We start from the raw sequence: 57,671 nt of genomic DNA on the forward strand, positions 1-57,671 counted from the left end.
AATATCCTGAATGCAGCCAACGGCGTGATCTGTAACAACCAGGGCCGGAAGGAAAAAACTCTCTGGACAGCCAGGGAAGAGGGAGAACCTGTAATTCTGCGCCAGTATGAGCAGGCAGGCGAGGAGGCTGCAGGGATTGTGAAAGAGATTCTGGAGAGTGGAAAGGATTATCGGGATTTTGCAGTTCTTTACCGGACCAATGCCCAGTCCCGGATTTTAGAAGAGCAGTGTGTAGCTGCTAATCTTCCTTATCGGTTGGTAGGCGGAGTTAATTTCTATCAGAGAAAAGAAATTAAAGATGTTCTGGCCTATTTAAAAACGATTGCCAACGGTCAGGATGATCTGGCAGTGCAGCGGATCATCAATGTTCCAAAGCGGGGAATCGGAGGAGTTTCTATTGGAAAAATCACGCTTTGGGCTGCGATGCAGAATGTAAGCTTTTATACAGCCTGTACTAGGGCAGGAGAGATAGAAGGGCTTGGAAAGGCGGCCGGAAAGGTTTTGGCCTTTACAGGGCAGATCGCGGCCTTCCGAAGTCATCTGGAGCGTGGGAGCAGTATTAAGGAGCTCATAGAAGAAATTCTGGAGGATACAGGGTATCGAAAAGAACTGGAGGATGAAGATGATATAGAGGCGGAGACTCGTCTGGAAAATATTCAGGAGCTGATGAACAAGGCGGTTAGCTACACGGATGGCAGTGAAAATCCGGAACTGAGTGAATTTCTGGAAGAAGTTGCCCTGGTGTCAGATGTGGATCGAATGGATGATTCACAGAGCAGAGTAACGCTGATGACCCTTCACAGCGCAAAGGGACTGGAGTTTCCGGTGGTATATTTAACAGGTATGGAGGACGGACTCTTTCCCAGTATGATGTCGATTGCTGCAAATGATGAGACAGAGCTGGAGGAAGAACGCCGCCTTTGTTATGTGGGAATTACCCGTGCCATGGATCGGCTGGTACTGACCGGTTCCAGATTCCGCATGGTGAATGGAGAGACCAGATATTCCTGCCTCAGCCGTTTCGTAGATGAGATTCCCAAAGAAGTGATGAAGGAGGAGCGGCTGGAGCCGCGCCTTGGAAGAAAGATTTCAAGAGATGAATTTGCTGATGACAGTTTGCCCTGGAATCAGGCGCAGACCAGACTTGGAGTCAGCAGGTTTGGAGATCGTCCCAATGCTTATTTTGATAAGCCGTCTGTAGGAAGGGGAGCTGAGGGCGGAAGTAGCTATGGAAGCAGAAATGGTTTTGGAAGCGGCTTTGGAGGAAGGAGTGCTGCAGCCGGAAGCAATTCGGGATTTGGGAAGGCCTTTACGGTACAGAAGCCGGCTTCTCTGGAGTATCAGGAGGGAGACCGGGTGAAGCATATAAAATTTGGCGAAGGCACGGTTCAGCAGATTCAGGATGGCCCCAAGGATTTTGAAGTGACCGTTAATTTTGACCGTGCAGGCGTGAAAAAAATGTTTGCGTCCTTTGCAAAGCTGCAGAAGGTGTGAGAAAAAGCAGCGAAAAACGGTTATAAAAAAGAGAAAATTGAATAAAATAGGATAGTAAAATGAGGAAATTGATGTTATAATGTTCAAGAGGGCATAATATGCCGCAATCACAGAAAGGACGTGAAACTATGAACAGATTCGATACCATGAGCAAGGATGCACTGAGCCGCGTAGAAGAGATTATGAATTCCACAAAGCTGAATGAATTCCTGCATAGAAAAGAAGAGGAAGAGAAAAAGAAAACCTGCATTCTCTGGGTACTGGCAATTATCGGTGCAGTAGCAGCAGTGGCAGCTATCGCATATGGCGTATACCGTTTCTTCACTCCGGACTATCTGGAGGATTTCGAGGATGACTTTGACGATGATTTTGACGATGATTTCTTCGAAGAAGAGGAAGAAAACGCAGATAAATAAAACAAGGCAGCGTGTCTCTGAGAGGGGGCACGCTTTTTGATTTCATGGGAAATTACGTCCTGCGACAGAAAATCAGAAAACAGTTTCCTATTATGCTGATTAATGGTATACTGAGATTCAATTGAGAAATAAAGAAAAAGGAGTATTCAGTGTGAAAAAAGGCGATTATTGTGAAGCAGTGGTAGAAACAATTGAATTTCCAAATAAAGGAGTTCTGCATATAGACGGAGAAAGAGTTATTGTGAAAAATGCTCTGCCGGGACAGACAATCCGGTTTGTGATTAATAAAAAGAGAAAAGGGAAATGCGAAGGACGCCTTTTAGAGGTTCTGGCACCTTCTTCTCTGGAGCAGACAGAAGGGACATGTCCTCATTTTGGCATCTGCGGAGGATGTCTTTATCAGAGTCTGCCCTATGAAGAACAGCTGAAGATCAAAGAGCAGCAGGTCAAATCCCTTATTGATGGAGTATGCAGCTCCTATGTGTTTGAAGGGATCAAGGGAAGCCCTGTGTTTAAGGGATATCGGAATAAAATGGAATTTTCCTTTGGAGATGAGTTCAAGGATGGCCCTCTTGCTTTGGGAATGCACCGCAGAGGGAGTTTTTATGATATTGTGAACACACCAGAATGCCAGATTGTAAATCAGGATTTCTGCAAAATCCTGACATACACCCTGGAATACTTTACAGAGAAAAAAGCCGGATATTATAAAAAGTTGCAGCATGTAGGCTACCTTCGCCATTTGCTGGTGCGCCGGGCTGTAAAGACAGGAGAAATTCTGGCAGCACTGGTTACTTCCGGGCAGACGGAGACGCTGGAGACCGGAGAAGAGGAACTTCTGGAGGGTTGGAGGGCAGGTCTTCTCTCCCTTCCCTTAGAGGGTTCCTTTGCGGGGATTCTTCATATCCGCAATGACAGTCTGGCAGATGTGGTCCAGAGTGATGAGACAAGAATTCTGTACGGCAAGGATTATTTTTATGAGGAACTTCTGGGACTGAAATTCCGGATTTCTCCCTTTTCCTTTTTCCAGACCAATTCTCTGGGAGCAGAGGTTCTTTATGAAACCGCGCGTGGATATGTGGGTGAGACAGCAGACAAGGTTGTTTTTGATCTGTACAGCGGAACCGGAACGATCGCTCAGATTATAGCTCCGGTAGCCAGCAAGGTAGTAGGTGTGGAGATCGTAGAGGAAGCTGTGGAGGCTGCCCGGGAAAATGCAGCAATGAACGGACTTTCCAATTGTGAATTTATTGCAGGAGATGTGCTGAAGGTAATTGACGAGCTTCAGGACAAGCCGGATCTGATTATTCTGGATCCGCCCCGTGATGGCATTCACCCTAAGGCACTGGAAAAGATTATTGATTTCGGCGTGGATCGGATGGTTTATATTTCTTGTAAGCCAACCAGTCTGGCTCGGGATTTGGTGGTACTGCAGGAGCGGGGGTACCAGGTGGAGAAGGTGTGTTGCGTAGACATGTTCCCGGCTACGGCGAATGTGGAGACTGTGTGTCTCTTGAGCAACCGAAAATCTAAGCCCGATTCTTACGTAGACTTAAGCATCAATATGGAAGATTACCATAGAATTAAGAACGAAGAAAAATAATGTAAAAACGGATGTGGAAGCTAAAAAAACTTCGTCAGACAGACCGTGAAATGACAACACCGTTGTTTCTTCTTCGATGTGTACAATTAGGCTTATCGATGGCAGATTTGGAACTGCTGTCGATAGGCCTTATCAATGATATGTATGCGGAGAGCAGAAATGATGATTGTAAGTATGCACAGATTGCGACACAAGAGGATTTTGATAGATTTTTATTTTGAAAAACATCCGCAAAACAATAAAAAATGCGGATGAATTTCTAAATAAGGAGGCAGAAGCGATGAAAACACGTGCGGAATGTCTTGAAAAATATGGATCAGATTATTTTATTGAGAAAAAATAGAAGAAGGCGAGCTGTTCAAAGTTGGAAAAGGAATATATTCGGAGAAGAAATATGTTTCGGAAATTGCAATGTTCGTATACAAATATCCGAATGCGGTTGTAACGATGAAAAGTGCTTTTTACTTTCACGGATTAACGGATGTGATACCGGATGAATGTGATTTGGCAACAACCCGTGATGCTACGAAAATCAAAGATGAAAGAGTGAAACAGTATTTTATTCCAGAGGACTTTTTCGAGGAAGGAATAGAGACTGATGATTATAAAGGGTCTGATATGCGGATTTACAATAAGGAACGTATGCTGATTGAACTTGTACGATATAAAAGTAAATTGCCTTTTGATTATTACAAGGAAATTATCCTAAATTACCGTAAATTACTTCCAATGTTGGCTATACAGAAAATTCAGGATTATGCGTTAATGGCACCAAAGAGTAATAAAGTGCTTGAAATTTTACAGATGGAGATACTCTAAAGATGAACTTGGAGAAGATGGCAGAGAAATATAGGGATGCTGGCTATTCAGAACGAAATGCGGATGCTCGTGTGTGTCAGGATATTGTGCTTAAGGCAATTGCACGAAGTAATCTTGGAAGAAATGTGACGATAAAAGGCGGCGTTGTGATGCGCAGCATTACCGGGAATGTGAGACGCGCTACGGAAGACCTGGATTTGGATTTTATCAGATATTCATTGGAAGATGAATCCATCCGATATTTTATTTCAAAATAGAATTGCCTTGAAGGAATTAGAATTGAAAACGTGTATATATTATCATTAAAGATGATGATGGTAATGTCATCGAAAGTAAAATAGACTTGGGCGTACATGCAAATATGAATATAGAGCAAGATACAAAGATATCTTTGATTTCTGCTATTTGAAAGATCATGTGGATATGTCACGGCTTGCAGATTGCATAAGGGCATATATCATTAACGAACCATCAATGAGAGAAAAGGATATGAATGGTGTGCGTAAGAGAGTAGCACTTACATTTTCAAATCGTCAGTTTAGAAGAAATGTAGAACATTCCGGAGACAGAAACTGGCTCCAGATAGATGTGGGTGTTGCATTTAAGATGATTCAAGATTTTTTGGAAACGGTTAATTTGGAAAAAACAATTTAATAATATGAGTACATATGGCATCTGTCAGTAAGTGATGGGTGCCTTTTTTGTGCTCAAAAATGGGAATGGATGAGATGTTTAAGTTTGATATTAGGGAGATTTCAAAAGAAGATGCCCTGAAAATGATTCAGAAATATCATTATTCCAATAGCACGGCTTTCAAGTCAACGAAAGAGCAGAGGAAAGTGATTTGAAAAGAGGGGCTCATGGAACAGAATATAGCATTTAAGCGTTGTGTAGATTTTCTGGCTTGTATGATTGAGAAGTACGGACAAGAGCTCCTCGATGAAATCAATGCAAAAGCGGGTGTAGAAGCAGAAACGAAAACAGAAGATACAAAGTCAGCGTAAATGGGGGTCGGAGTGTCGGCATCCATTTTTTATACTTCGAATATATTGAAAAACTGAAAATCAATGGCATAATAGAGTTGGGACAAATAATAAAAACGGTAATTCGATTTATGCCATATAGAATGTAATTGGAGGAAGCGATTATGGATAGCAGAAAACGTATGGGGAAAGATAAGAATGGAGTGATATTCCCTGTTGCTCCAAATCTTTCCGGAATGAGTGATAGTTATTTGGATTTTATAGAAGCAATCAAAAAAGAGATTGAGAACCAGAGATTAAAGGTTGTACTGAATGCAAACTCCAGTATGATCTGTCTTTATTGGAATATTGGTAAAGCTATTCTGCAAAAGCAAGAGGAAGAAGGCTGGGGTGCTAAAGTGATTGACCGCATGGCGAAAGACCTGAAAGATGCGTTTCCGGATATGTCCGGTTTTTCTCCAAGAAATATCAAGTATATGAGAAAATTCGCAGAGTGCTGGCCTGATTTTGAAATTGTGCAGCAGGTTGTTGCACAAATTCCGTGGCGAACCAATATGAAGTTGATGGATAAATTGAACACGCAGGAAGAAAGACTCTGGTATGCGTATAAAACGATTGAAAATGGTTGGAGCAGTAATGTTCTTGACTTCCAGATCCAGAGCAGATTGATTGAGCGAACTGGGAAAAGTGTAAATAACTTCCCTGTTGCCTTGCCTCCTACGGATTCTGATATGGCGAATCAGATTTTCAAAGATCCGTATTTATTTGATTTTCTTGGCACCGATATGCCAAGGCGTGAGGTGGAGATTGAACGTCAGTTGACGGAACATATTCAGAACTTCCTTTTGGAGTTGGGACAGGGCTTTGCGTTCGTAGGCAGACAGGTACATCTGGAAGTAGGCGGAGATGATTTTTACATTGATTTGTTGTTCTATCATCTGAAGCTTCGTTGCTATGTGGTAATTGAATTGAAAGCCTGTGATTTTGAGCCTGGATTTATCAGTCAGCTTAATATGTATCAGAATGTTGTGAATGATATTTTGCGCCATCCGAATGACAATCCGACCATTGGATTACTGTTGGTCAAAGGTAAAAATCAGACGGTGGTTGAGTATTCTCTTGCTGGATACCAGAATCCGATTGGTGTGGCAGAATGGAAAAATCAGATGGTAAAAGCACTGCCGGAAGAACTGAAAAGTAGCTTACCGTCTATTGAAGAAATTGAAAAAGAATTGGAATGAAGGGGCTGTCGCAAAATCATCAAATTAGATGATTGAGCGGCCCCCTGCTCTATATATAGAAAAATCCGGAAGAAATTCTTTTTCGTTTGGAACTTCTTCCGGATTTTTGGCGGGAGTATCCCAAAGTTTGGGACATCTCTGATATTGGCGCCATTTTCTATCAATTCAGCCATACCTTTACGATCAACACAGTAAAACCAAGCCCCATAAGAAAGAAAAAGGCCCCGCCAAGCAGAAATGCCCAATTCCCGCCGGATGCATGGGGGATGTAATATTGTTCTGGAGCGTTCTGATTATACAGCAGTTCGACCTGATCGCCAATCTCATAGGAGGAAGGGCTGACATTATGCTGGATTACTATCGTTTGTCCATTGGCCCGATATTGGAATACCGGATAGGAGTGCCATGTGCCATCCCTCCGCTCCTTATGGATGTCGATGACCTTTGCCGTTGCCGGTTCTTTGCAGACATGCTTATGGTACAGAGGATAGACCATGCAAAAGCTCCCTGCCACAACTGCAAATAAACTGATCGCAAGAGCGCAAATATAACCTGCCATACTTTTCCTCCTTACGGTCCTTCCAATCCTTTTTCAACGGTCTTATGATATTGATAGATATTGTATGCACCAATGGCAAACAATAATAATGCAGCTAAGATAAACAACTGGATCCCCCGCTTTCTGAACCCTTTCTTTGTAGGTGTTATTTTTATAGCCATCATTTTCTTTTTTGATGGTTCATTTATATTTGATTTTCCGCTCACTGTCCGAGCAAATGCCAGTCATTATCAGAATAGGAACTGAAATCCTCCTCAGGAGAACCTGTTGTATTGCTGATGATGCTGATCAGCATATCAAAGGGATCGATATTCGGATCAAATGCAATCAGGCTTTCCAGCATTTGTGGAATCTGCTGTTCCTCAATGAAAGGTTCTTCCTGCTCAAAACCCTGCACCAAATAGCGAGACTGGCTGCTTTCTGCATGGCAGACCTCGATCCGAAGGATCTTATCCTCGGTCAGCAGCACTTCACAGGAGACATTCCCTTCTCCATCAGAGCCTAAAAGAAATTCGCTGATTGGAATGGTGGTATACAGATTGTTGGCGTATGCATCAAAGGAAGATACATCATGGGCACGCCACAGGGTTTCGGCTACTGTGAGCGCATCCATGAGCGCATCAGATACTGGAACACCATATTCGAACTCCTCATCTATCTCGGTAATGGTGATTCCGCTTTCATCTGAATCAGCAGATGCATCGCCGGATGAGAACAGGGAAATCTCCATAGGTGAACCATCTTCGTGATACATCTTGACCTGGCTGCTGTATGAGCCGTTCTCCAAATTGTCCTCTACCTGGAGTTGTCCGTTCGGATAGTAGGCTTTATACGGCCCCTGGGCAATGCCATCCTCAAAGTTCATGTCGATCTGGAGCTGCCCATCAGGATAATACTGTCTGGCAGGACCGTGGAGGATTCCCTCACGATAAGTTTGCTCCATGAGAATATATCCGGTATCCGGGCTGTACTCTACCCAGAGACCATCCATCTCGCCATGGTGATAATTTCCTGCATGGGTCATGCTGCCGGTCTCCGGGTCATACTGCCGGGTCAGACCATGCCGATTGCCATCTTCAAAATTGGCATAGTCGATCAGGATGCCAGAGGCTGTATAGAGTGTAAACAGGCCGTTTTGTTTTCCCTTTTTCCAATGACCGGTTTCCTTCACAATGCCATCACTATACACAACGTCCAGGCCATCCAATTCACCGTCCTTATAGGAATAGAGAGACATCGAGTTTTCTGTGCAGGATCGCATCAATCCGGAAAACGGCTTCCCATTACTTTCCCGAACCATGATACCGCCTGAGCTGGTACATTCCGTTTCATCTACAGAAGGAAAATAGCGATACAATTCGTAGATGTTTTGATAGACCAGCAATAAAAAAGCAAGGGCAAGGAGGATTGCCTTGCTGCCAATGGAAACCACCATGCCAAGTGGTCCCATAGCCAAAAACAGGCTCCGGCTCAAGCTGGCAATGACAATGAAAATAAAAAGGCCAAATACGATAGCAGCAACACCTTTTATCAGCTGTGCATGGGAGCTGGCATCTGTAATCTGTGCCGGTGCTTCAGGATTGTAGTAAATCTCCACTGTGTCGCTAACCGAATAGAGGCTTTCCGATTCTCCTTTTCCGTATAATCGTGATTGAACCTCTTTTCCAGTGTCTGTTGTAAATGTTACAACCTCAAAATAGGTATACTCTGCGCGTTTTTGAATATCGTCGTTTTTTTGAGGACGCATTTCACAGGCTATTTGAATAACCTCCGCTGTGTCTTTTTGACCTCGTATACGCAAATTCAGCGCACGATATGCAGTCCCTGCGCCCTGTAAAAAGAGATACAGGGAAAGCCAGGTAAACAGCAGGGTGAACACCAGAAATACAGCAGATGCCACTTTACTCTTTTTCTTCTTTTTCGCCGGACGCCCTTCAATGGCAGCTTCTATCTTATCCAGGTCAGTTCGAAGCTGTAACGGCAGAACCTCCGCAATCTCTGACTGTAATTCCTCAATGTGCCGCTGCCAGTCCTGCCAGGTTCCTTCTGCCTCCCATTTGGCAGTCAAGTATCTGGTGTGTCCCTGGATCGTTCCGGAGTGGAGCGCATCCAGGGCAGAAAGAAGTTCATTTTTTGCGGCTTCATCTGTGGTAAAGCTGCATACTTTTCCTATAGTTTCAGGAACATCTTCCAACCGGCCGTAGCGGTTAAACTCAGAGAACAGCTCCGCAAAGGTCAGGTAGATCTCATCAAAATAGTCTGCATTTTCCGGCACATCGTCTAGCAGAGAAACATCCCGGCAGAGAGCAAACAGTCCCTGTAAGGTCCACAGGGGATTCTTTTTGGCTTCTTCCTCTAAAACCTCCATCAATATATGGAGCGTGCGATTTTCTGTCTGTTTATAATACTTCATACCTGTCCCTCCAACTTAAAACACAATTTAGTTTTGAGTTGTATATCTTGTACCTTGCATAAAAATTTGAAATTACTGTCTGAATTTTCTGCTTATCTTTATATTAATGAAATTATATTCAAAAAACAGAACAATATCAAGCTGTTTTTGTGAACAGCTACTGCTTTGTAGATATTTTTCGAGAGTTGACATAATATCTGCATCTTCTGAAGGATTGGAAGCTGCGAATCGGCCAGGCCGGTTTTGATTTTTCAGAAGGTACAGTTATTTGCCAAGAGTTTTTTCATAGACTGGTATCCAAGAATAACAGCCCATAAATAGGCACAGGTTTTGGGAATCATCAGCATTCCAACCAGGGGAACAGAATCGGCCCAGAGTACAACAGGAATATAAAAGCCGAAGCTGAGAAGAATAGTAAGCCACATACAGCGAAAATCCGTATCTCTGGTTTCACGGGCGCTTTTATAAAACAGGAGAAGGATGCAAAGGCCCAGAAGAGCAAAGGGAATATTCCGGTAAATACCCCAGGAAAGCGGAGCAGATGGGCTGGTCCACTGATTTTGAGGCATCAGGCAGAGAAGAATTCGAAGAGCTGCCAGGAAATACACCAGAATGGTAAGCTCCCTTTTCCCGCTTATGCGATACCGTATACGCCACACCTGGTAAAAAAGAACATAAAATATGGTCATGGTAATAGAAGTGACAAATTTTCCAGCGCCAAGAAGGGCGGTATAGTTTTCCAGACCGGTTGTGCATAGAGCGTAAATTCTTGGAACGAGATGAAAAGAATCTCCGACACCAAGAATAACAGCCATAATACCAAACAGGCGGTATTCTTTCTTTCCGTTACTTTTTCCAATCATCATGCCTCCAATGGTGATGACAGAGATTAAATATCCGATATCAAATAATGTTTCTGCAATTGCCTGCATAAAAAATCCTCACTTTCGTTTTAGTAAGTGTTATATTATGAACAATGTTCATTTTTGTTCCAAAGAAAGAGCTCCCAAAAGGGAACTCCTGAGCCGGGGCGCATTTGCTTCAGCGGCCTACAAAAGGGAATCATCCTGACGGTATAAAAGAAGCTCTGTCATTCTTATGATGCCGGAGCAGTTATAATCCTGCTGAAGCAGTGAGGACAGAATAAGGGAAAAAATAATATCCACAAATTTATGAGGAGTGAATTCCTGGTCAAATCGGCTGTGATCAATGGCTGGATCCTGCATCAGTGCCGCGTAAAAGCCGTTCTTAATATGACGCCAGGATTTTTCCATAAGTTTCTGTCCATCTTCCTTTTCTTCCTCCAGAAAGATCATGGAGTGGCCTGAGAAAAAGCCGGGATAAGTTTCATTGCCTCTGCGCATACAGTCATAGGCCCACTGGATACATTCTGTAAATCGGGAAAAGCCTGCCGGATTTTCTGGTTCATGGAAAATATCCTGCCATACGCTTTCTACAGTGGCCGTAACCAAAGAGGACTTATTTTGAAAATAATTGTAAATGGATCCGACAGAAATATCACAGGCCTTTGCTACATTGCGGATGTTTACAGCGTCCCATCCCTGAGTCCGGATTAATTCACGGCTGGTCTGCAGAATGGCTTCTCTGGAAGTGACAATGGTATTCAAGGGCTGGCTCCTTTCAAAATGAACTATGTTCATTATAAGTCTTTTTCAGAATTTGTCAAGAGCTTTTGTATCGCTCTGGAATGTGTTTTAGTATCAGCCTGAAATTGAAAGATGATGATTGAGACAAGAGAGAGGGAACGCAGAAGTCTTTCTGGAAAAAAGACGGTATTCAATTTGTCTGGATTTTGCTATACTGTAACAGGAAGAAAATGGCCGGATCGGCCTGAAATGGAAGAAGGAGGAATAGCCATGACGCCCACAGTGACGATTATTATCCCTGTTTATAATGCGGAAGCCAGTATTCACCGATGTGTGGACAGTGTTTTGAGCCAGGAGTATACGGATTTTGAGCTTTTGCTGGTAGATGACGGAAGCACAGATCATTCCGGTGAAATCTGCGATGAATACGGGAAGCAGGACAGCCGTGTGCGTGTACTTCATAAAGAAAACACCGGTGTTTCTGACACCAGAAATCTGGGGCTGGAAAATGCTCGCGGAGAATTTATCCAGTTTTTAGACAGCGATGACTGGATTACGCCAGATGCAACAGGACTGATGGTGAGAGCAGCCAGGGAAAGCGGCTGCGATATGGTGATTACTGATTTTTACCGGGTGATTGGAGAACGGGTTTCCCGCAAGGGAGATATTGATAAGGACGGAACTTTGACTCTGGAGGAGTTTGCAGGATTTATGATGGAAAATCCGGCTGATTTTTATTATGGAGTACTTTGGAATAAGCTGTTTCAGAGAACTTTGATAGAACAATACCGCCTGTCTATGGATAAAACAATTAGCTGGTGTGAGGATTTTATGTTTAATCTGGAGTACCTGCGCCATACAAAATCGATCTATGCGCTTCGGGTGCCGCTGTATTATTATGTGAAAACAAAGGGCTCTCTGGTGAGTCAGGGATTAAGTCTTTCAAAGACCATTAAAATGAAACGGATGGTTTTTGAGTATTACCATGATTTTTATAAATGCATTCTTACAGAAGAGGATTATGAGAAGAACCGCCTTTCTGTGTATCGGTTCCTTTTGGATGCAGCGGGAGACGGAGCGGTGCCTTTTTCTGTTTTTTCCGGGACACAAAAGCTTGGTGATGAAAGAAGCAGCGTGAATCATGAGGCTTTGGACAGTGACGGACTTCTTCTGGACGCATACAGAGATCGGAAGCTTCTGGAATATTATCTGGATCCGGTGGCAGATAAATACGGGCTCAGCCTTACAGAAGTGATTCTGTTGATTTATTTAAGGCAGAAGCCGCGGGTGGATACCTTAAAGGAGCTGGCAGATATTACCAATATGTCCCGCAGCCGTCTGGCGCTGGCCTTGAAAAAGCTGACTTTAAAGGAGCTGATTCGGACAGAGGATCAGGTCAATGCAGTACTTCTGGCTGCTGCAGAGCCGATTCTGATGGATTTGGGAAGAGCACAGCAGGATTTTGAGCTGGCCCGGTTTGCCGGTTTTCAGGAGGAGGAACTGATTCAGTATGCCTATTTTTCCAACCGGATTAAGAAAAACATTCAGCATGTTCTGAAAAAAGAAGGAGGAAAAGGAAATATTTATTTTTGATAATAGAAATAAAAAATAAAAATAATAAAATAAATCTTGAAAAATCTGAATATATTTACTATGATAAGTTCATAGACGTATGTATATATCAGTAATCTGGTCTGACGTTTCTACCAACTACCGAAATAGTTGACTACATACCCCTTTTGGGTATGTAGTCACTTTTGTTTCATAGGAAATTACGTCCTATGAAACAGCTTCTATCGATGACACATTTCCTGAAAGTACAGCAGCAGACAGTGCCCAAAGCTGTGGGGAAGTGGGGGAACCGCCGGAAGGAGGCGGGTTTCCCCATTCAGAAAGGAGGCAAAGCATATGAACAGAGTATTGAAGGGCGATATTGTATATTCCCGCTCGAAAACCAGCCTTCAATCCTGCAAGGACGGATATCTGGTCATCGAAGAGGGAAGATGCAGGGGGGTATTTGAGAAACTTCCGGAGAAGTATCAGAAAATTCCATTGGAGGATTATACTGGACATTTGATTATACCGGGCCTGGTGGATATTCATCTTCACGCGCCGCAGTATACCTTCCGCTCACTGGGAATGGACTTGGAACTTCTGGAGTGGCTGAATACCCATACCTTTCCTCAGGAGAGCAGATATCAGGATCTGGAGTACGCCAAAAAGGCGTATGGGATGTTTGCAGAAGACATGAGACGGAGCGGAACTACGAGGGCAGTTATTTTTGCCACGATTCATCCGGAGGCCACAGAGCTTTTGATGGATTTGATGGAAGAGAGTGGAATTTGTTCCTATGTGGGAAAGGTCAATATGGACCGGAATTCTCCGGATATTCTCTGTGAAAGCTCTGCCAATGAGTCTCTTAGAGCAACCAGACAATGGCTGGAGAATACCAAGGATCGGTATCAACGGACAAAACCAATTCTTACTCCTCGTTTTATTCCCAGCTGTTCAGACGAGTTGATGAGAGGGATTGGACAGCTTGCAAGGGAATACGGCCTTCCGCTGCAGTCCCATCTGTCAGAGAATAAAAGTGAAATTGCATGGGTTCAGGAGCTCTGCCCCTGGAGCAGCTGCTATGGCGATGCCTACGATAAGGCGGGGGCATTTGGCGGAGAAATCAAAACCATTATGGCTCACTGTGTATGGTGTCCGGATGAGGAACTGGAACTGATGAAGAAGCGGGGCGTTTTTGTCGCCCATTGTCCGGAATCTAATACCAATCTTTCCAGTGGAATTGCGCCGGTTCGCAGATATCTGGATGAGGGAGTTCCGACAGGACTGGGCTCTGATGTAGCGGGAGGGACTGTGCTTTCTATCTTTAAAGCTATGGAGCTTGCAGTCCAGACCAGCAAGCTGAGATGGCGCCTGAGTGACAGTTCATTAAAGCCGCTGACAGTTCCAGAGGTCTTTTATATGGCTACGGCAGGAGGCGGAGCTTTCTTTGGAAAGGTAGGAAGCTTTGAGGACGGATTTGAGGCAGATGCACTTGTTCTGGATGAGAGTCGGGTTCCTACTCCGCTTTTTGCAGAGCTGAGTCTGGAGGAGCGTCTGGAGCGGATGATTTATCTGGGATGTGAGCAGGATATTATTCATAAATATGTAGCGGGATGTCAGCTGTTTTAGCGCAAATTTGCTGATTTTTGCGAAAAAATATATTTTTTATTAAAAATTTTAAAAAAATACAAGAAATTTATTAGGAAGTGTGATAAACTGAACCTATCTGTTATCAATTTAAGTAAGGAGGAAGTGTATGGAAAACTTTTTTAAATTCAAAGAACGCGGAACTGATATGAAGACAGAAATGATCGCCGGCGTGACAACCTTCATGACCATGGCTTATATCCTTGCGGTAAACCCGAATATCCTGGGGGCATCCGGCATGGATACGGGAGCTATTTTCACAGCTACGGCTCTGGCTTCAGCGATCGCATCATTTTGTATGGCACTGTTTGCAAATCTTCCCTTTGTCCTGTCCGCTGGTATGGGACTGAATGCATACTTTGCTTATACGGTTGTCCTGGGTATGGGATATTCCTGGGAAGTTGCTTTGACAGCAGTATTTGTAGAAGGTATTATTTTTATTATTCTTTCCCTGACCAATGTGCGTGAGGCGATTTTTAATGCGATTCCTACGAACCTGAAGGTAGCGGTATCAGTTGGTATCGGTTTGTTTATTACCTTTATTGGACTTCAGAATGCGCACATTGTTGTGGACAGCGCTACCCTGGTAGGCCTGTTTTCCTTTAAGGGCTCTGTGGCAGCAGGAACCTTCCAGTCAGAAGGAATTACTGTTTTGCTGGCTCTGATTGGAATTCTGATTACAGCATTTCTGGTAGCAAAGAATGTAAAGGGAAATATCCTGATTGGTATTCTGGTTACCTGGCTGCTGGGAATTGTATGTCAGCTGATTGGCCTGTATGTTCCCAATCCGGAAGCCGGCTTTTTCAGCCTGATTCCAAGCGGAATCATTTCCATGCCGGCGTCTATTGGACCGACATTGTTTAAGATGGACTTCTCTGTGATCGGAAGTCTGGACTTTTTGGTTGTTGTATTTGCGTTCCTGTTTGTAGACCTGTTTGATACACTGGGAACTTTGATTGGATGTGCATCCAAGGCAAATATGCTGGACGCAGAGGGCAGACTCCCTGGCATTAAGGGCGCTTTGCTGGCCGATGCAATCGGAACGACTGCAGGCGCATGCCTCGGTACCTCTACGATTACAACCTTCGTTGAGTCTTCCTCCGGTATTGCAGAAGGCGGAAGAACAGGTATGACCGCAATTGTATCCGGTATTCTTTTCTTACTGGCCCTGTTTTTATCACCGATTTTCCTGGCAATTCCTTCCTTTGCAACAGCACCGGCTCTGGTAATTGTAGGATTCCTTATGATGCAGCAAGTGACAAAGATTACCTGGGAGGATATGACCGAGGCTATTCCGGCATTTATCTGTATTTTTGCAATGCCCTTTATGTATTCCATCTCCGAAGGTATTGCTTTCGGCGTTATTTCTTATGTAGTTCTGAAGCTGGTTACCGGCAAGAATAAGGATATTACACCGCTGATGTTTGTACTGGCCCTTGTGTTTATTGCTAAATACGCAGTGCTTTAAAGATTTCCTGACAGACGCAAAGAACGTTCTGGAAGGGTGCAGAAAAAAGAAAGAAACTTCTAAATTGATAACAAGGTGATAGAATTCCTGCCTTCGGTATCTTTGGATACCGGAGGCGCTTTTTTTATGTCATAGGAAAGAGCGTCCTATGACATAAAACGCTCCGCGAGGATCGCCATGCATCGGAAGAGAATTTTGTTGCAGAAGCGACCCGCCGCAGGCGGAGAAGCTCGCGAGCGAGCTTCTTTCTTGTGGGTTTCGGTAGAAAACCGGCAAAGCCTGTGTTATACTAGGCGTCATAGGGGATGTTTCGGGGGAAAATTACAGATTAAATAGGAAAAGGGGAGAACCTTTATGGAAAGCTTTTGGATTGCTTGGAATGCGGTAGTGCCGTTTTTCATTTATTTTGCCTTTGGCTACGGAATTCAGAAAACAGGAATCGTGGACAAACCGTTTTTTATCCGTTTGAATCAGATGATTTTTAAGGCATTTTTCCCGGTTATGATGTTTAACAACATTTACCGGACCAGTGGAGGGCAGGGAGTGAGCGGAAAGCTTCTGGCGGTTAATATTGCCTGTGTGTTGCTTTTGATTGGAGCCAGCATGGTGGCTGTCCCCCTTCTGGTGAAAGAAAATCCCCGCCGCGGGGTGATTGTTCAGGCGCTTTACCGGGGGAACTGTGTTCTTTTTGCCGTGCCGCTGGCAGAAAATGTATTTGGCGCAGAGGGAGCCAGTCTGGCATCCATGGTGCTGGCTTTTATTATCCCCATTTATAATGTGATGGCAGTTCTGATTCTGGAGTATTTTCGGGGAGGAAAGCCTTCTCTGCCTCAGCTTCTGAAAAAAATGATAACTAATCCTATGATTATGGGAGCAGCAGTGGGCGCTGTTTTTCTCTGGCTGGGGATTCGGCTTCCCGCTTGTGTGGAAAAACCGGTAAAAGAGTATGCAGCCCTTTGTACGCCTCTTGCCTGCTTCGTTATGGGCGGAACGCTTCAGTTTTCTTCTGTACGGAAAAATTTAAGGTATCTGGTGCCTACTCTGACAGTCAAACTGGTTTTAGTTCCGGCAATCATTGTGGCAGTATCCGTGCTTTTGGGATTTTCTCCGCTGGAGCGGTTTGTTTTGTATTCCCAGTTTGCGGCTCCGGTGGCGGCTGCCTCTTTCTCCATGGCTCAGGCTATGGGCGGAGACGGGGATTTGGCAAGCGAGATGGTGGTGGTCAGCTCCTGTGTCAGCGTATTTACGATTTTTATGTGGATCTTTGTGACTAAGCTTTTGGGCATTATTTGACAGCCAGTTCTTTGGAAGGAAAATGGTGAATCAGGCTAGGAAGAAAAAACCCCTAGTTGAAAAATAAGAGAAAAGACAGTATAATAAAACAGGTATATTGTCAGAGAGAATTATCAATATCAGGACAGGGAGATAGAAGAATCATGCTAAATGGAAGAAAAGAGCTGTTGACGCGGCTGGCGGATAAAGAGGGAGAATTTTTTGTATTGATTTCTGCATGTACGAGAGAGCCCTATGTAGAATGTGATGAGGAGACCTTTGATGATAAGGTGTTCCTGTATTTTGACGGAGAAGAGGCAAAGCAGGCGGCTCAGACCTTGGCCGGAAAAAAGATTCCAGTAACAGTTACCCGGTTGGAGAGCAAGCAGATGCTGTTTTTCTTTACGAATCTGTATGCCATGGGCGTGAATGCCATTGAGATTCCAGATGAAGAGAAGCCGGCCTTAGTTCAGCTGGATGAGATTATAAAAAAACGGGAAAAGGCGGATATGCCGGATGGCGCTGTGTGGGTGGAGAATCCGCAGCTTCATCTGACTGCTATTTACTTTGCCCAGGAGATGAGAAAGCCGGCTACACCGGAGACAAAACAGCGCCTTCTGGAGCTGCAGGAGGAGATTGTGGCAGATTTCCGCAAGGGAAGCTTCCTGTTTGCGCTGGATAAAGAGGGTCAGGGAACGCCCATGATCAAAATGAAGAATGAAGACAAATTTCAGCCGGTATTTACAGATGCTGTGGAGTTTGGCCGTTTTAACCGGGAAGGAAGATTCCGGGCGGTTGTGGTGGAATCAGACAAGCTGAACAAGGTTCTTGATAAAAATGCAAAGGGCGTTATCTTAAATATTATGGGTGTGAATCTTCCTCTGGTCGTGAATCGCAATACCAGCGAGGCAGAGCAGGAGGCGCCAAAGCTGCAGATGGATCCGAAGCTGCAGATGGCTCAGGAGATTGATAAGCTGGTTAAAAATACAAAGTAATATCAAAAAGACTTTTGCCAAGGATTGGGGCGGTATTCTCAGGAATGCCGCCCTTATTCTGTATCTGTTGGAAAACGGATTTTGGGAGTTGGGAGGAGGGGAACAGGGCTTGCAAAGAAGGGAAGACAGATAATGGAAATACCGCTGTAGAAATGAAGAAAAAGACGGGAAAAATCTAAAAAAACCACAGTAGACAACAAGAAAAAACTGTAATATGATGAAAAACGATATGGATTTTATTCGATCTGTGTGTAGACTGCGCAGACGGTACATTAAGGGAGAAGAGAATATGCTGAAGGACTTATTAGAGAAAAACCGGAGCTACCGAGGATATGATGAGACAAGAAAAGTTACAGAGGAGGAGCTGCGGGAGCTGGTTGCATGTACCCGTCTGTGTCCGGCGACGGCGAACGTACAGCCGTTGAAGTATTTTCTGGCATGGGAGCCGGAGGTAGTAAAGAAGATCCAGCCGTTGACCAAATGGGCTGGCGCATTGCCGCAGCTTCATCTTCCGGCAGAGGGAAAATGTCCGTCTGGATTTATTGTTATCTGTCAGGATACCAGAATCAGTGAGAATCTGACAGCGTATCTGCGGGATGTGGGGATTACGGCTCAGACCATGCTGCTGGCGGCAGTGGAAAAGGGACTGGGCGGCTGCATGATCGGAAGCTTTCAGAAAGAGGAGCTGAAGACAGCTCTGGAGATTCCTGAATATCTGGTGCCCATGCTTGTACTGGCTATTGGCGCTCCGGATGAAGAGATTGTTCTGGAGGATGCCTGCGGAACCATTACCTATTATCGGGATGAAAAGGGCGTTCATCATGTACCGAAGCGAACCATGGAAGAGCTGGTGATTTCCAGAAAATAAGGAAGGAAGAATAATTATGGCAAAAAGTACAACAAAGGATATGACAGAAGGATCTCCATCCAGACTGATGTTGGGATTTTTCTTTCCTATGCTGTTTGGTATGCTGTTTCAGCAATTTTACAATATGATGGATACCATTATTGTGGGAAAATATCTGGGGGTTCAGGCGCTGGCGGCAGTAGGATCTACCGGTTCCATCAATTTCATGATTATTGGCTTTTGTATGGGCGTGTGCAATGGCTTTGCCATTCCTGTAGCTCAGAAATTTGGGGAGAAAAATTTCCCCATGCTGCGGAGATTTGTGGCAAATGGGGCATGGCTGTCCCTGGGATTTGCAGCAGTTATGACAGTAGCAGTCTGTGTATTATGCCGTCCCATTCTTCAGTGGATGAATACACCAGAGGATATTATTGACGGTGCATACCGGTATATTTTTGTGATTTTTCTGGGGATTCCGGCTACCTATCTTTACAATATGGTGTCTGGTATTATTCGTTCCCTGGGGGACAGCCGTACTCCGCTTATTTTTCTGATTTTATCTTCTATCCTGAATATTTTGCTGGATTTATTTATGATTCTGGTGCTTCATATGGGAGAAGAGGGAGCGGCTATTGCAACGGTAATTGCCCAGGCGGTATCGGGAGTCTGCTGTCTGATTTTTATGATAAAACGGTTTGAGCTTCTTCGTATGACAAAGGAGGAGGCAAAACCAGATCGGGATATTCTTCTCGCTCTGTGCAATATGGGAGTGCCCATGGGACTGCAGTATTCCATTACAGCGATTGGAAGCGTGGTACTGCAGACTGCGGTAAATGGACTGGGCTCTATGGCTGTGGCTGCGGTAACTGCGGGGACAAAGATCAGCATGTTTTTCTGTTGTCCATTTGATGCGCTCGGTTCAACGATGGCAACCTATGGCGGTCAGAATATCGGAGCCAGAAAGCTGGATCGAATCAGCCGTGGGCTAAAGGCGGCATCTGTTATGGGATGTGTTTATGCGGTTTTTGCCCTGGGAGTGCTGTTTGTATTTGGAAGACAGATCAGTTTGTTGTTTTTGGACAGAGGACAGACGGAGATTCTGGGGCAGGTTCAGATGTTTCTGATTGGAAACTCTCTGTTTTATATTCCTCTGGCATTTGTAAATATTGTCCGGTTTTTGATTCAGGGGATGGGATATTCCAAGCTGGCTGTATTGGCCGGTGTGTGTGAAATGGCTGCTCGGGCATTTGTAGGCTTCTGCCTCGTTCCAGTGCTTGGATATGCTGCGGTTTGCTTTGCAAGTCCGGCAGCATGGATTGCGGCAGATGCATTTTTGATTCCCTCCTATATCCGGATTATGAAAAAGCTGAAAGCTATGCCCGGTTATCAATGTGGATAAAGGTTATCTGACAGAAAATGGGAAAAATAAGGACAGCTCTGGTATTGACGGGGATTCAGGGAACTTCTATAATGGGAACAGGCGTAAAACAGAAAAAGCCGGAAAGAGAGAGATTAGATGAAGAAAAACTGGAAAACAGGTGTATGCCGGACTGTGCTGGCGTTATCCATTAGTCTTGCTGCTGTAGGAATAGCTATGGCAGAAGAGGGAGGCGATACGGTTTTCGTACCAGGAACCTCAGTAAACGGGCTGGGGATTGCCGATTTGACGGTTGATGAAGCAGCAGAGCGTATCGGCAGTTTTTATACAAAAGATTACACCCTTACGATTAAAGAACGGGGTGGAAAGCAGGAGACAATTACCGGAGAACAGATTGGTTTTTCCGTAAAGCTGCCGGATGGATTTCTGCAGGAAAAATTAAATCAGCAGAATGCGGGCGGACGAGTTTTTGGACCGGATGTGGATAACAAGTATAAAACAGATATGGTCAGCAGTTTTCAGAGAGAACGGCTGGAACAGAGCATTCAGGCGCTGGACTGCATTACAGGAAACGGGGCAACGGCAGCAGCAGATGCCCGGATTTCTGACTATGCAGAGGGGGAGGCCTTTACGGTGATTCCGGAGATCCGGGGCAATCAGGTGGATCCGGAAAAAGCGGCAGAGGCTATTCGTGCCGCTGTTCATACAGGGGCTATGGAGGTGGATCTGGAGGCTTTAGGCTGTTATATAGAGCCGCGGATTTACTCTGGAGATGAGACCCTGAAAACTTTGTGTGATACTATGAATCAGTGCCGTGAAATGGAAATTACCTATACGATTGGCGAGGAGAGCCAGGTTTTGCCTGCGGTGGAAATCTGTTCCTGGATTACAGGAGCCAGCGAGGGACAGATTCAGGTGGATCGGGAAAAGGCCGGGGCCTGGATTGGGAATCTGGCAGCCCAGTACGACACAGCCGGAAAAACAAGACAATTTTCTACTGTATCCGGAAGGATTGCCGAGGTTACGGGCCCTTATGGATGGAAAATTGATCAGGCAGCAGAGACAGACGCGCTGATTGCCATGATCCGCAGCGGGCAGTCACAGACGAGGGAGCCACAGTATGCTTCAACCGCAGCAGTCCGGGGAGAGCAGGACTGGGGAAGCACATATGCCGAGGTGGATCTGACCGGACAGCATGTTTATCTGGTGAAGGACGGAGCTGTTATCTGGGATGCGCCCTGTGTTACCGGAAATATTTCCAAAAAGTATGATACGCCGCCGGGAATTTTCCCTCTGACCTACAAACAGAAGGATAAGGTTCTGCGGGGAGCCAAGCGGGCGGACGGAACCTACGAGTATGAAAGCCCGGTATCCTTCTGGATGCCGTTTAATGGCGGCATTGGATTTCATGATGCCAACTGGAGAAGCAGCTTTGGCGGTGAGATATACAAAACAGGAGGAAGCCATGGCTGTATCAACCTCCCCCCGGACAGGGTACCTGCCTTTTATGAGCAAGTATATAAGGGGATGCCTGTGATTTGCTATCTGTAAGCATTTGAAAGAAGAATAAGCAGTTCAGAGCAAAGACTCTGGATATGAAAAATACCGGCCGCGGGCCAGAGGGGAAGAAATCCCTCAGATGCCGCAGCCGGTATTATTTGTTTCATAGGAAATTGCGTCCTATGAAGATGCTTTGTTATAAGTATCTTAGTGATTACAGATCAAATCCGAAGTATTCTACTGCATTGTTGTAACAGATACCTTCTACAATGGTCTTTAATGCCTTCTGATCATCCGGATACTCGCCGTTGTCTACCCAGCCGCCGATCAGCTCGCACATAATCCGACGGAAATACTCATGTCTGGTGTAGGAAAGGAAGCTTCTGGAGTCGGTCAGCATACCGATAAAGTTGCCCAGGCAGCCTAAGTTGGCCAGACTGGTCATCTGGTTGATCATGCCGGTCTTGTTGTCATTGAACCACCAAGCAGAGCCCTGCTGAATCTTGCCTGCAGCCTCTGTACCCTGGAAGCATCCGATGATGGTGCCGATAGCAGCGTCATCGTTGGGGTTCAGGGAGTACAGAATGGTTCTCGGGATTTCGTTGGTTGCGCTTAATGCATTCAGGAAATCTGCAGTCTGTGCTGCGGATGCGGCATCACCGATGCAGTCAAATCCGGTGTCCGGACCCAGCTTGCTGAACATAAACGCATTGTTGTCGCGCTTGCAGCCGTAGTGAATCTGCATTGCCCAGTTGATGCGGTGATATTCTCTTGCCAGGAACAGCATGAATTCAGTCTTGTACTGCATCATCTCTTCCTTGGTAATATCCTGACCGGAAAGTCTCTTGGCAATGATGGAGTCGATGGTTTCCTCAGATGCCGGATGGTACAGAACGAAATCCAGACCGTGGTCGGAAACGGAACAGCCGTTCTCAGCAAAGAAAGCCATACGGTTCTTGATTGCTTCCTTTAGGGATGCGAAATCCTTGATTTCCACACCGCTTACCTCAGACAGCTTGCCAATGTAGGAGGCGTAGTCCGGCTTCTCAATGTTGGTAACCTTGTCCGGTCTCCATGCAGGAAGAACCTGTACGTCAAAGGTGTCGTCCTCAGCGATCTTTTTGTGCCACTCCAGAGAATCAATGGGATCGTCGGTGGTGCAGATCAGGGTAACGTTGGAAGCTTTGATCAGGCTGCGTACAGACCACTTGTTCTGCAGCTGCTCGTTGCACAGATTCCATACCTCTTCTGCGGTATCTCCGCACAGATGGCCGGTGTAGCCAAAGTATCTCTGCAGCTCCAGATGGCTCCAGTGGTACAGAGGATTGCCGATAAGCTTTTCCAGGGTCTCAGCCCATTTCTGGAATTTCTCGCGGTCAGTAGCATCTCCGGTGATATATTTTTCATCGACACCATTGGAACGCATCTGACGCCATTTGTAGTGATCTCCGCCCAGCCATACCTGGGTAATATTTTCAAATTTTCTGTCTTCTGCGATTTCTCTGGGGTTGATATGACAATGGTAATCCAGAACTGGCATTTTTTCTGCGTAATTGTGGAATAATGCCTTTGCAGAATCAGTGGTCAGCAGAAAATCTTTGTCCATAAACTGTTTCATTGGATGATTCCTCCTTAAAATAAATTAAAATTTAGTAGTAGCTCTTTTTATCAAATCAGCGGCAATGGTTGTCCTGCTGGGAACATTGCCGCCGTTGAAAACGCCCATAAGGGTATTGATAGCAGTTGTGCAGAGGGCCTCTGCCTTGCTGTCAATAGAAGTCAGCTCCGGATCGGTACAGATGGAATAAGCAGAATTATTATAACCGATAATGCTCAAATCATCGGGAATACTTCTGCCTGTCATATGTGCATATTTTACAGCACCTACTGCCAGCGCATCATCTGAGGTCAGAACTGCGTCAAAAGGAAGCCCCTCCTTGTGGAGGCGAAGCAGCAGATCTCTGGCTGCCAGCACATCTTTTTCACACTGGTGAATATATTCGTCCTGAACGGAAAGCCCCCGTCCGCACAGGGCATCCCGGTAGCCCTTCATCTTGTTGGTACCGCTGTAGGAATAGCTGCTGAAAAGATAGAGAATCTTTCGGCAGCCGGATGCAATCAGCTGGCTTGTAGCGTAGTGGGTTGCCGTTCTGTCATCACAAAGGGTACAGTAGATATTTTCTCCTTCCAGGTAGCCATTTACCAGAATAATGGGAAGCTCCTTTGCTGCATCTATAATGTAAGCATTGTCTTTTATCTTCATTTCGATAAATTTGGAACCGGCAATAATAATGGCGTCTACTTTTTTGGAGCGGAGCAGCTCAAAATACTGACGCTTAGTTTCCAGCGAATTGCCGGTGCAGCATAAAATGGAATCGTAGCCATTGGTGCGCAGATCCCGTTCCAGATAATATATGGCGTGAGCCAGATAGGGATCGGAAGAATCTGAACACATAATACCGATGGTTTTAATAGAACCAAGTCCCAGCCCTCTTGCAAATACATTGGGGGTGTAGCCCAGTTCTTCCATAACCTCCAGCACCCGGGCGCGGGTTTTTTCGCTGACATTGGGGTTGCCATTCAGGACCCTGGATACGGTAGCGATGGAAACGCCGGCCTTTTTGGAAACATCATAAATATTCACGAAAATCATCCTCATTTCTGTAAGTACTTACAAGATGATATCATTATAACCGCCAAAGAAAAATATTGCAAGTATTTTACAGAGTTTTGCACAAGTTCTTTGAAATAATCCCTGTTTTCTTCTTGACTTATGAACAGAGATTATGTAGAATAATTGTAAGCCCTTACAACATTGGACAAGACAGAAAAACTTTACAAATATCAATACTTTCAACTGGAACAGAAGGAGAAAAAGGAAATGCAGGATTTTATCAGGATCCATGAGGATGATAATGTAGCTGTTGCGCTGCGTCCCATTGCCCTGGGTGAGAGTCTGACAGTAGGTCAGTACCAGGTTACCATTGGTGAAGAGATTCCGCAGGGACATAAATTTGCCTTAAAGCCTATTGCAAAAGGCGAGGAGGTTATCAAATACGGCTTCCGCATCGGCTTTGCAAAGGAGGATATTGCTGCTGGCGGATGGGTGCACGTACATAATTTAAAGACGGCGCTGGGAGACCTTCTGGAGTATCAGTATGAACCGGTGGCCTCCGGCCTGAAAGAATCAGCCCACGCATATTTTGACGGATACCGTAGAGCAGACGGAAAGGTAGGCGTCCGCAATGAGATCTGGATTATTCCTACCGTGGGATGTGTCAATTCCATCGCTCAGGCTCTGGAAAAGAAAGCAAAGAAATTTGTGGGAGGAAATGTGGAGGATGTGATCGCATTTACCCATCCTTACGGATGTTCCCAGATGGGCGATGATCAGGAGAATACCAGAAAGGTTCTGGCTGATATGATTCATCACCCCAATGCCGGCGGCGTTCTGGTGCTGGGACTGGGATGCGAGAACAGCAACATTCCTCTTTTAAAAGAGCAGTATATTGGGGAATATGATGAACAGAGAGTAAAATTTCTTCAGTGTCAGGACGTGGAGGACGAGCAGGAGGAGGCTATGAAGCTTCTGGAGGAGCTGGCTGTGTATGCAGGCGCCTTCAGCAGAGAGACCATAGATGCCAGCGAGCTGGTTATCGGCATGAAGTGCGGTGGATCTGATGGTCTGTCCGGAATCACAGCCAATCCTACAGTCGGAGCCTTTTCCGATCTGCTGATTTCCAAAGGAGGCACTACGATTCTGACAGAGGTTCCGGAGATGTTTGGTGCAGAGACCCTTCTGATGAACCGTTGTGAAACTCCGGAGCTGTTTGATAAGACAGTTCATTTGATTAATGATTTTAAAAACTATTTTACCAGTCATAACCAGACCATTTATGAGAATCCTTCTCCGGGAAATAAAAAGGGAGGAATTTCCACTCTGGAGGACAAGTCCCTTGGATGTACGCAGAAGTCTGGCAGCGCTCCGGTAAAGGGCGTACTGTCCTATGGAGAGCCGGTGAAGGTAAAAGGATTAAATCTGCTGTCTGCTCCCGGCAATGATCTGGTAGCTTCGACAGCCCTGGCAGTATCCGGCGCTCAGATTGTACTGTTTACGACTGGAAGAGGAACACCCTTTGCATCACCGGTTCCTACTGTGAAGATCTCCAGCAACTCAAAACTGGCAGGACATAAAAATAACTGGATTGACTTTAATGCCGGAAGTATGGTAGAAGATAAGAGTAAGGAGCAGCTGGCTCAGGAACTGTTTGACTATGTTCTGGCTGTTGCATCCGGCAAAAAGGTGAAGGCAGAAGAAGCAGGCTTCCATGATATGGCTATCTTCAAGCAGGGTGTGACGCTGTAGCAGCAGATTCGGCGCATTAGATGTGCCGGCCAGACAATGTTATCCTGTGCTGCCTGCCGTTTAAGATAGAAAGGCGGGGCAAGTCCCATGAAACTGAACAGAACGACACAAAGAACCGTGGAGATCCTGAAGCTGGTATCCAAAAATCCGGAGGGGATCACTCTGGATGAAATTTGCGGAAAGCTGGATCTTCCCAAAACAAGCGCCTATGACATTGTAACCACCCTGGCAGAGATGGGAATGGTAAATGTAGACCGGGGACAGAGACAAAGATATACCATTGGTCTGACGGCATACCGGATTGGGATTAATTATACGAACAATCTGAATTTTATCAATGTGATTGAACCGGAAATGCGCGCTTTTGCCAAGGAAGTAGGAAAAACGGTGTTTTTTGGGGTGCGTTCTGATCATGAGGTAGTCTATATCTGCAAGACAGAGCCGGAAAATCCGATTATTACTACAGCTACGGTAGGAACAAAGAACCCGATGTACTGTACCTCTCTGGGCAAGGCGATTCTGGCATACAGCGATGAGGAAACCTGCGGACAGATTCTGGCCCGTATGAAATTCAAGAAGCATACGGAACGAACGATAACAGACAGAGAATCCCTGAAAAAGGAGCTGGAACGAGTCAGGGATCAGGGATATGCCCTGGATGAGAGAGAAGTGGAGGAGCACATGGAGTGTGTGGGAGCTCCTGTTTTCGGACCGGATGGAAGCGTTGTGGGAGCCTTGAGCGTATCCAGTCTTTATAAGCCTACGGAGGACTATGAACAGCTGGGGCGGCTGACTGCCAAAAAGGCAGCGGAGGTCTCAAAATTGTTGGGTTTTCTGGGCAAAATATAAGGATTGCCTGTTGACAAACATGTTGGAAACTATTAAAATAAAGTCATAAATCGTATTTGCAAAGAAGATTCGCATATACGAACAAGAAAAGGAGAATAAGACCATGAAAAAAGAGCAAGTACTGGCAAGGCTGAAGGAAGACTGTCTGGTAGCTGTGGTTCGTGCAAAGAACCTGGAGCAGGGCGAGAAGGTGATTGATGCCATTATCGAGGGCGGCATTAATTTCATCGAGATTTGCATGACTGTTGATGAGGGAAGCCCCATCGATCTGATTGCAAACATGGTAGCAAAGTATAAAGATAATGAGAAGATCGTGATCGGTGCAGGTACTGTTCTGGATCCGGAGACTGCAAGAATGGCAATTATGGCTGGCGCTAACTATGTAGTAAGCCCGGGCCTGAACGTTGAGACCATTAAGATGTGCAACCGCTACCGCGTGCCGATGCTGCCAGGTGTTATGACTCCTACCGAAGCAATTACTGCTCTGGAAGCTGGATGTGATATCATTAAGGTATTCCCGGGCAACATTGTTGGACCGGCTGCTATCAGCTCCTTTAAGGGCCCGCTGCCTCAGGGTGAGTTTATGCCGTCCGGCGGTGTTGACGTAGACAACGTAGACAAGTGGCTGAAGGCTGGCGCATACGCAGTAGGTACCGGAAGCAGCCTGACCAAGGGCGCAAAGACCGGCGACTTCGCAGCAGTTACTGCAAAAGCAAAAGAGTTCGTTGAAGCTGTTGCAGCTGCAAGAAAGTAAATAAATTTTAGAAAGAAATTAAAAAAGGAGAATATAAAAATGGCAAAAGTAGTAACCATGGGCGAGATTATGTTAAGATTATCTACCCCGAATAACGAGAAATTTATCCAGGCAGACGAGTTTGACATCAACTACGGCGGCGGCGAGGCAAACGTAGCTGTATCTCTGGCTAACTATGGTCATGATGCAGAATTTGTTACCGCTGTACCGGCTAACCCCATCGGTGAGTGTGCAGTAGCAGCTCTGAGAAAATACAATGTAGGAACCAAGCACATCGCAAGAAGCGGTGAGAGACTGGGTATTTACTACCTGGAGACTGGCTCTGCAATGAGAGCTTCCAACGTTGTTTATGACCGTGCTCATTCTTCTATCTCCACTGCAACTGCAGATGAGTTCAACTTTGACGAGATCTTCGCTGATGCTGACTGGTTCCACTTTACCGGTATTACTCCGGCTGTAAGTGATGCTGCAGCTGAGCTGACCGAGGCTGCTTTAAAGGCTGCTAAGGCTCACGGCGTAACCGTATCCGTTGACTTAAACTTCCGTAAGAAACTGTGGTCTTCCGAGAAGGCTCAGAAGGTTATGACTAACTTAATGCAGTACGTTGATGTCTGCATCGGTAACGAAGAGGATGCTGAGAAGGTTCTGGGCTTCAAGCCGGGCAACACCGATGTTACTTCTGGAGAGCTGGAGCTGGCTGGTTATGTTGATATCTTCAACCAGATGGCTGACAAGTTTGGCTTCAAGTATATCATCAGCTCTCTGCGTGAGAGCTACAGCGCTTCCAACAATGGTTGGTCCGCATGCATCATGGATGGTAAGACTCGTGAGTTCTATCATTCCAGAAAGTACTCCATCACTCCTATCGTTGACCGTGTAGGCGGCGGAGATTCCTTTGCAGCAGGTCTTGTTTGCGGTCTGTTAGACGGCAAGGATATGAAGGCAGCTCTGGAGTTTGCAGTAGCAGCTTCTGCTCTGAAGCACACCATTCCTGGCGACTTCAACCTGGTTACTCGTGCAGATGTTGACAATCTGGCAGGTGGCGACGGTTCTGGACGTGTTCAGAGATAATTCTAGTTCGATAATAAGTTAAGGTTTTAACAATGGCTAATTCCCTTTAACCGGGAGTTAGCCATTTTATCAATCAGGGAAATTGATATAAACTTCACAGAATAAATACAGAGGGGGACTCACTTATGAAACAAGTAATGGGTAACGTAATTGTCGGACAGTCCGGCGGACCAACTGCGGTCATCAATTCCAGCCTGGCCGGTGTATTTAAGACTGCAAAAGACAGGGGAGCAAAAAAGGTATATGGTATGCTGCACGGCATTCAGGGATTGTTGGAGGAACGGGTGGTTGATTTGTCAGAACATATCCGCAGTGATTTGGATATTGATCTGTTAAAGAGAACGCCGTCCTCCTTCCTGGGTTCCTGCCGCTATAAGCTGCCGCCTATCAAGGGAAATACAGAGGTATACGACAAGATTTTTGAGATCCTGGAAAAGCTGGAGGTAGAGTATTTCTTCTATATCGGAGGAAATGACTCTATGGATACGATTATGAAGCTGTCAGACTATGCGATTCTGACCAGTTCCAAAATCCGGTTTATGGGTGTTCCAAAGACCATTGACAATGATCTTCCGATTACCGATCATACGCCTGGTTTTGGAAGTGCTGCAAAATACATTGCTTCTATTACAAAAGAAATTATTCGTGACGGACTGGTTTATGATCAGCAGAACGTAACCCTGGTAGAGATTATGGGACGTAATGCAGGCTGGCTGACCGGCGCTGCTGCGCTGGCAAAGGGCGAGGACTGCGAAGGCCCGGATATGCTGTTTTTACCGGAGATTACCTTTGATGTGGATGAGTTTATGCATAAGGTGGCTGAGCTTCACAAAACAAAGAAATCTGTGGTTGTGGCTATTTCAGAGGGTGTGAAGGTGGCGGATGGCCGTTATGTCTGCGAGCTGACAGATAATGTAGATTTCGTAGATGCCTTTGGACACCGTCAGCTGACCGGCACCTCACGGTTCCTGGCTCAGAAGATTTCCAAGGAGGTAGGCTGCAAGACCAGAGCAATCGAGTTTAACTCCCTGCAGCGGTGTGCGTCCCATATTGTAGGCCGTGTAGATATTACAGAGGCTTATCAGGTAGGCGGAGCTGCAGTAAAGGCAGCTTTTGAAGGCGAGACCGGAAAAATGGTTATCTTAAAGAGAGTGTCTGACGATCCCTATCTGTGCGTGACGGATATTTATGATGTTCACAAGGTTGCAAACATTGAGAAAAAGGTTCCGAGAGAGTGGATCAATGAAAGCGGAGATTATGTAACAGAGGATTTCATCAACTATGTTCGGCCGCTGATTCAGGCAGAACTGACTCCTATGATGGTAGACGGACTGCCGAGACATCTGCGTCTTCAGGATGTAATGCTGAGAAAATAATTCGCAGCAGGCCAGGGGGTGGCCCTGAACGGTTATGATTGACAGGTAATGAAAAATCAGATTAGGCTTTAAAAGAAACGGCGCTTCGGTGGATATAAAAAGATCCTCCGGGGCGTTGTTTTATTTTGGCCGAACAAGATGCATCGGAGATTCCAGCTCTCACGCCGTCCTGAATCGTCATAAAAAATTACTGCTTTCTGTCGTTCTTCACGGAAAATTTACAACTTCTTACAGCTTTCTTACTTCACTTGACCCTGGAACGGTTCCAGGGTGTAGAGTAAGGTCATCGGAAAGAGATACCGAGAAACAAGAGAAAATAGAAAATCAAGAAGGAGTAATGATTATGAAAAAGAACACGAAACGCATGCTGGTAACCTGCGCTGCAGCAGCATTTACCATGGGAACAGCAATGATGTCCTATGCAGCCTATGGATGGCAGCAGGAAGACGGCCAGTGGCATTATTATGATAAGTACGGTGATCGGGTAACGGACGAATGGAAGCGGTCCGGAAACAACTGGTACTGGCTGGATGAAAATGGCGATATGGCTATCAGTCAGCTGGTGCAGGACGATGACGAATACTACTATGTCAATGAGACAGGCGTCATGGTGGCAAACCAGTGGAGAGAGCTGGAAAATGAGGATGGAGATGATGATGAGTCAGATACCTGCTGGTACTACTTTGGACCGAATGGAAAAGCTTATACCGCATCCAATTCCGGAAAGACTACATTTAAAACGATTATCCGTGCAGACGGTCAGGCGAAAAAGTATGCTTTCGATGATGAAGGAAAAATGCTTTATGGCTGGGTAAACGAAGAGAGCGAGAGGCAGACCGGCGAGGATGCCTGGAAAAATGGTGTGTATTACCTGGGCGAGGCAGGAGACGGAGCGATGAGAGCCAACGAATGGGCATGGTTGGAAGCAGAGGACGAGGAGCAGGATGACCCCGATTTTGAGGATCACTACTGGTTCTACTTTAAGAGCAACGGTGAGAAAACTGCAGGTACGAAAAAGACCATCAATGGAAGAAAATATCTGTTTGAGGAAGGCGGTAATGCAGTATTCAACTGGATTTCCACACCGGGCAATGCGGCAACTCCCAGTGATAAGTTCTATTCCCAGCCCTCTGACAGCTGGCTGAGCACAGGCTGGTTTAAGACAGTTCCCGGTGAGGAGCAGGATCCAGAGGGATACAGAGACGGAGAAGAATGCTGGTTCTATGCAGATAAGGACGGAGAGATTGTCAAAGGAGAGATCAAACGGATTAAGGGCGAGTATTATGCATTTGACGAGTACGGCAAGATGCTTGAGGGTCTCTATAAGATGAGTGTAAATGATTCAAAAATCCAGTCCTGGGAAGAGATTGAGGGCGAGGATGATATGCCGGAGCCGGATGAGGCATGGGCTGTTTACTACTTTGGAGGAGCCAAGGACGGTGCTATGAAGACCGGAAAGGCTACCATTGAATTAGACGGCGAGAAATTCATCTTTAATTTCCGCAAATCCGGAGAGGAACGCGGACAGGGCTACAACGGTATTGATGATGGAAATATTTATTTCCAGGGCAAGCTGCAGAAGGCTGACAGCGATGAAAAGCTGAAGGTTGTAGAGTGGAACGGAGATGAGGACGGCGGAGAATACCTGGTAAATACCAGCGGTAAGATCCAGAAGAAGAAAAAGAACGCCAAGGATGCAGATGACCGTTACTACTGCACAGACAGCAAGGGACGCGTTACCCGTGTAGGCAACGAAAAATGTGAGGATCACAAAGAAAACGAAGAGCACTAAAAAATTGCAGCCATCACAAGAATGCAATCTCCATATTTTGAAATTCTGATTCTATCATAAGAAAAATGTCCGGAAAGGCAGATGCAGAGTATGCAGAAGCCTCCGGACATTTTTCGTATATTGAAAAAAACAATATTAAAAGACAGGCACATAAAGCTGAATATAACAGGATTGGCAGCCTTCACTGAGTCCCTGAAGCATGAAGGTGCAGTAAAATTGACGGGATACCATAAGTTCCTGCTCTTTTGCCCATTGAAGCATCGGCAGAAGATCTTCAGCCGTTGGAATTCTCTGCTGAGAAATGCGAATTCGAGTCATACAGAGCGAGGGCTGCATAATGGGATGAGATTCGGGGGAAAGATCATAATCCACATACTCCGCTAAATCTGCGTGAAGAACCAGCTGAGAGTTTTTGTAGGTAATTCCCAAATCCTCTTTTTCCGGATCCCAGTTATATTCATCAAAAATATACATCATATCAAGCCCAGGATATTTCTGAGCATATTGAAACCACAGTGCAAGGCTTTCAGAGAAGCCGGCGTGGGGAACGATGATGTGGGAACGGGGGGAGTTTTTGAGGATTACCTGATCCATGTGATTTTTTATATTTTCGCAGTCTTCACTGGTTAGATTTAATCGGGCCATGGTTTGCTGATGGCGCCGGATTGCCATTTTTTCTTCTTCCATTCTGTTTTTCATAATCTGAGACAGAGAAGAAACAGAAAGATCCTGAGACCAGATCTGTTCCAGATCATCCAGTCCGATATCCATTTTTCTTTGATAAAGAATGCTGAACAGGCGGTAAATATCTTCTTCCGTATAATAGCGGTATCCGTTTTCTTCTTTTTTAGAGGAGAGGATACCGCGTTTTTCATAATAACGGAGAGTGTCTCTGCTGAGTCCCATTAAATTTGCCACATCACCGATACGGTAAGTTTTCTGTGCCATAGCTATCACCTCCATTTATTGTATATCAAGAAGCATAAAGAAAATCAATGCAAGTAATGAAATCGTAAAAAACATTAATGCAGTTTTAATGTTATTGGAGAAATTCTGTCACTTTTCCCGCCTTTTCTTTATAGAAAAACTGTGCTATACTACACAGGATATGTAAAAATCAGTAAGCGTTCTGCAGGTCAGAGGGATTTCCTCTGGCAGGAGCGCAGGTGAAGGAACCAGAAAATGATGAAAAAATTCCAAAAAGGGCTGTCCGCTGCAGTGCTGCTTTTGCTGCTGTGTTTGGCTGGCTGCGGGGTCCGGGAAACAAAGCAAGAGGGAGACAGGCTGCAGGTAGTAACCACCGTGTTTCCCTATTATGATTTTACACGGCAGATAGCTGGTGAGGAAGTGGAACTGACTATGGTGGTGCCTGCGGGAATGGACAGCCATTCCTTTGAACCAACTCCGGCAGATATGCGCCTGATTCAAAATGCAGATGTTCTGATCTGCAATGGAGGTGCAATGGAGCACTGGTTGTCAGAGGTTCTGGAGGCCATAGACACCTCGGAAATGACTGTAGTGACCATGATGGACTATGTGGATACTGTTGAGGAAGAGATGGTAGAAGGCATGGAGGAGGGGCATGGACATGGAGATCATGAGCATGAGGCATTTGAACTGGATGAGGATGGGCATAGGGAAGAAATTGAGTATGATGAGCATATCTGGACCTCTCCGGTCAATGCCATGAAGATGACAAGGGTGATCTGCGATGTGCTGTCAGAGGCAGATCCCATTCATAAAGCCATCTACAAAGACAGAGAGGAAGCCTATCAGAAGGAGCTTCAGGATATTGATGAGGGATTTCGTCAGGTGTCAGAAAACAGAAAACGCAGCATGATTATTGTAGGGGACAAATTTCCGTTTCGATATCTGGCAGAGGAGTACCGACTGGATTACCGGGCGGCGTTTTCCGGATGCAGCACGGATACAGAGCCCAGTGCCAGAACCATAGCCTATCTGATTGATAAGGTCAGGGAAAAGCAAATTCCCGCAGTGTATTATCTGGAACTGAGCAGTCACCGGGTTGCCGAGATTATTGGAGAGGAAACCGGGGTTCAGCCGCTTTTGCTGCACTCCTGTCATAATGTAACAAGGGCGCAGTTTGACGGCGGAATTACCTATGCAGAGCTGATGCGCCAGAATGTGGAAAATCTGAGAAAAGGACTGGATGAATGAAACCATTGATAACCTGTGAGCATGTGGATTTTGGTTACGAAAACCATGATGCTGTAATTGATTTAAACCTGGAGATCTACCCAGGAGATTACCTTTGTGTAGTGGGGGAAAACGGTTCTGGAAAAAGCACCCTTGTAAAAGGTTTGCTGGGGCTTTTAAAGCCTACGTCAGGTACCATCAGGACGGCAGAGGAACTGAAAAACAGCGGAATCGGCTATCTTCCCCAGCAGACAGCGGCACAGCGGGATTTTCCTGCAACCGTCTGGGAGGTGGTGCTGTCAGGAACTCTGGGAAGAAGAGGGAATCGCCCGTTTTATGGGGCTGGAGAGAGAAAAATGGCCGGTTCTGCCATGAAGCGGCTGGGAATTGAGAATCTGAAAAGCAAGTGCTACCGGGAGCTTTCCGGCGGACAGCAGCAGAGAGTACTGATAGCCAGAGCCCTTTGTGCATCAGAAAAAATGCTGATTTTGGATGAGCCGATTACAGGGCTGGATCCGTCAGCGATTGAGGAATTTTATGGAATGATTCGCCGTCTGAATCAGGAAGACGGGATTACGATTGTTATGGTGTCTCATGATATTCGTAATGTTATTGGAGAGGCAGGGCGGATCCTTCACCTGCAGAGAAGAGTGCTGTTCTGCGGCACAGTGCAGGAATACCGGAATACTGAGGAAGGACGCCGGTTTGCAGGAGGTGAAGAGGCATGATACAGGAAATGATGTCCTATCCTTTTATGGTTCGGGCTGTGTTAGGCGGCGCGGCGGTTTCTCTGTGCGCGGCGCTTCTGGGAGTCAGTCTGGTGCTTCGCCGGTATTCTATGATAGGAGACGGTTTGTCTCATGTCTCGTTTGGAGCGCTTTCGATTGCTATTGCTTTGGGCTGGTCTCCTTTAAAGGTATCCATTCCTCTGGTGATTATAGCGGCATTTTTCCTTTTGAGAATTACCGAAAATGGAAAAGTAAAAAGTGATGCGGCGATTGCTGTGCTGTCTGCAAGTTCTCTTGCAGCGGGAATTGTTGTCACGTCTCTGACTACAGGAATGACTACAGATATCAGCAGCTATATGTTCGGCAGTATTCTTGCTATGAGCAGGGAGGATGTGTTTTTCAGCTGCCTGCTGTCGTTGGTGGTATTTGGCATGTTTGTGCTGTTTTATAATAAGATGTTTGCCGTTACTTTTGATGAAAGCTTTGCCAAGGCGGCAGGCGTGAAGGTAGAGCGGTATAATGTGGTGATTGCAGTTCTGACAGCAGTAACCATTGTTCTGGGAATGCGAATGATGGGAGCCATGCTGATTTCCAGTCTGATTATTTTCCCGCCGCTGACTGCCATGCGGCTGTTTCGCAGCTTCCGCGGTGTGGTTGTGTGCTCCGGGGTTCTTGCTGTAGTTTGTTTCTGTATCGGTATTGTGATTTCCTACGGGTTTTCCACTCCGGCAGGGGCAAGCGTTGTGCTGGTGAATCTGGCTGCATTTCTGATTTTTGCAGCTGTAAAGAAAATAAAGGAAGGGTGAGTGGAAGAACTATGAATGTAATTCAGAAAAAACTGTTTCGTTTGCAGAGCCATTTATCCCAGACACAGTACATTGCCTATGGTTTTATGGGAATTATTTTGATGGGAAGCCTGCTTTTGATGCTGCCGGTTTCCAGCAAAAGCGGAACCGTGACGCCATTTTTGGAATGTCTGTTTACAGCAACCAGCGCTTCCTGTGTGACAGGGCTGATTGTTTATGATACCTGGACCCACTGGTCCATATTTGGCCAGCTGGTAATCCTTACCATGATTCAGATTGGTGGTCTTGGATTCATTACCATTGGTGTATTTCTGTCCATTGTACTGCGGCGGAAAATTGGTCTGAAGCAGCGGGGCCTGATGCAGGAAAGTGTCAATATGCTGCAGATTGGCGGAATGGTGAGGCTGGCCCGGAAGATTATTCTGGGAACCCTGATTTTTGAAGGAGCAGGGGCGATTCTGCTGGCTTTTCGGTTTATTCCTCAGCTGGGAGTTGGAAGGGGAATTTATTATGGAATTTTCCATTCGATTTCAGCTTTCTGCAACGCCGGTTTTGATTTGATGGGATGGCAGGGGCAGTACAGCTCTCTAGTAAATTATTATGATGACTGGATTGTAAATCTGGTGATAATGTCTCTGATTGTTATTGGCGGTCTTGGGTTTATTGTGTGGGACGATATCAGCCGCAACGGCCTGAAATTCCGCAGGTATATGCTTCATACAAAGATTGTGGTTCTGACAACGGCAGTGCTGATTTTTGGCGGAGGATGGCTGTTCTATCTGTTTGAGAAAAACAGCCTGATTGCAGACATGAGCGTCAGCGGCAAGCTTCTTTCCAGTCTGTTTAGTTCAGTAACAGCCAGAACTGCTGGTTTTAATACGGTAGATACCGCAGCTTTAAGCGATGCCAGCAAGCTGCTTACGATTATTCTGATGTTTATCGGAGGCAGTCCGGGTTCAACGGCAGGCGGCGTAAAGACAACAACGATCGTAGTGATGTATCTGTATCTTCATTCCAATATTCAGCGCACCTATGGTGTCAATGCCTTTGGCCGCCGTCTGGAGGAGGATGCAATTAAGCGAGCCAGCGCTATTTTTATTTTGAATCTGACTTTGGCGCTGGCAGTAGCTGTTTATATTATGGCAGCTCAGCAGCTTCCTATGCAGGATGTACTGCTGGAAACATTTTCAGCCATTGGTACTGTAGGAATGTCTACAGGAATTACCAGAGCGCTGGAGCCGATGTCACGGATTCTGATTATCTTTCTGATGTACTGCGGCCGGGTAGGAAGTATGTCCTTTGCCCTGTCCTTTACCCAGAATAAACGGGTGGCTCCTGTGCGTCAGCCGGAGGAGAAAATTACCATTGGTTAGGAAACGGGGCTCTGGTTTGGAGCCGGAAATACAGAAAAGAAGCCAGAAGGAGGAATTTGGCAATGAAATCAATTCTGATTATAGGAATGGGGCGTTTTGGACGCCATCTCTGCAAAAATCTGTCTCAGCTGGGCAATCAGGTGATGATTGTAGATGAGAAAGAAGAAAATCTGGAAGAAATGCTTCCTTATGTGGTCAGTGCGAAAATTGGTGACTGTACCAATGAAAATGTGCTGAAAAGCCTGGGAATCTCCAATTTTGATCTTTGCTTTGTCTGCATTGGAACGAATTTTCAAAGCAGTCTGGAAATTACCAGTCTGGTGAAGGAACTGGGAGGCCGTCATGTAGTCAGCAAGGCAAACCGGGACATTCATGCCAAGTTTCTTCTGAGAAATGGCGCAGACGAGGTAATTTATCCGGATCGGGATATTGCGGAGAAGCTGGCTGTGCGCTACAGTGCAAATCATGTGTTTGACTACATTGAGCTGACAGAGGAGTATTCGATTTATGAGATTCCGCCTCTTCCTGAGTGGACTGGAAAGACCATCAAGGAGCTGGATATTCGAAACCGATATGGAATCCATATTCTGGGAACCAAGGCAAACGGGAAAGCCAAGCTCATGCCAGGAGCTTCCTATGTGATTTGCCAGGAAGAGCATCTGATGGTTATTGGCAAAAAAGAAGATGTAGATCGGATTTTAAAAGCGCTGCCTTAGAGTGGCGCTTTTTTCTTTTTATTAGGTAAAACAGATTGACAATTTTTTTAGATTCGTGTATGATTACAGCGTAAAACAAGAATGAATAGAGGACTTTTCAAAGTCTTTTCTTTTTATGAAAGGGTTAGTTAATGCTAACAAAAAAGGCGACGGGAAAAAGATTTCTGAAAGGAGGGCCATATGTCTTTAAATGAAAAAAAGAACTATATTTTAAATGAACTGAAAAAGAATGGATATCGGATTACTACCCAGAGGAAGGTGCTTATTGATATTATTCTGGAGGATGAGTGCAGTTGCTGCAAGGAAATTTACTACCGGGCATCAAAAAAGGATGGATCGATTGGCATGGCAACCGTTTATCGAATGGTAAAAACTTTGGAGGAGTCAGGGCTGATTCACAGGAAAAATATGTATCGAATTGAGTGCGAGGGATGCCCGCAGTTTTTGAAAAACGCGGAAACTCAGCCGTTATACTGATTGACTTTCAGCGCCATTTGTGACACAATAGAATATTGTAGCATGAAATCCGGCTTATGCCGGCATAAATATAGAGCAGAAAAGAAAAGAGGGGAAACGAAATGACAAAGATTGATATTATTTCCGGATTTCTGGGTGCAGGAAAGACGACATTTATTAAAAAGCTTTTGGAAGAGGCCATTGCCGGTGAGCAGGTGGTTCTGATTGAAAATGAATTTGGAGAAATTGGTATTGACGGCGGATTTTTAAAAAACTCCGGCATTGAGATTCGTGAGATGAATTCCGGATGTATCTGCTGCTCTCTGGTAGGAGATTTTGGAAAATCTCTGGAGGAGGTATTGACCCGCTATCAGCCAGAACGTGTGATTATTGAGCCTTCTGGAGTTGGCAAGCTGTCTGATGTGATGAATGCTGTTCGGGATGTAGCAAAGAATCTGGAGGTAAGACTGAACAGCGCAGTGACGATTGTGGATGCCTGCAAGTGCAAAATGTATATGAAGAATTTCGGTGAATTTTTCAACAACCAGGTAGAGAATGCAGGAACGATTGTTTTAAGCCGAACCGATGTGGCGGATGCTAAAAAGGTGCAGGCAGATGTGGAGCTGCTGCGTGCTCACAACAGCAGCGCATCGATTGTCACCACTCCGGTAGAACAGCTTACGGGAAGCCAGCTGCTGGCTTTGATTGAAAAACCGGATACCATGATGGAGGAACTGCTGGCTCAGGTTGAGGAAGAGCATCATCACCATGAACATGATGAGAACTGCACCTGCGGCTGCCATGATCATGAGCATCACCATGAGCACCATCACGACGAGGAGTGCGGCTGTCATGACCATGAGCATCACCACGAGCACCATCACGACGAGGAGTGCGGCTGTCATGATCACGAGCATCATCACGAGCACCATCATCATGAGCATGACGAGAACTGCACCTGCGGCTGTCATGACCACGACCATCATCACCATCATCATGCAGATGAGGTGTTCAGCAGCTGGGGGCTGGAGAATGTGGATGCCTGCAGCCGGGAGGAGCTGAAGACTGTTTTAGAGGAGCTTGCTCACGGAACTGCATATGGCACGGTTCTGCGCTCCAAGGGAATGATACCCAGCACAGAGCCGGGTGAGTGGCTGTATTTTGATTTGGTTCCTGAGGAATATGAAATCCGTACCGGGGCTGCAGATTATACAGGAAAAGTCTGCGTTATTGGATCAAACCTGAATGAAGAGGCTTTAAGCCGGGCATTTGGAAGAAAATAAACCGGAAAAGAAGATAAGTGAAAGCAGGAGCGGAGGAAGAGCAATGGGACCGATGATTGAGGATGATATTACACCGGTATTTTTGATTAATGGATTTCTGGAAGCCGGAAAAACAGAATTTCTGTCCTTTACAATGGAGCAGGATTATTTTCAGACAGAGGGAAAAACCCTTCTGATTGTCTGTGAGGAAGGTGATACGGAGTACGATGAGGAACTGCTGAAGGAAACCAGAACCTCTGTGGTTTATGTGGACAGTCTGGAAGAAATTTCTCCGGATCGGCTGACGGAGCTGGAACTACTTTACAATCCGGAGCGGGTTTTGATAGAATGGAACGGCATGTGGAACCAGGAAGATCTGAAGCTGCCTGTAGACTGGACCATTTATCAGCAGATTACGATTGTGGATATGTCCACCTTTGATTTATATGTGAAAAACATGAAATCACTGTTATCTGCCATGGTGCGTAATTCTGAACTTGTGATCTGCAACCGGTGTGATGGAATTGAGGATCTGGAACGGTATAAGAGAATGCTGATGTCCATGAACACCAAATGTGAGATTGTGTTTGAGGATGAAAACGGAGAGATTGACGAGATTTCAGAAGAGGATCTGCCCTATGATCTCAATGCTCCTGTAGTGAAGATCAGTCCAGAGGCCTACGGAATCTGGTATATTGACTGTATGGATAAGCCGGAGAGGTATGTGGGAAAGGTTGTAGAATTTACAGCAATGGTACTGAAATCTCCGGAATTCCCCAAAAATTATTTTGTTCCGGGCCGTATGGCTATGACCTGCTGTGCAGATGATATGACATTTCTTGGATATATCTGTAAATCAAGAGATGCCAGACATCTGGAGACAAGGCAGTGGGTAACTGTGCGGGCCAGAGTGGAAGTAGAGTTCTGGAAGGACTACGACGGAGAGGGGCCGGTGCTTTATGCGGAAGAGGTAGTTCCGGCAGAACCGATTGAAGAAGTAGTACAGTTTGGATAAGGATTGGACGTATCTGCCAGAAATAGAAGATGTGCTGAAATACAAAAACAGGGAATGGCGCCAGCCAGGAAGGCTGGGGCATCCCCTGTTTTTTGCTGTAAGAAACATGCTCCATCCCTGTTCTTTAGAGAACGGTCTTCAGAGCAGCAGGGCTGTATCAGTGGATTAAGGTACCTGCTTTTCCGTCAATGCTTTCCAGCGCTCTGGAAAGAGTCGTGATAATGGCGCTGCGGCCCTTGCCGGCCTTAATAAAGGAAACGGCAGCTTCAATTTTGGGAAGCATGGAAGCAGCTTCAAAATGTCCCTGGCGGCTGTATGTCTCAGCCTCTTCTACAGTCATAGTGGAAATGGGCTGTTCGTCGCTTGTCCCGTAGTTCAGAGAAACATGGTCAACACTGGTAAGGATCATGAGAACATCAGCGTCCACCTCTTTTGCAAGAAGTCCGCTGGCTAAATCTTTTTCGATTACAGCGCTGGCACCCTTCAGATCCAGCCCCTGCTCCATGACAGGAATACCGCCGCCTCCGCAGGAGATTACAACCTGATCTGCATCTAACAGGGCGCGGATTGCATCAATTTCCACAATGGCAACCGGTCTGGGTGCAGAAACGATACGCTGAAAGCCTTTTCCGGGAATCTCTGTAACATGATTTCCCCGGGCCTCCTGAATCTGGGCTTCCTCAGCATTCATCATACGTCCTACTTTTTTTACTGGATTATAAAAGGATTCGTCATAGGGATCGGCTGTAACCTGAGTCAGGATGGTGGAAACAGGTTTGTAGATACCGCGTTTGAGAAGTGCGGAGCGGATTCCGTTCTGCAGATCGTATCCGATATATCCCTGGCTCATAGCAGAGCAGACTGACATGGGCGCGGGAGTATATCCTTCTTCCGGATGATTCTGGCACAGCTCATTCATGGCTGTGTGGATCATACCTACCTGAGGAGCATTGCTGTGGACAACAGCAACCTGCCATCCCGTCTGAATAAAATCTGCAATGACCTGGGCTGTAGGTCCAATAGCTGCCTTCTGTTCAGGAAGATTCGTTCCCAGGGCATTGTGTCCTAAGGCTATCACAATTCTTTTTTTTGCCATAATAAGATACCTCTTTCTGTTGAAAGTGTCACAATAACAGGTAACAGTTCAGCCTTGCGGGATTCAGTCAAGAAAACTCGTTGAAAGTTTGCTTTCATAAGAGTTTTAATGCCTGAATCCACATAAGGCAAACGCCTAAGGCTTCTTGCCCGCTGTAAGCGGGCAAGAAGATGCAAGGCTGAAATGTTACAATAATAGTAACATTATAGTGTTTTCACTGGAAAAATGCAACTGGTTTGTGTTATACTGAAAATACTGTGACAGATGGAAGCATGACAAAGAAAAGCTTGCAATCTGGAACGCAGCAGTTGCGGGAGAAAGGAACAGAGGTGCCGGTATGGCAGATAAAATAAAAAGGGTTCTTCTGTTGTTCTGGCATATGATTTGGCCGCTGCTTCTGTATGAGGCAACGGGAACCCTGGTTCGATCAGAGCTTGCTTTGTTGTTTCCGGAAAAGGAACCGGAGCAGCTGGCTCTTCCGGCTATGGGGGTGACAGCTGCTGCAGCCTGTGTGTTTCTGGGAAAACTATATCAGGAACAGTGCTGCAGTACTCAGAGCAGAGGAAAGAGAAGGAAGAAGGATTATTTCTTGCTGTTTGCCTGGTCGGCGGCAGCTGGAGCAGGGAGCTGCCTTTTATTTAACAGTCTGATTCTAAGCATTCCAGGGCTGAGAGCTGGTGCCAAAGAGGTGTCTCGCCTGATTTACAGACCTTCTCTAACCGTTCAGCTTCTTTGTACAGGCCTTGTGATTCCTTTGGCAGAGGAGCTTTTGTTCCGGGCTGTGGGATACAGAAATCTGCGTAGGGAACTGCCTGTTTCCGGGGCAGCGGCGGTTTCGGCGCTCTGGTTCGCCCTGTTTCACGGGAACCCGGTTCAGGGAACTTATGCATTTCTGACAGGACTTTGTCTGGCACTTCTATTTGAGTGGACAGACAGTTTGAGGGCAGTATGGAGCTTTCATGCTGCAGCAAATCTTGTTTCTCTTGCAGCTACGGAGATAGGGGAACGAATAGAGGCACAAGCGCCTCGGGCGTTTTTTCTTTGTCTGGGGGCAGCAGGAGGGATGCTGCTTGTATGGTCATTTTACAGAATTAAAAATAAGAGAGGATGGAAGACGTGAAATTATTATCCATAGCAATTCCTTGTTATAATTCAGAAGCATATATGCGTCATTGCATTGAAAGTCTGCTTCCCGGAGGGGACGAGGTAGAGATCCTGATTGTTGATGATGGTTCTCAAAAGGATCGCACAGGTCAGATTGCAGATGAGTATGAAGCTCGCTATCCGGGAATCTGCCGGGCGATTCATCAGGAAAACGGCGGCCACGGAGCTGCTGTTAATGCAGGTCTGAGAGAGGCTACCGGAATTTACTTTAAGGTCGTAGATAGTGATGACTGGGTAAATGAGGAGGCGTACAAAGAGGTTTTAGAAACTCTGCGTTTTTTTGTTATGGGAAATCAGACTCTGGATATGCTGATTACCAATTTTGTTTACGAAAAACAAGGAGTGAAGCACAAGCGGGTTATGCAGTACCGAACTGCTCTTCCCAAGCGTCAGCTGTGCACCTGGAAGGATGTAAAGATGTTTATGCTGGGTCAGTACATTCTGATGCATTCTGTTATTTACCGTACTGGAATGCTGAGGGACTGCAGTCTGGAGCTTCCAATGCATACCTTTTATGTAGATAATATTTTTGTATTCCAGCCCCTTCCTTATGTGAAGACATTTTATTATCTGGATGTGAATTTTTACCGTTATTTTATCGGCAGAGAGGATCAGTCGGTCAATGAAAAGGTGATGATTGGCCGGATAGATCAGCAGATTCGTGTAACAAAGCTGATGCTGGGCTATTACCATGAATCAAAAATTTTCAGCTGGAAGCTTCGCCATTATATGGTTCGATATTTGGAAATTATGATGACGGTATCCTCGATTCTTGCCATTAAATCGGGGATGGAAGAAAATATGGAGAAAAAGAAGGAGCTGTGGCACTATCTTCGAAAAATGGATTTGGCGCTGTTTCTTCGCCTGCGCTGGGGATTCCTGGGTCAGAGCATGAATCTGCCTGGAAAAAGCGGACGAAATGTATCCATTGCCGGATATAAGATCAGCCAGAAATTCTTTGGATTTAATTAAAAGAAGCATGATTTCTTGATTTTATTCTTTGAATTAAAAAAATTAAAAAAAGTGTTGACAATTGACACAATAAAGGTTATACTGTCTAGGCAGTCTTGAGTGAGACATCACTTAAGACGCCGGATATGGGGTCTTAGCTCAGCTGGGAGAGCATCTGCCTTACAAGCAGAGGGTCATAGGTTCGAGCCCTATAGGCCCCATACCTTAACTGAATATGGCGGAATAGCTCAGTTGGCTAGAGCATACGGTTCATACCCGTAGTGTCGAGAGTTCGAATCTCCCTTCCGCTACTTATAATTCCTTGAAGAATCAAGGGTACTGAAAAGAGACACGTTTCCAACAAGATGAAGCGTGTCTTTTTTGTATGGAAGTACCAAGTTTATGAAGTGACTAGTAACAAACAATGATATAGAACAATCAGCCTGACATTACTGTTACTATTCTTTTCATAGATGTTTTTCTAAACATCACTGTCAAAGACGAGTTTATATGATTTTTCTAACGAAAAAACAACTCTATTTTTCCTCATATTCAAAATGTTCTTTTTGTAAAAGATATTCTTTTAATATCAAATTAATATATTGAGAAAAAGAACGATCATCTTTATCCGCCAAATCTCTTATCTGTTCGATAATTGTTGAATCAAGGGTAATACTGACTTTTGTTTTTAATGGTTTCATAACTTTACTCCTTTTATTTCAATATACCATTTTGTCATATAAAATATTGACAAGTAAGATAAAGTAGGATAAAGTAGGATTATATAAAACATAGGAGGTTTCAGGTATGAAATTAGCAAAAGTAGTGTTAGTAACAGCAATATGTTCTGTCTCATTATCCGTAACCGCATTTGCAGGAACGTGGAAAACAGGTGCAAATGAAAATGCAAATCGCTGGTGGTATGATAACGGAAATGGAACATATGCCAAGGATGGTTGGAATTGGATTGATGGAAATAGTGATGGAATAGCAGAGTGCTATTATTTTGATGCGGATGGTTGGATGTTAGTAAATACAACAACTCCAGATGGCTATCAAGTAAATGAAAATGGTGCATGGATAGAAAATAATATTATAAAGACATCTGATTTAGGACAAAAAAACAGCAACGCAAATACATCAATAATGCCTAACGAAGGTCTATATCTATATTACAAAGCAGATATATTTGACGAGAACTCTCAGACATTGGCATGTAGTGGTCAAGTGTATGATGGAACAAGTGATTCACTGAATCAAATTTTGGAGAATGACCGATATCCATATCAGCTCTTGGCAGACCCTAAGTGGGAATTATGTGTAACAGATGTAACTGAAAATAGTTTTATGCTGCGTGATGCTGAAGATTTACCCAATGGAGGAATCTTTACAAAAGACGGGAATAAATGGGTAAATTCCTTCAATCGAACCTATGAAGATTGGTCTAAACAAGATAATTTAATTGATATTCCAGTTGAAAATAGAGACCCTGATGAATATTATGAAATTATTGACGAAAATACTTTTATTTATCACAATACATACTCCGTTATAGATACAGAAACGGGAATTCCCACGGGACAATTATACACAGAAATCAGAACCTACAAGAGAGCAGAATAAAAATGTATTATCAAGAGGTTGATGGACACAAGAGTCTATCAACCTCGTTTGGTATTATGGGTTATTCTCAGCCATACAAAAATCTGTCAAGAACAGGCTTTCGTTTGTAATCACAAATTCTTGACAGATTTTTCTCATAATTCACTAAATATTGAAAAATAGGTTTGAGTACCTTTTTGAGTACCTTGATACGTGAGGACGTGCAAATCCTTTCTTTTCTAAGTATTTGTGAGAGACTATGAGAGTTCGAATCTCCCTTCCGCTATTTATAATCCCTTGAGTTATTCGGGGGATTTTTTTGTATTACAGGAAAGAGTGTTCTATGATAGAACCAGAGAAAAAGGCTTATAAAAAGTTCAGAATAAAAAATAAAAGTTCGGAATAAAAAAATAAATTGCTTGACAATCGGCACAATAAAGGTTATACTGTCTAGGCAGCCTTGAGTGAGACATCACTTAAGACACTGGATATGGGGTCTTAGCTCAGCTGGGAGAGCATCTGCCTTACAAGCAGAGGGTCATAGGTTCGAGCCCTATAGGCCCCATACCTTAACTGAATATGGCGGAATAGCTCAGTTGGCTAGAGCATACGGTTCATACCCGTAGTGTCGAGAGTTCGAATCTCCCTTCCGCTACTTGAATCCCTTGAGTTGTTCAAGGGATTTTTTGTGTCATAGGAAAGTTTGTCCTATGACATAAAAACGCTCCGCGAGGATCACCATGGGTTGGAAGAGAATTTGGCTGATGAGACGACCCGCCGTAGGCGGAGAAGCTCGCAGGTACGTAGCTTTCTTATATAAAAAAGTATTTCGTTTGCAGAAATTGCCATATGGTGGATGTTTATTTTTAAGAAAAATTACATAGATTAGATAGAAAAATTTTATTGTACTCTGTTCTCGGGTGTGCTATAATCCGAAAAAACAAGTTGATTAGGCAGAAAGGAGAGTCAAGTGAAAACATTGTTAAAAAAGTATGGGCATGTATGGGTGCTGTCATACGCCTTTCTGTACCTGCCGTGGTTTCTTTATCTGGAGCAGACTGTGACGGGAGATTATGCGGTGATGCATACAGCTTTGGATGATTATATTCCATTTAACGAATATTTTATTATTCCCTATCTGTTCTGGTTTGTTTATGTGGCAGGGGCAATTGCGTATTTCTTTTTTACAAACAGGCAGGATTATTACAGACTGTGCGGTTTTTTGTTTGTGGGAATGACCATCAGTCTGATTATCTGTACCTTTTTTCCAAATGGAACAGATCTTCGGATAGAGGTAGATCCCCAGAAGAATTTCTGCAGCTGGCTGGTTTCCATGCTTCATGTGGCAGATACCTCTACCAATGTATTTCCCAGTATCCATGTATACAATTCTGTGGCCGTTCACTGTTCTGTGATGAACAGTGCAGCTTTGCGGGATAAAGTATGGCTGAGGCGGGGGTCCTTTGTGACTATGGTTCTGATTTGTATGTCTACTGTGGTTTTAAAGCAGCATTCCGTACTGGATGTGGTAGGCGCGCTGATTCTGGCATATCTGATGTATCCTCTGGTGTACGAGACAGATTATGCGGCTGCAAGAAAAACCGCGGGACAGAAAGTAATAAGCTGAATATTTAAAAACAGGAAAGGCTGTAGGACAGAAAATGGTTCTGCGGCTTTTTTCTTTCAAAAAAGAGTTTATATAAATTTTCTTAGTTGTTTTCCGGATTTTATGTTATACTCTATTATAGTATACAGTGGGAGGTTTTCCATGTACTATTTTATCGTGAATCCGGACGCACATTGCGGACAGGGCGAAAAAATATGGAGAAGACTGGAACGCAGGCTTTTGCGGTCCGGAACAGAATATCAGGTGTTGATGACAGAAGCCAGAGGAGATGCCTGCCGTTTTGCAGAGGAGCTTTCCAGAAACTGCAGAGAGCCGCGGACAATTGTGATTGTAGGCGGGGATGGAACGGTGAATGAGGTGATCAACGGGCTTTCTTTCAGCAGCAGGATTACAGTCGGCTACATTCCTATGGGAATGGGCAATGATTTATCCAGAGGGCTGAAGCTGCCGAGAAGTCCCTACAGATGTCTGAAGCGGATTATGAATCCCAGACAGTTTGTAGAGCTGGATTATGGCATTCTGTCTTATGAGCTGGAAGAACCAGTCCATCGCCGTTTTGCAGTCAGCAGCGGAATTGGGCTGGACGGGGCAGTCTGCCACAACATTTTGACTATGGGCAGAAAAACTAGGCGGATTGTTGGAAGCTTTGGACGGATGTTTTATATCCTTATGGGGTTAAAGCAGCTGCTTGTGACAAAGCCTGCATCTGGCTATCTTTTGCTGGACGGAGTGAGGCGGGTGGAATTTAATCATATTTATTTTATATCATCCCACATTCACCCCTATGAAGGGGGCGGATTTCAGTTTGCTCCCAGGGCAGATTCCTCAAATGGAGAGCTGGAGATCTGTGTTGTTCATGGTACGTCCAGACTTCGGCTTCTTCCGGTTCTGACAGATGCCTGGTTCCGAAAAATCGGCCGTCACAGAGGCGTAAGGTTTTTCCGGTGCAAGGAGGCGCAGATCCATGTAAACAGACCGCTTCCGGTTCATGCAGACGGAGAGAGCTGTTGCTGCCAGACAGATATTCACCTGCGGTGTGTTTCCAGAAAGCTGCGGTTTATTGTCTGAGGAAAGAAATTAAAAAAGGAGAATATCATTATGAGAATCGGACAGGGATATGATGTCCATAAGCTGACAGAAGGGCGGAAGCTGATTCTGGGAGGCGTAGACATTCCCTATGAAAAGGGGCTGGCAGGCCATTCTGACGCGGATGTTCTGGTTCATGCCATTATGGATGCGCTGCTGGGAGCAGCGGCGCTGGGAGATATTGGACAGCATTTTCCGGATACAGATCCGGCATATAAGGGAATATCCAGCATGAAGCTGCTGGAAAAGGTAGGGGAATTGTTGGAGGAATCCGGGTATGCAGTGGAGAATATTGATTCTACCATTATTGCTCAGAGACCGAAGCTGGCGGCCTTCCGCCCGCAGATGGCAGAAAACATCGCTCATGCGCTTCACCTGGAGACGAATCAGGTCAGCGTAAAGGCAACTACTGAAGAGGGGCTTGGATTTACCGGATCAGGAGAAGGCATTGCTGCCCAGGCTGTGGCGCTTCTGTCCCATATGCGGGATTTTGTCAATGACAGCCGGACTTTAGGAGGCGGCTGCTCAGGCTGCTGTCAGGAAGCGTAGCCATTAATTGTGGTAGCAGGCTGGTTTCATCAGGGGAAAGAAGGCTGATGGCAGCGCTGGAGCATTGGCGAAAGCCATAAAAAGCAAGGGAGAAAAATTTTAGGAAAGGAAAAACGAGGATATGTACCAGATGTGTACCTATTTTTCGTGAAAGCAATCAGTATTATGAAAATATTTAATACCTTATCCAGAAGAAAAGAAGAGTTTGTTCCGCTGACACCGGGACAGGTAAAGATGTATGTGTGTGGACCAACGGTTTATAATTTCATCCACATTGGAAATGCCCGTCCCATGATTGTGTTTGATACAGTACGGCGGTATTTTGAATATAAGGGATATGAGGTGAACTTTGTATCCAATTTTACCGATGTGGATGATAAGATTATCAAGAAGGCCATTGAAGAGGGCGTGGATGCAGATACTATTTCCAGCCGGTATATTGCAGAGTGCAAAAAGGATATGGCTGATATGAACGTTAAGCCGGCCACGGTTCATCCTCAGGCAACCCAGGAAATCTGCGGTATGCTGGAGATGATCCAGACACTGATTGACAAGGGCCATGCTTATGTGGCAAAGGACGGTACTGTATATTTCCGTACATCCTCTTTTGCAGATTATGGCAAGCTGTCTCATAAGAATCTGGATGAGCTTCAGTCAGGATTCCGTGAACTGAAGGTAACTGGTGAGGATGATAAAGAGGATCCGTCTGATTTCGTGCTTTGGAAGCCGAAAAAAGAGGGTGAGCCTTACTGGGAGTCTCCCTGGTGCCAGGGACGGCCGGGCTGGCATATTGAATGCTCTGTGATGTCTAAAAAATATCTGGGAGATCAGATTGATATCCATGCAGGCGGTGAGGATCTGATTTTCCCCCATCATGAAAATGAGATTGCACAGTCTGAGGCAGCCAATGAAAAGCCGTTTGCCACCTACTGGATGCACAATGGCTTCCTGAATATTGACAATAAAAAGATGTCCAAATCTCTTGGAAATTTCTTTACAGTCCGTGAAATTGGTGAAAAATACGATCTCCAGGTGCTTCGGTTCTTTATGCTGAGCGCCCATTACCGCAGCCCTCTGAATTTCAGTGCAGATTTGATGGAAGCATCGAAAAACAGTTTGGAGCGGATTTTGACAGCAATGGATCGTCTCAGAGATCTGGATGGAAAGGCTTCCGGAGATGTGCTGACAGAGAAAGAACAGGCAGATGTGGCAGCTGCAAAAGAGCTGATTGCTAAGTATGAGGCTGCCATGGATGATGACTTCAATACAGCAGATGCAGTTTCTGCAGTATTTGAGCTGGTTAAGTTAAGCAACAGCACAGCCTGTGAAACCAGCAGCAAAGCATATGTGGATTATCTGAAAGACACCATTGCAAGGCTCTGCGATGTTCTGGGAATTATCACAGAGCGGAAGGCTGATGCTTTGGAAGCGGAGATTGAAGAGATGATTGCTGCCAGACAGCAGGCCAGAAAGGAAAGAAATTTTGCTCTTGCCGACGAGATTCGTCAGAAGCTTCTGGATATGGGCATTATTCTGGAGGATACCAGAGAGGGTGTGAAATGGAAGAGAGCATAAAGATTCCATCTCTGATGAAGGAAGCGCTCCAGTTGGAGCCTATAGATGTGTGCAGCTATTCTCCTCTGGCTCTGGCCTATATGGGAGACGCAGTGTACGAGGTTCTCATTCGTACAAGAGTGATGAACCGGGGCAGTATGCAGGTGAATAAGATGCATAAAAAAAGCGCCAGTCTGGTGAAGGCGGAGGCGCAGGCCAGGATGATACAGGCGCTTCAGGAGGAGCTGACAGAGGAAGAAACAGCTGTCTATAAACGGGGGCGCAATGCCCATTCCGCTTCATCTGCCAAGAATGCGTCTATTCGGGATTACAGAATGGCTACAGGATTTGAGGCCTTGGTTGGATACCTGTATCTGACCGGGCAGTATGAGCGGCTTTTAAAGCTGGTACATGACGGATTAGAGAGGATTGGAGAATTTTCATGAGATACGAAGAACTGACCATAGAGGGGCGCAATGCAGTAATGGAAGCATTCCGCTCCGGAAAAACCATTGACAAGCTGTTTGTTCAGGACGGATGCAAGGACGGGCCGGTTCAGAGCATTGTCAGAGAGGCAAGAAAGCACGATGCTATTATTTCTTTTGTACCGAGAGAACGTCTGGATCAGATGTCGGAAACAGGAAAGCATCAGGGTGTGATTGCCTATGCGGCAGCCTATGAGTATGCCCAGGTAGAAGATATGCTGGAGGCAGCCAGAGAAAAGGGAGAACCGCCCTTCCTCTTCCTGCTGGATGGAATTGAGGATCCGCACAATCTGGGAGCTATTATCCGTACTGCCAATCTGGCAGGGGCGCATGGCGTGATTATTCCCAAGCATCGGGCGTCCGGACTGACAGCTACTGTAGCCAGAACCTCAGCAGGGGCGTTAAATTATACGCCTGTGGCCAAGGTGACAAACCTGGGAAGCACCATCGAGGAATTGAAAAAGCAGGGAATGTGGTTTGTCTGCGCAGACATGGGCGGAGAAATGATGTACCGCATGAATCTGAAAGGGCCTATCGGTCTTGTTATTGGAAATGAGGGAAGTGGAGTCAGCAGACTGGTACGGGAAAAATGTGATATGACGGCATCGATTCCTATGAAGGGAGATATTGATTCCCTGAATGCCTCTGTTGCTGCCGGTGTTCTTGCTTATGAGATTGTCCGGCAGAGAATCATGGGATAGAGGTGCAGTAAGCAGTACAACAGGATAGAGTTTTTGGAAGCCGGGCAGTGAGGCAGTAAAAGGAGTATGATAAGTATGAAAAAGCATAGAGTTTTTTTTCTGGCCGCAGCAGCAGGCGCAGTTCTGTGCCTTTGTCAGGGACCGCAGTCACAGGCATGGGCGCAGGTTCGGACACCCCAGGCAGCAGGAACGGCAGTCTATGGCAACGGGATTGCTGTTCTGGATGCTTCTAATGCAGGGGAAGGCTACTGTATGATCCGCTATACCGGCGGAGTTCCGAAAATCAAGGTTCAGATTTCCAATGGAGCAGTGATTTATACTTATGATCTGAATGCAAGAAATGCCTATGAGGTTTTTCCTTTTTCTGAGGGAAACGGCAGCTATTCCGTGAAGGTTTTTGAACAGGTATCAGGGAATCAGTATTCTCAGGTTATGAGCCAGAATGTCAATGTATCTTTGAAGGATGAATTTTCGCCGTTTCTGTATCCAAATCAGTATGTAAATTTTACAGAAAACAGTGCGGCCGTTTCTCTGGCACAGCAGGTAACATCAGGCGCAGTTGATGAGATTGGGAAGGTAAAGGCCGTTTATGAATATGTTGTTGGGAATATGAATTATGACTATGCAAAGGCTCAGTCTGTCCAGTCTGGCTATCTTCCCAATGTGGATCAGGTGCTGGCATCAAAAACAGGAATTTGTTTTGACTATGCAGCAGTTATGACAGCCATGCTCCGTTCTCAGGATATTCCGACGAAGCTTGTTGTAGGATATACAGGGGACGTATATCATGCATGGGTGGATGTTTATATTAAGGAAATGGGCTGGGTGGACAATTTCATTTATTTTGACGGAGTCAGCTGGAAACTGATGGATCCCACTTTTGCCTCTTCTGGTGGAAATACGGACGCAGTGAAGCAATATATCGGAGATGGAGCTAATTACCGAAGTAAATATTCCTATTAGAGGTGACTGGGGATGGAAGAGAAGAAAAAGAAAAAGAGCGGAATTTATTCAGCAGGGAACCTGTCGGCATTTTGCCTGCAGGTTTCTCTGCTTTTATCATCAGCAGTTCCTCTGGATGAGGGGCTTTCTGTTATGGCAGAGGATGCCCGTACCCAGGAGGAAAAGAAGCTGCTTCAGGGGCTTGCTGAGGATGTGGAGCTGGGAGAACCCCTGTTTTCGGCTTTGGAACGGACAGGAGAGTTTCCTTCCTATGTAGTGAAAATGGCAAAGCTGGGACATCAGACAGGGACCCTGGATCAGATGATGAAGGATTTGTCTGTGTATTATGAAAAGGAATTTCAGCTTATGCGGAGTATTCAGAATGCACTTACCTATCCTGTGATAATGGTTTTTATGCTGCTTACAGTCCTGTTTGTGCTGTTTACCAAGGTAATGCCGGTATTTGAAGGAGTGTATGAGCAGCTGGGGGCACAGATGTCACCTTTATCCCAGACAGCCATTCGTTTTGGAGGAATTTTCAGCGGTGGGGCACTGATTCTTTCCGGGATAGCAGCGGCGGCTGCTCTGGCAGTATGGACGGCTTCCAGATTTGGAAAAACATTCCGTCTGGCAGAAAAACTGACAGAGAGTATGAAACGAAGGAGCAGACTGGCTTTGGCCGTGGCGGGACGCCGGTTTACATCCGTTCTGGCTCTGACTCTCCGCAGCGGTATGGAGCTGGAAAAAGGAATGGAGTTGGCGGGAGAACTGGTTGAGAACAGTCTGGTGGAAGAAAAACTGAAGGAATGCGCGGAGGATTTGGAATGCGGAGCAGGATATTATGAGGCAATGAAGAAAACAGGTCTTTTCAGCGGATTTCATATTCAGATGATACGGGTAGGTGCAAGAAGCGGAAGTCTGGATCAGGTGATGGAGAAGCTGTCCGATGATTATGAAAAAGAGGCGGAGACAGCGATTGATACCATGGTTGCCAGATTTGAACCGACGATGGTAGCGGTACTGGCAGTGGCAGTAGGACTGGTACTGTTGTCTGTTATGCTTCCGCTGGCGGGAGTTTTGTCAGCCATCGGTTAGGAGATGCCATGAGAAAAAAATGTGATTTTAAAATGTGGTTCAGCCTGACAGGCTCTGTGGCCGTGGTACTGGCAGCGGCAGCCCTTATGACAGCAGGAGTATCACAGTTATCCCGCAGAACAGAGGAAGAGGGGGCCCGGAATCTGGTTCAGGCAGTGCGCAGAGCCTCGGTTCAGTGCTATGCCATAGAGGGGAGATATCCGCCAAGTGTAGAATATCTGGAGGAAAATTATGGGATAGCTATTGACCGTGAGCGTTATCATGTGTTTTATGAAGGCTTTGCGTCTAATATAATGCCGGATATTACAGTGTTTCCGGTGTCTGAGCTGGAAGAACAGGGGGAGTAGCAGATGAACCAGAAAAAGAAAACTGCAGGAGCAAGTGTGAATCTGCTGTTTACTATGCTGCTGTTTCTTGTGTTTTTGCTTTGCGCTTTGTTTACCGTTCTTTTTGGAAGCAGAGTTTATGAAAATATCAGCAGCCGGTCAGAGAATAAGGATACGGGAAGCGTAGCTCTGCACTATATTGCCAATAAGGTGCGTCAGGGAGACCGAGAAGGAGCAGTCGATGTGATTGATGTAGACGGAACTCCGGTTCTGGAATTGATTCAGAGCGCAGGCCAGGTGGATTATTATACCTGGATTTACTATCGGGACGGCAGTATCCGTGAACTGTTTACCAGAGAAGGAACAGAGCTGGGGCTGGATGATGGACTGGAAATTATGGAGTGCAGCGGACTTCGCCTCTCGAAAGAAGGATCCCTGATAGAGGCGGAAACTCTGGGAGAAGGAGGCGGACGGATGGTTCTCTCTGTCAGAAGCGGAGGTTTCGCTTATGAATAAAAAGAATAGTTCCGGCTCAGGAATGTTTATGCTGGAGATGATTATGGCAGTCTTCTTTTTCCTGCTCTGCTCTGGCATCTGTGTCATGGCTTTTGTGAAAGCAGATCGTATGAGTCACTTGGCTCAGGACACAAACCAGGCTGTGATGATAGCAGAAAGCATGGCGGAAACATGGAAAGTCGGGGGAAAAGAGCTTCTGGAGGAAAAGACAGGAGCTATTTCTTCAAAGTCGGAAGAAACAGAAAAGGATGAGGATTCCCAAAGCTCTGTCTGTACGGTGTACCTGGATCAGAAGGGGGAGCAGGCTGCAGCTGAATCAGATGTATTTTTTATGGGAATTCTGTCTCAGAAGGAAAAGAACGGTCTGGAGACGGCAGAGATTACGGTTATTCGACAGAGGGATCAGAAGCAGCTGTTTACTATGACCACAGCCAGATATGTGCCGGAACAGGCAGAGTAAGGAGAGGGATGGAATGAGAAAACAGGCAAATATCGGGACGACCTCCCTGATTTTAATTTTTGTAATTCTCTGTCTGTCCACATTTGGTCTTTTGTCTTTGAGCAGTGCAAAAGGAGATTTGAGTCTGGCAGAGAAAAATGCAAAGGCGGTTCAGGCCTATTATGAGGCAGACGCTGCAGGAGAGACCTTTGTCCAGATGGTCCATCAGGTTTTCCGGGAAGCGAAAGAGCAGAAGCTGGCCGGGGCTCGGCGGGAGGATTATTTCAAGGAGAAGCTGGGAAGCTATTATCTTGACGGTCTGGTGCAGACGGATATCGGAATGGAATTCGGACAGGCTTTGCATATTGAGCTTCGGCCAGAGGCGGATGAGGAATACAGGATTCAGAGCTGGTATGTATATAACCGGGAAGAGTATGAAATTGACAGGTCCATGCCTGTCTGGACAGGGGAAATGCCCTGATAAGGAAGGCTGCTCAGAGTGCGGTGGTTCAGATGAGGAATAGGACAGGAAGAACAATTTAGGAGAAGGGGAAAGCGGATGATTGAAGAAATTTTAAAGCAGGCAGTGGCGGAGCATGCATCTGATATTTTTTTAATACCCGGCATGGCTTACGGCTTTAAGCTGGGCGGAACCATTGTACATAAAGGAGAAGAAAAAATTTTTCAGGAGGAAATGAACCGGCTGATTACTGAGCTGTATCACACGGCAGGGGAACGCAGCATGGAGCGGGTAACGTCCTGCGGAGATGATGATTTTTCCTTCGCAGTACCGGGAGTAGCCCGTTTCCGGGCCAATGTATTTCGACAGCGCAATTCGCTGGCTGCGGTTATTCGGGTAGTGAATTTTGAACTGCCGGATCCAAAGGAGCTTCATCTGCCCCAGACAATTATAAATATAGCAAAAATGACAAAGGGGCTGGTATTGGTGACAGGGCCGGCCGGAAGCGGAAAAAGCACAACCCTGGCCTGTGTCATTGATGAAATTAATAAAACGCGAAATGCCCATGTGATCACTCTGGAGGATCCCATTGAATATCTGCACCGCCATAAAAAAAGCGTAGTGACCCAGAGAGAAATCGGCACGGATACGGAGAGCTATGTCAGTGGGCTGCGGGCCTCTCTTCGTCAGGCTCCAGATGTAATTCTTCTTGGAGAAATGCGGGATTTTGAAACGATTAAGACTGCGATGACGGCAGCGGAGACAGGACATCTGGTAATTTCTACTCTTCATACAGTGGGAGCGGCCAACACGATCGATAGAATTATTGACAGTTTTCCGCCAGATCAGCAGCAGCAGATCCGGATTCAGATCTCCATGGTAATGCAGGCGGTGATTTCTCAGCAGCTGATTCCGACAACAGACGGAAAAGAAATTCCTGCTTTTGAAATAATGTTTTTAAATAATGCAATTAGAAATATGATTCGGGAAGCAAAGATTCATCAGATTGACAGTGTAATTTCTACGGCTCAGGAAGAGGGGATGATTACCATGGATGCCAGTCTGATACAGCTTTACAAGAACGGGAGGATCAGCCGGGAAAATGCTGTTATTTACAGCAGCAACAGTGAATTGATGGGAAAGAAGCTGAACAGGATTTAGCGGACAGATGAAAACGCTCCGCTAGGAACGCCATGCGGCGGAAGAGAATTTTGTCGCAGAAGCGACCCGCCGCAGGCGGAGAAGCTCGCTTGCGAGCTTCTTTTTTTTAAACGTTATCCTCTACAGTCATAACCCGAAGACCCAGATCACTCCAGGTATTGCCAATCAGATAAGAGGTATAATTTCTTCCGGAAGCAATATCAGTCTGGAAAGAAACCAGCGGCTGAGGAAGGTTGGATCCGATTCCGATGGCTCCAAGAACAAGAACAGGGATTTCCTTCAGGAAGGTATAGGAGCTGGAACTGGTAATATAAAACTGATAGGAGCCTGCCATTGCCTGTTTATAAGGAGTAACAGACTGAAATCCTACGTTGCGGAAGACGGTTTCTCCTCCATACAGCAGAAGATCGAAACGGGAACCGCTGCAGGTCATGTTGGCAAAGCGGTAACAGCCGGAACCAGAAGGAAGATTGGTACATCCCATGTCAGATACCCGGATCATTTCCAGACCGCCGAAGGCAGAATCTGTGAGAATCATTGTGATTTTCTGTCCTGCAATAAAGGGAAAATTCTGCTGCAGCAGTACGGAACGAAGGCCGTTGGTACGCCGTACAGTGACAGTATGGAAGCCGTCGGAAATCCAGTCATAGGTGGAGATGGTTCCAAATCGGGAATTCACGGCATAGGGTGTTCCGTCAATGGAAATATTTACCGGGAAGGAATTGGAGGAGGCATTTAAAAAACGTACCTGCCCGAGAAAACGGGGAGGCAGGCTGGGGATAGAGGGGCGGCCAGGAAGCCAGCCATGCTGATGTCCTCCAGATGAACCTCCGGGGTATACGGGGCCCCCTTCTCCTGGGAAGGGGAGAGGAATGACAGGCCCTGGTCCCATATTGCTGTCCGGGTATACGGGACCGCCTTCTTCAAAGTCTGGGAGAGGGATAACCGGGCGCCCGCTGTCGTTTTGATTTGGAATATTGTCGGGATATACGGGACCGCCTTCTTCAAAATCAGGGAGAGGAGTGGTCAGTCCGTAGTCATTTCCAGCAGGGACGGCATCCTTCCCTGTTTGAGTGTTTTCTCCTGGGGTGTCATTGTAATGTGTATCGTTTTCAGCCATAAAAAACCTCACTGTTTTTTAATTTACTTTATGTACAGGAATGGGGGCTGGTTCCGGAATATGAGAAAAAAGGACAGTTTTTAGATCGTATGTTGGAAAAGAAAACGCCGAAACCCTGTAAAACCAAGGCTCCGGCGCACTTTTAATCGAGCTGCTGACGGGAATCGGACCCGTGACCTCCGCACTACCAATGCGACGCTCTACCGACTGAGCCACAGCAGCACATTCACAGACTGAAATTGTCCGATGAACTTTATTTATAGTATCATGGCTTTTTTGC

At 45.6% G+C, this 57,671-nt stretch carries 56 protein-coding genes, 5 tRNA genes and 1 riboswitch (1 of these 62 only partly in view); of the genes, 50 read left to right on the forward strand and 11 right to left on the reverse strand.

The genetic code is table 11. The features are described 5' to 3' along the window. From pcrA to ACESON_RS11710, 8 genes are all read left to right on the forward strand, one after another. Positions 1-1,494 carry the 3' portion of a DNA helicase PcrA gene (gene pcrA, locus ACESON_RS11675; RefSeq protein ID WP_373110019.1) on the forward strand. It extends 858 nt beyond the left edge of the window, so the window shows 1,494 of its 2,352 coding nt (coding positions 859-2,352); its start codon lies off the left edge, out of view; it ends in the stop codon at positions 1,492-1,494. A gap of 128 nt (positions 1,495-1,622) precedes the next feature. After that, positions 1,623-1,910, forward strand: coding sequence for a DUF4366 domain-containing protein (locus ACESON_RS11680; RefSeq protein WP_177272891.1), 288 nt, complete (start codon positions 1,623-1,625; stop codon positions 1,908-1,910). A gap of 151 nt (positions 1,911-2,061) precedes the next feature. Continuing rightward, the gene (rlmD, locus tag ACESON_RS11685; protein WP_373110022.1) at positions 2,062-3,513 is read left to right on the forward strand and encodes a 23S rRNA (uracil(1939)-C(5))-methyltransferase RlmD; all 1,452 of its coding nucleotides are present in this window, start codon (positions 2,062-2,064) and stop codon (positions 3,511-3,513) included. Positions 3,514-3,924: 411 nt separating this feature from the next. Next, positions 3,925-4,332: a hypothetical protein gene (locus ACESON_RS11690; RefSeq protein WP_373110024.1), complete on the forward strand. Its 408-nt coding sequence runs from the start codon at positions 3,925-3,927 to the stop codon at positions 4,330-4,332. A gap of 2 nt (positions 4,333-4,334) precedes the next feature. Further along, a complete protein-coding gene (locus ACESON_RS11695; protein ID WP_373110025.1) occupies positions 4,335-4,589 on the forward strand; it encodes a nucleotidyl transferase AbiEii/AbiGii toxin family protein in 255 nt (84 codons plus the stop codon). Between the two features lie 232 nt (positions 4,590-4,821). Continuing rightward, on the forward strand, positions 4,822-4,986 hold the full coding sequence (locus ACESON_RS11700; protein ID WP_373110027.1) for a hypothetical protein: 165 nt from the start codon (positions 4,822-4,824) through the stop codon (positions 4,984-4,986). A 206-nt stretch (positions 4,987-5,192) separates the two neighbouring features. Continuing rightward, complete coding sequence (locus ACESON_RS11705; RefSeq protein WP_373110030.1) at positions 5,193-5,336, forward strand: hypothetical protein; 144 nt, start codon at positions 5,193-5,195, stop codon at positions 5,334-5,336. A 143-nt stretch (positions 5,337-5,479) separates the two neighbouring features. Beyond that, positions 5,480-6,556 carry a YhcG family protein gene (locus ACESON_RS11710; protein WP_373110031.1) on the forward strand — a complete coding sequence of 359 codons (1,077 nt, stop codon included), beginning with the start codon at positions 5,480-5,482 and terminating at the stop codon, positions 6,554-6,556. A 160-nt stretch (positions 6,557-6,716) separates the two neighbouring features. Here the strand turns inward: ACESON_RS11710 and ACESON_RS11715 are convergent, their stop codons facing one another. The 4 genes from ACESON_RS11715 to ACESON_RS11730 all read right to left on the reverse strand — a co-directional run bounded on the left by ACESON_RS11715 (position 6,717) and on the right by ACESON_RS11730 (position 11,156). Next, the gene (locus tag ACESON_RS11715; protein WP_373110032.1) at positions 6,717-7,115 is read right to left on the reverse strand and encodes a DUF3592 domain-containing protein; all 399 of its coding nucleotides are present in this window, start codon (positions 7,113-7,115) and stop codon (positions 6,717-6,719) included. 202 nt (positions 7,116-7,317) lie between these two features. Next, positions 7,318-9,528 (reverse strand): DUF3592 domain-containing protein, encoded by a 2,211-nt coding sequence (locus tag ACESON_RS11720; RefSeq protein ID WP_373110033.1) that lies wholly within the window; start codon positions 9,526-9,528, stop codon positions 7,318-7,320. A 251-nt stretch (positions 9,529-9,779) separates the two neighbouring features. After that, positions 9,780-10,460: a hypothetical protein gene (locus ACESON_RS11725; RefSeq protein WP_373110035.1), complete on the reverse strand. Its 681-nt coding sequence runs from the start codon at positions 10,458-10,460 to the stop codon at positions 9,780-9,782. Between the two features lie 117 nt (positions 10,461-10,577). After that, the gene (locus tag ACESON_RS11730; protein WP_177959765.1) at positions 10,578-11,156 is read right to left on the reverse strand and encodes a TetR family transcriptional regulator; all 579 of its coding nucleotides are present in this window, start codon (positions 11,154-11,156) and stop codon (positions 10,578-10,580) included. A 111-nt stretch (positions 11,157-11,267) separates the two neighbouring features. On the opposite strand from ACESON_RS11730, the gene ACESON_RS11735 reads away from it, so the two are divergent. From ACESON_RS11735 to ACESON_RS11770, 8 genes are all read left to right on the forward strand, one after another. Then, a complete protein-coding gene (locus ACESON_RS11735) occupies positions 11,268-12,728 on the forward strand; it encodes a glycosyltransferase (RefSeq protein ID WP_373110037.1) in 1,461 nt (486 codons plus the stop codon). Between the two features lie 59 nt (positions 12,729-12,787). Beyond that, a riboswitch (purine riboswitch) is annotated at positions 12,788-12,884 on the forward strand. Between the two features lie 159 nt (positions 12,885-13,043). Then, positions 13,044-14,318 carry an amidohydrolase family protein gene (locus ACESON_RS11740; RefSeq protein ID WP_373110038.1) on the forward strand — a complete coding sequence of 425 codons (1,275 nt, stop codon included), beginning with the start codon at positions 13,044-13,046 and terminating at the stop codon, positions 14,316-14,318. Between the two features lie 127 nt (positions 14,319-14,445). Continuing rightward, a complete protein-coding gene (locus ACESON_RS11745; RefSeq protein WP_177959767.1) occupies positions 14,446-15,804 on the forward strand; it encodes an NCS2 family permease in 1,359 nt (452 codons plus the stop codon). Between the two features lie 354 nt (positions 15,805-16,158). Next, entirely contained in the window at positions 16,159-17,097 is a 939-nt protein-coding gene (locus tag ACESON_RS11750) for an AEC family transporter (protein WP_373110041.1), read from the forward strand. A 143-nt stretch (positions 17,098-17,240) separates the two neighbouring features. Further along, positions 17,241-18,071, forward strand: a complete 831-nt coding sequence (locus ACESON_RS11755) for an SseB family protein (protein WP_373110043.1) — start codon at positions 17,241-17,243, stop codon at positions 18,069-18,071. A 214-nt stretch (positions 18,072-18,285) separates the two neighbouring features. Further along, positions 18,286-18,939, forward strand: coding sequence for a nitroreductase family protein (locus tag ACESON_RS11760; RefSeq protein WP_373110045.1), 654 nt, complete (start codon positions 18,286-18,288; stop codon positions 18,937-18,939). Positions 18,940-18,955: 16 nt separating this feature from the next. Next, positions 18,956-20,317 carry an MATE family efflux transporter gene (locus ACESON_RS11765; protein WP_177959771.1) on the forward strand — a complete coding sequence of 454 codons (1,362 nt, stop codon included), beginning with the start codon at positions 18,956-18,958 and terminating at the stop codon, positions 20,315-20,317. Positions 20,318-20,434: 117 nt separating this feature from the next. After that, on the forward strand, positions 20,435-21,847 hold the full coding sequence (locus tag ACESON_RS11770; protein ID WP_373110047.1) for a L,D-transpeptidase family protein: 1,413 nt from the start codon (positions 20,435-20,437) through the stop codon (positions 21,845-21,847). Positions 21,848-22,010: 163 nt separating this feature from the next. On the opposite strand, the gene uxaC is transcribed toward ACESON_RS11770, so the two are convergent. Together uxaC and ACESON_RS11780 are read right to left on the reverse strand one after the other, a co-directional pair. Continuing rightward, on the reverse strand, positions 22,011-23,414 hold the full coding sequence (gene uxaC, locus ACESON_RS11775; RefSeq protein WP_177959773.1) for a glucuronate isomerase: 1,404 nt from the start codon (positions 23,412-23,414) through the stop codon (positions 22,011-22,013). A gap of 24 nt (positions 23,415-23,438) precedes the next feature. After that, positions 23,439-24,440 (reverse strand): substrate-binding domain-containing protein, encoded by a 1,002-nt coding sequence (locus tag ACESON_RS11780; RefSeq protein WP_177959774.1) that lies wholly within the window; start codon positions 24,438-24,440, stop codon positions 23,439-23,441. Positions 24,441-24,677: 237 nt separating this feature from the next. Between ACESON_RS11780 and ACESON_RS11785 the strand changes: the two genes are divergently transcribed. The 6 genes from ACESON_RS11785 (at position 24,678) to ACESON_RS11810 (ending at position 32,004) form a co-directional block, all read left to right on the forward strand. Then, positions 24,678-26,162 (forward strand): UxaA family hydrolase, encoded by a 1,485-nt coding sequence (locus tag ACESON_RS11785; protein ID WP_177959775.1) that lies wholly within the window; start codon positions 24,678-24,680, stop codon positions 26,160-26,162. Between the two features lie 87 nt (positions 26,163-26,249). After that, on the forward strand, positions 26,250-27,011 hold the full coding sequence (locus tag ACESON_RS11790; protein WP_373110050.1) for an IclR family transcriptional regulator: 762 nt from the start codon (positions 26,250-26,252) through the stop codon (positions 27,009-27,011). Positions 27,012-27,114: 103 nt separating this feature from the next. Then, positions 27,115-27,765 (forward strand): bifunctional 2-keto-4-hydroxyglutarate aldolase/2-keto-3-deoxy-6-phosphogluconate aldolase, encoded by a 651-nt coding sequence (locus tag ACESON_RS11795; protein WP_177959777.1) that lies wholly within the window; start codon positions 27,115-27,117, stop codon positions 27,763-27,765. 39 nt (positions 27,766-27,804) lie between these two features. Continuing rightward, positions 27,805-28,836, forward strand: coding sequence for a PfkB family carbohydrate kinase (locus ACESON_RS11800; protein ID WP_177959778.1), 1,032 nt, complete (start codon positions 27,805-27,807; stop codon positions 28,834-28,836). A 125-nt stretch (positions 28,837-28,961) separates the two neighbouring features. After that, the gene (locus ACESON_RS11805; protein WP_373110052.1) at positions 28,962-30,212 is read left to right on the forward strand and encodes a 6-phosphofructokinase; all 1,251 of its coding nucleotides are present in this window, start codon (positions 28,962-28,964) and stop codon (positions 30,210-30,212) included. A gap of 343 nt (positions 30,213-30,555) precedes the next feature. Then, a complete protein-coding gene (locus ACESON_RS11810; RefSeq protein WP_373110055.1) occupies positions 30,556-32,004 on the forward strand; it encodes an N-acetylmuramoyl-L-alanine amidase family protein in 1,449 nt (482 codons plus the stop codon). 135 nt (positions 32,005-32,139) lie between these two features. On the opposite strand, the gene ACESON_RS11815 is transcribed toward ACESON_RS11810, so the two are convergent. Continuing rightward, entirely contained in the window at positions 32,140-32,952 is an 813-nt protein-coding gene (locus ACESON_RS11815) for a MerR family transcriptional regulator (RefSeq protein ID WP_373110058.1), read from the reverse strand. Between the two features lie 234 nt (positions 32,953-33,186). On the opposite strand from ACESON_RS11815, the gene ACESON_RS11820 reads away from it, so the two are divergent. The 8 genes from ACESON_RS11820 to ACESON_RS11855 all read left to right on the forward strand — a co-directional run bounded on the left by ACESON_RS11820 (position 33,187) and on the right by ACESON_RS11855 (position 40,517). Further along, entirely contained in the window at positions 33,187-34,182 is a 996-nt protein-coding gene (locus ACESON_RS11820) for a metal ABC transporter substrate-binding protein (RefSeq protein ID WP_373110060.1), read from the forward strand. After that, the gene (locus ACESON_RS11825; RefSeq protein ID WP_177959783.1) at positions 34,179-34,889 is read left to right on the forward strand and encodes an ATP-binding cassette domain-containing protein; all 711 of its coding nucleotides are present in this window, start codon (positions 34,179-34,181) and stop codon (positions 34,887-34,889) included. Before ACESON_RS11820 ends, ACESON_RS11825 begins: the two co-directional genes overlap by 4 nt. Further along, complete coding sequence (locus ACESON_RS11830; protein ID WP_177959784.1) at positions 34,886-35,695, forward strand: metal ABC transporter permease; 810 nt, start codon at positions 34,886-34,888, stop codon at positions 35,693-35,695. Before ACESON_RS11825 ends, ACESON_RS11830 begins: the two co-directional genes overlap by 4 nt. Before the next feature lie 11 nt (positions 35,696-35,706). Next, entirely contained in the window at positions 35,707-37,068 is a 1,362-nt protein-coding gene (locus tag ACESON_RS11835) for a potassium transporter TrkG (RefSeq protein ID WP_177959785.1), read from the forward strand. A gap of 62 nt (positions 37,069-37,130) precedes the next feature. Beyond that, complete coding sequence (locus tag ACESON_RS11840; RefSeq protein WP_177959786.1) at positions 37,131-37,784, forward strand: NAD-binding protein; 654 nt, start codon at positions 37,131-37,133, stop codon at positions 37,782-37,784. A 180-nt stretch (positions 37,785-37,964) separates the two neighbouring features. Continuing rightward, positions 37,965-38,261: a transcriptional repressor gene (locus ACESON_RS11845; RefSeq protein ID WP_177959787.1), complete on the forward strand. Its 297-nt coding sequence runs from the start codon at positions 37,965-37,967 to the stop codon at positions 38,259-38,261. Positions 38,262-38,362: 101 nt separating this feature from the next. Beyond that, positions 38,363-39,523, forward strand: a complete 1,161-nt coding sequence (locus ACESON_RS11850; protein WP_373110063.1) for a CobW family GTP-binding protein — start codon at positions 38,363-38,365, stop codon at positions 39,521-39,523. 43 nt (positions 39,524-39,566) lie between these two features. After that, positions 39,567-40,517 carry a GTP-binding protein gene (locus ACESON_RS11855; protein WP_373110066.1) on the forward strand — a complete coding sequence of 317 codons (951 nt, stop codon included), beginning with the start codon at positions 39,567-39,569 and terminating at the stop codon, positions 40,515-40,517. Between the two features lie 157 nt (positions 40,518-40,674). Here the strand turns inward: ACESON_RS11855 and arcC are convergent, their stop codons facing one another. Further along, positions 40,675-41,613: a carbamate kinase gene (gene arcC / locus ACESON_RS11860; protein ID WP_177959059.1), complete on the reverse strand. Its 939-nt coding sequence runs from the start codon at positions 41,611-41,613 to the stop codon at positions 40,675-40,677. Between the two features lie 337 nt (positions 41,614-41,950). Between arcC and ACESON_RS11865 the strand changes: the two genes are divergently transcribed. From ACESON_RS11865 to ACESON_RS11880, 4 genes are all read left to right on the forward strand, one after another. Continuing rightward, positions 41,951-42,733 (forward strand): lysostaphin resistance A-like protein, encoded by a 783-nt coding sequence (locus ACESON_RS11865; RefSeq protein ID WP_373110069.1) that lies wholly within the window; start codon positions 41,951-41,953, stop codon positions 42,731-42,733. Next, the gene (locus ACESON_RS11870; protein WP_373110071.1) at positions 42,730-43,749 is read left to right on the forward strand and encodes a glycosyltransferase family 2 protein; all 1,020 of its coding nucleotides are present in this window, start codon (positions 42,730-42,732) and stop codon (positions 43,747-43,749) included. The genes ACESON_RS11865 and ACESON_RS11870 overlap by 4 nt, the downstream gene beginning before the upstream one ends. 127 nt (positions 43,750-43,876) lie before the next feature. Beyond that, a tRNA-Val gene (locus tag ACESON_RS11875) sits at positions 43,877-43,949 on the forward strand. Positions 43,950-43,965: 16 nt separating this feature from the next. Then, positions 43,966-44,039 (forward strand) — tRNA-Met (locus ACESON_RS11880). A gap of 225 nt (positions 44,040-44,264) precedes the next feature. Here the strand turns inward: ACESON_RS11880 and ACESON_RS11885 are convergent. Next, entirely contained in the window at positions 44,265-44,429 is a 165-nt protein-coding gene (locus ACESON_RS11885) for a toxin-antitoxin system protein (protein ID WP_373110073.1), read from the reverse strand. A 106-nt stretch (positions 44,430-44,535) separates the two neighbouring features. Here ACESON_RS11885 and ACESON_RS11890 point away from each other — a divergent pair, with 106 nt between their 5' ends. The 16 genes from ACESON_RS11890 to ACESON_RS11965 all read left to right on the forward strand — a co-directional run bounded on the left by ACESON_RS11890 (position 44,536) and on the right by ACESON_RS11965 (position 56,271). Further along, positions 44,536-45,351, forward strand: coding sequence for a hypothetical protein (locus tag ACESON_RS11890; RefSeq protein ID WP_373110075.1), 816 nt, complete (start codon positions 44,536-44,538; stop codon positions 45,349-45,351). A 471-nt stretch (positions 45,352-45,822) separates the two neighbouring features. Then, positions 45,823-45,895: transfer RNA gene (locus ACESON_RS11895), tRNA-Val, on the forward strand. Positions 45,896-45,911: 16 nt separating this feature from the next. Next, positions 45,912-45,985 (forward strand) — tRNA-Met (locus ACESON_RS11900). Between the two features lie 315 nt (positions 45,986-46,300). Further along, positions 46,301-46,957: a phosphatase PAP2 family protein gene (locus ACESON_RS11905; protein ID WP_177958580.1), complete on the forward strand. Its 657-nt coding sequence runs from the start codon at positions 46,301-46,303 to the stop codon at positions 46,955-46,957. A 141-nt stretch (positions 46,958-47,098) separates the two neighbouring features. Beyond that, positions 47,099-48,025, forward strand: coding sequence for a diacylglycerol kinase family protein (locus ACESON_RS11910; RefSeq protein WP_177958579.1), 927 nt, complete (start codon positions 47,099-47,101; stop codon positions 48,023-48,025). 30 nt (positions 48,026-48,055) lie between these two features. Continuing rightward, a complete protein-coding gene (gene ispF, locus ACESON_RS11915) occupies positions 48,056-48,592 on the forward strand; it encodes a 2-C-methyl-D-erythritol 2,4-cyclodiphosphate synthase (protein ID WP_177958578.1) in 537 nt (178 codons plus the stop codon). A gap of 165 nt (positions 48,593-48,757) precedes the next feature. Then, a complete protein-coding gene (gene cysS / locus ACESON_RS11920; RefSeq protein WP_373110078.1) occupies positions 48,758-50,167 on the forward strand; it encodes a cysteine--tRNA ligase in 1,410 nt (469 codons plus the stop codon). After that, complete coding sequence (locus ACESON_RS11925; protein ID WP_177958576.1) at positions 50,152-50,592, forward strand: ribonuclease III domain-containing protein; 441 nt, start codon at positions 50,152-50,154, stop codon at positions 50,590-50,592. The genes cysS and ACESON_RS11925 overlap by 16 nt, the downstream gene beginning before the upstream one ends. Next, positions 50,589-51,332 carry a 23S rRNA (guanosine(2251)-2'-O)-methyltransferase RlmB gene (rlmB, locus tag ACESON_RS11930; protein WP_177958575.1) on the forward strand — a complete coding sequence of 248 codons (744 nt, stop codon included), beginning with the start codon at positions 50,589-50,591 and terminating at the stop codon, positions 51,330-51,332. Before ACESON_RS11925 ends, rlmB begins: the two co-directional genes overlap by 4 nt. A gap of 66 nt (positions 51,333-51,398) precedes the next feature. Beyond that, positions 51,399-52,295: a transglutaminase domain-containing protein gene (locus ACESON_RS11935; protein ID WP_177958574.1), complete on the forward strand. Its 897-nt coding sequence runs from the start codon at positions 51,399-51,401 to the stop codon at positions 52,293-52,295. Between the two features lie 12 nt (positions 52,296-52,307). Then, entirely contained in the window at positions 52,308-53,369 is a 1,062-nt protein-coding gene (locus tag ACESON_RS11940; RefSeq protein ID WP_177958573.1) for a type II secretion system F family protein, read from the forward strand. Positions 53,370-53,377: 8 nt separating this feature from the next. Further along, positions 53,378-53,716, forward strand: coding sequence for a hypothetical protein (locus ACESON_RS11945; RefSeq protein ID WP_373110081.1), 339 nt, complete (start codon positions 53,378-53,380; stop codon positions 53,714-53,716). Between the two features lie 3 nt (positions 53,717-53,719). Next, positions 53,720-54,211, forward strand: coding sequence for a DUF4860 domain-containing protein (locus ACESON_RS11950; RefSeq protein WP_177958572.1), 492 nt, complete (start codon positions 53,720-53,722; stop codon positions 54,209-54,211). Continuing rightward, positions 54,204-54,671 (forward strand): hypothetical protein, encoded by a 468-nt coding sequence (locus ACESON_RS11955; protein ID WP_373110082.1) that lies wholly within the window; start codon positions 54,204-54,206, stop codon positions 54,669-54,671. Before ACESON_RS11950 ends, ACESON_RS11955 begins: the two co-directional genes overlap by 8 nt. Before the next feature lie 13 nt (positions 54,672-54,684). Beyond that, the gene (locus tag ACESON_RS11960; RefSeq protein WP_373110085.1) at positions 54,685-55,131 is read left to right on the forward strand and encodes a hypothetical protein; all 447 of its coding nucleotides are present in this window, start codon (positions 54,685-54,687) and stop codon (positions 55,129-55,131) included. A gap of 78 nt (positions 55,132-55,209) precedes the next feature. Beyond that, positions 55,210-56,271, forward strand: coding sequence for a type IV pilus twitching motility protein PilT (locus tag ACESON_RS11965; protein WP_373110087.1), 1,062 nt, complete (start codon positions 55,210-55,212; stop codon positions 56,269-56,271). A gap of 106 nt (positions 56,272-56,377) precedes the next feature. On the opposite strand, the gene ACESON_RS11970 is transcribed toward ACESON_RS11965, so the two are convergent. Both ACESON_RS11970 and ACESON_RS11975 read right to left on the reverse strand, forming a co-directional pair. Then, a complete protein-coding gene (locus tag ACESON_RS11970; RefSeq protein ID WP_177958568.1) occupies positions 56,378-57,391 on the reverse strand; it encodes a DUF4397 domain-containing protein in 1,014 nt (337 codons plus the stop codon). Positions 57,392-57,540: 149 nt separating this feature from the next. Next, positions 57,541-57,613, reverse strand: a tRNA-Thr gene (locus tag ACESON_RS11975). Positions 57,614-57,671: the final 58 nt, after the last annotated feature.

Source organism: Lachnoclostridium sp. Marseille-P6806, assembly GCF_964238185.1.
Lineage (GTDB): Bacteria > Bacillota > Clostridia > Lachnospirales > Lachnospiraceae > Brotaphodocola.

Coding starts and splice junctions, on each gene's coding strand:
- ACESON_RS11680 (WP_177272891.1), top strand. CDS start 1,623: ATGAACAGATTCGATACCATGAGCAAGGATGCACTGAGCCGCGTAGAA.
- ACESON_RS11690 (WP_373110024.1), top strand. CDS start 3,925: ATGTTCGTATACAAATATCCGAATGCGGTTGTAACGATGAAAAGTGCT.
- ACESON_RS11695 (WP_373110025.1), top strand. CDS start 4,335: ATGAACTTGGAGAAGATGGCAGAGAAATATAGGGATGCTGGCTATTCA.
- ACESON_RS11700 (WP_373110027.1), top strand. CDS start 4,822: ATGAATGGTGTGCGTAAGAGAGTAGCACTTACATTTTCAAATCGTCAG.
- ACESON_RS11705 (WP_373110030.1), top strand. CDS start 5,193: ATGGAACAGAATATAGCATTTAAGCGTTGTGTAGATTTTCTGGCTTGT.
- ACESON_RS11710 (WP_373110031.1), top strand. CDS start 5,480: ATGGATAGCAGAAAACGTATGGGGAAAGATAAGAATGGAGTGATATTC.
- ACESON_RS11715 (WP_373110032.1), bottom strand. CDS start 7,115: ATGGCAGGTTATATTTGCGCTCTTGCGATCAGTTTATTTGCAGTTGTG.
- ACESON_RS11720 (WP_373110033.1), bottom strand. CDS start 9,528: ATGAAGTATTATAAACAGACAGAAAATCGCACGCTCCATATATTGATG.
- ACESON_RS11725 (WP_373110035.1), bottom strand. CDS start 10,460: ATGCAGGCAATTGCAGAAACATTATTTGATATCGGATATTTAATCTCT.
- ACESON_RS11735 (WP_373110037.1), top strand. CDS start 11,268: ATGATGATTGAGACAAGAGAGAGGGAACGCAGAAGTCTTTCTGGAAAA.
- ACESON_RS11740 (WP_373110038.1), top strand. CDS start 13,044: ATGAACAGAGTATTGAAGGGCGATATTGTATATTCCCGCTCGAAAACC.
- ACESON_RS11745 (WP_177959767.1), top strand. CDS start 14,446: ATGGAAAACTTTTTTAAATTCAAAGAACGCGGAACTGATATGAAGACA.
- ACESON_RS11750 (WP_373110041.1), top strand. CDS start 16,159: ATGGAAAGCTTTTGGATTGCTTGGAATGCGGTAGTGCCGTTTTTCATT.
- ACESON_RS11755 (WP_373110043.1), top strand. CDS start 17,241: ATGCTAAATGGAAGAAAAGAGCTGTTGACGCGGCTGGCGGATAAAGAG.
- ACESON_RS11760 (WP_373110045.1), top strand. CDS start 18,286: ATGATGAAAAACGATATGGATTTTATTCGATCTGTGTGTAGACTGCGC.
- ACESON_RS11765 (WP_177959771.1), top strand. CDS start 18,956: ATGGCAAAAAGTACAACAAAGGATATGACAGAAGGATCTCCATCCAGA.
- ACESON_RS11770 (WP_373110047.1), top strand. CDS start 20,435: ATGAAGAAAAACTGGAAAACAGGTGTATGCCGGACTGTGCTGGCGTTA.
- uxaC (WP_177959773.1), bottom strand. CDS start 23,414: ATGAAACAGTTTATGGACAAAGATTTTCTGCTGACCACTGATTCTGCA.
- ACESON_RS11785 (WP_177959775.1), top strand. CDS start 24,678: ATGCAGGATTTTATCAGGATCCATGAGGATGATAATGTAGCTGTTGCG.
- ACESON_RS11790 (WP_373110050.1), top strand. CDS start 26,250: ATGAAACTGAACAGAACGACACAAAGAACCGTGGAGATCCTGAAGCTG.
- ACESON_RS11795 (WP_177959777.1), top strand. CDS start 27,115: ATGAAAAAAGAGCAAGTACTGGCAAGGCTGAAGGAAGACTGTCTGGTA.
- ACESON_RS11800 (WP_177959778.1), top strand. CDS start 27,805: ATGGCAAAAGTAGTAACCATGGGCGAGATTATGTTAAGATTATCTACC.
- ACESON_RS11805 (WP_373110052.1), top strand. CDS start 28,962: ATGAAACAAGTAATGGGTAACGTAATTGTCGGACAGTCCGGCGGACCA.
- ACESON_RS11810 (WP_373110055.1), top strand. CDS start 30,556: ATGAAAAAGAACACGAAACGCATGCTGGTAACCTGCGCTGCAGCAGCA.
- ACESON_RS11815 (WP_373110058.1), bottom strand. CDS start 32,952: ATGGCACAGAAAACTTACCGTATCGGTGATGTGGCAAATTTAATGGGA.
- ACESON_RS11820 (WP_373110060.1), top strand. CDS start 33,187: ATGATGAAAAAATTCCAAAAAGGGCTGTCCGCTGCAGTGCTGCTTTTG.
- ACESON_RS11825 (WP_177959783.1), top strand. CDS start 34,179: ATGAAACCATTGATAACCTGTGAGCATGTGGATTTTGGTTACGAAAAC.
- ACESON_RS11830 (WP_177959784.1), top strand. CDS start 34,886: ATGATACAGGAAATGATGTCCTATCCTTTTATGGTTCGGGCTGTGTTA.
- ACESON_RS11835 (WP_177959785.1), top strand. CDS start 35,707: ATGAATGTAATTCAGAAAAAACTGTTTCGTTTGCAGAGCCATTTATCC.
- ACESON_RS11840 (WP_177959786.1), top strand. CDS start 37,131: ATGAAATCAATTCTGATTATAGGAATGGGGCGTTTTGGACGCCATCTC.
- ACESON_RS11845 (WP_177959787.1), top strand. CDS start 37,965: ATGTCTTTAAATGAAAAAAAGAACTATATTTTAAATGAACTGAAAAAG.
- ACESON_RS11850 (WP_373110063.1), top strand. CDS start 38,363: ATGACAAAGATTGATATTATTTCCGGATTTCTGGGTGCAGGAAAGACG.
- ACESON_RS11855 (WP_373110066.1), top strand. CDS start 39,567: ATGGGACCGATGATTGAGGATGATATTACACCGGTATTTTTGATTAAT.
- arcC (WP_177959059.1), bottom strand. CDS start 41,613: ATGGCAAAAAAAAGAATTGTGATAGCCTTAGGACACAATGCCCTGGGA.
- ACESON_RS11865 (WP_373110069.1), top strand. CDS start 41,951: ATGGCAGATAAAATAAAAAGGGTTCTTCTGTTGTTCTGGCATATGATT.
- ACESON_RS11885 (WP_373110073.1), bottom strand. CDS start 44,429: ATGAAACCATTAAAAACAAAAGTCAGTATTACCCTTGATTCAACAATT.
- ACESON_RS11890 (WP_373110075.1), top strand. CDS start 44,536: ATGAAATTAGCAAAAGTAGTGTTAGTAACAGCAATATGTTCTGTCTCA.
- ACESON_RS11910 (WP_177958579.1), top strand. CDS start 47,099: ATGTACTATTTTATCGTGAATCCGGACGCACATTGCGGACAGGGCGAA.
- ispF (WP_177958578.1), top strand. CDS start 48,056: ATGAGAATCGGACAGGGATATGATGTCCATAAGCTGACAGAAGGGCGG.
- cysS (WP_373110078.1), top strand. CDS start 48,758: ATGAAAATATTTAATACCTTATCCAGAAGAAAAGAAGAGTTTGTTCCG.
- ACESON_RS11925 (WP_177958576.1), top strand. CDS start 50,152: ATGGAAGAGAGCATAAAGATTCCATCTCTGATGAAGGAAGCGCTCCAG.
- rlmB (WP_177958575.1), top strand. CDS start 50,589: ATGAGATACGAAGAACTGACCATAGAGGGGCGCAATGCAGTAATGGAA.
- ACESON_RS11935 (WP_177958574.1), top strand. CDS start 51,399: ATGATAAGTATGAAAAAGCATAGAGTTTTTTTTCTGGCCGCAGCAGCA.
- ACESON_RS11940 (WP_177958573.1), top strand. CDS start 52,308: ATGGAAGAGAAGAAAAAGAAAAAGAGCGGAATTTATTCAGCAGGGAAC.
- ACESON_RS11945 (WP_373110081.1), top strand. CDS start 53,378: ATGAGAAAAAAATGTGATTTTAAAATGTGGTTCAGCCTGACAGGCTCT.
- ACESON_RS11950 (WP_177958572.1), top strand. CDS start 53,720: ATGAACCAGAAAAAGAAAACTGCAGGAGCAAGTGTGAATCTGCTGTTT.
- ACESON_RS11955 (WP_373110082.1), top strand. CDS start 54,204: ATGAATAAAAAGAATAGTTCCGGCTCAGGAATGTTTATGCTGGAGATG.
- ACESON_RS11960 (WP_373110085.1), top strand. CDS start 54,685: ATGAGAAAACAGGCAAATATCGGGACGACCTCCCTGATTTTAATTTTT.
- ACESON_RS11965 (WP_373110087.1), top strand. CDS start 55,210: ATGATTGAAGAAATTTTAAAGCAGGCAGTGGCGGAGCATGCATCTGAT.
- ACESON_RS11970 (WP_177958568.1), bottom strand. CDS start 57,391: ATGGCTGAAAACGATACACATTACAATGACACCCCAGGAGAAAACACT.